Source organism: Demequina sediminicola (genome assembly GCF_000975055.1).
GTDB classification, from domain to species: domain Bacteria; phylum Actinomycetota; class Actinomycetes; order Actinomycetales; family Demequinaceae; genus Demequina; species Demequina sediminicola.
Genome location: NZ_BBRB01000003.1, coordinates 55,067 through 110,853 on the forward strand (window position 1 = coordinate 55,067; position 55,787 = coordinate 110,853).

Annotated in this window: 62 protein-coding genes and 1 tRNA gene (2 of these 63 running past the window's edge); 27 read left to right on the plus strand and 36 right to left on the minus strand. The window is 63.5% G+C overall.

The annotated features are described in order from the left end of the window. The 4 genes from AOP79_RS07355 to AOP79_RS07370 all read left to right on the plus strand — a co-directional run. Positions 1 to 7, plus strand: the 3' end of a protein-coding gene (locus AOP79_RS07355; protein ID WP_062072152.1) for a type B 50S ribosomal protein L31. Its footprint begins 245 nt before the window's first position; the window shows 7 of its 252 coding nt (coding positions 246-252); the start codon falls outside the window, past its left edge; its stop codon occupies positions 5 to 7. Beyond that, positions 4 to 126, plus strand: coding sequence for a type B 50S ribosomal protein L36 (gene ykgO, locus AOP79_RS07360; RefSeq protein ID WP_062072153.1), 123 nt, complete (start codon positions 4 to 6; stop codon positions 124 to 126). Before AOP79_RS07355 ends, ykgO begins: the two co-directional genes overlap by 4 nt. A 194-nt stretch (positions 127 to 320) precedes the next feature. Continuing rightward, the gene (locus AOP79_RS07365; RefSeq protein ID WP_062072155.1) at positions 321 to 602 is read left to right on the plus strand and encodes an HU family DNA-binding protein; all 282 of its coding nucleotides are present in this window, start codon (positions 321 to 323) and stop codon (positions 600 to 602) included. Positions 603 to 730: 128 nt separating this feature from the next. Beyond that, positions 731 to 803, plus strand: a tRNA-Asn gene (locus AOP79_RS07370). A 50-nt stretch (positions 804 to 853) separates the two neighbouring features. Here the strand turns inward: AOP79_RS07370 and dnaG are convergent. Continuing rightward, entirely contained in the window at positions 854 to 2,758 is a 1,905-nt protein-coding gene (gene dnaG, locus AOP79_RS07375; RefSeq protein ID WP_062072558.1) for a DNA primase, read from the minus strand. Between the two features lie 127 nt (positions 2,759 to 2,885). Between dnaG and AOP79_RS07380 the strand changes: the two genes are divergently transcribed. The 4 genes from AOP79_RS07380 to AOP79_RS07395 are packed head-to-tail and all read left to right on the plus strand — an operon-like array spanning position 2,886 to position 5,196. Beyond that, complete coding sequence (locus tag AOP79_RS07380) at positions 2,886 to 3,344, plus strand: DUF6941 family protein (RefSeq protein WP_062072157.1); 459 nt, start codon at positions 2,886 to 2,888, stop codon at positions 3,342 to 3,344. A gap of 9 nt (positions 3,345 to 3,353) precedes the next feature. Then, the gene (locus tag AOP79_RS07385) at positions 3,354 to 3,770 is read left to right on the plus strand and encodes a hypothetical protein (protein WP_062072160.1); all 417 of its coding nucleotides are present in this window, start codon (positions 3,354 to 3,356) and stop codon (positions 3,768 to 3,770) included. Continuing rightward, entirely contained in the window at positions 3,770 to 4,159 is a 390-nt protein-coding gene (locus tag AOP79_RS07390) for a hypothetical protein (RefSeq protein ID WP_062072163.1), read from the plus strand. The genes AOP79_RS07385 and AOP79_RS07390 overlap by 1 nt, the downstream gene beginning before the upstream one ends. Further along, complete coding sequence (locus AOP79_RS07395) at positions 4,156 to 5,196, plus strand: DUF368 domain-containing protein (protein WP_082093455.1); 1,041 nt, start codon at positions 4,156 to 4,158, stop codon at positions 5,194 to 5,196. The genes AOP79_RS07390 and AOP79_RS07395 overlap by 4 nt, the downstream gene beginning before the upstream one ends. Before the next feature lie 36 nt (positions 5,197 to 5,232). Here AOP79_RS07395 and AOP79_RS07400 read toward each other — a convergent pair whose 3' ends face one another. Then, a complete protein-coding gene (locus AOP79_RS07400; RefSeq protein ID WP_062072562.1) occupies positions 5,233 to 5,991 on the minus strand; it encodes a class I SAM-dependent methyltransferase in 759 nt (252 codons plus the stop codon). A 150-nt stretch (positions 5,992 to 6,141) separates the two neighbouring features. Then, positions 6,142 to 7,437, minus strand: coding sequence for a deoxyguanosinetriphosphate triphosphohydrolase (locus tag AOP79_RS07405; protein WP_082093456.1), 1,296 nt, complete (start codon positions 7,435 to 7,437; stop codon positions 6,142 to 6,144). A gap of 448 nt (positions 7,438 to 7,885) precedes the next feature. Between AOP79_RS07405 and AOP79_RS07410 the strand changes: the two genes are divergently transcribed. Next, positions 7,886 to 8,845, plus strand: coding sequence for a DUF559 domain-containing protein (locus AOP79_RS07410; protein WP_062072165.1), 960 nt, complete (start codon positions 7,886 to 7,888; stop codon positions 8,843 to 8,845). Positions 8,846 to 8,905: 60 nt separating this feature from the next. Next, on the plus strand, positions 8,906 to 9,541 hold the full coding sequence (locus AOP79_RS07415) for a dihydrofolate reductase family protein (protein ID WP_062072167.1): 636 nt from the start codon (positions 8,906 to 8,908) through the stop codon (positions 9,539 to 9,541). Positions 9,542 to 9,688: 147 nt separating this feature from the next. Here AOP79_RS07415 and dusB read toward each other — a convergent pair whose 3' ends face one another. From dusB to AOP79_RS07430, 3 genes are read right to left on the minus strand one after another with little or no spacing between them, the layout of a single operon-like run. Further along, positions 9,689 to 10,876: a tRNA dihydrouridine synthase DusB gene (gene dusB, locus AOP79_RS07420; RefSeq protein WP_062072169.1), complete on the minus strand. Its 1,188-nt coding sequence runs from the start codon at positions 10,874 to 10,876 to the stop codon at positions 9,689 to 9,691. A 41-nt stretch (positions 10,877 to 10,917) separates the two neighbouring features. Next, a complete protein-coding gene (locus AOP79_RS07425) occupies positions 10,918 to 12,186 on the minus strand; it encodes a YibE/F family protein (RefSeq protein WP_062072171.1) in 1,269 nt (422 codons plus the stop codon). 40 nt (positions 12,187 to 12,226) lie between these two features. After that, entirely contained in the window at positions 12,227 to 13,609 is a 1,383-nt protein-coding gene (locus AOP79_RS07430) for a glycine--tRNA ligase (RefSeq protein ID WP_062072173.1), read from the minus strand. Positions 13,610 to 13,753: 144 nt separating this feature from the next. Here AOP79_RS07430 and AOP79_RS07435 point away from each other — a divergent pair, with 144 nt between their 5' ends. The 5 genes from AOP79_RS07435 to AOP79_RS07455 are packed head-to-tail and all read left to right on the plus strand — an operon-like array spanning position 13,754 to position 17,414. Further along, positions 13,754 to 14,746, plus strand: coding sequence for a metal ABC transporter substrate-binding protein (locus AOP79_RS07435; RefSeq protein ID WP_082093481.1), 993 nt, complete (start codon positions 13,754 to 13,756; stop codon positions 14,744 to 14,746). Further along, entirely contained in the window at positions 14,733 to 15,530 is a 798-nt protein-coding gene (locus AOP79_RS07440) for a metal ABC transporter ATP-binding protein (protein WP_062072177.1), read from the plus strand. The genes AOP79_RS07435 and AOP79_RS07440 overlap by 14 nt, the downstream gene beginning before the upstream one ends. Further along, positions 15,527 to 16,390: a metal ABC transporter permease gene (locus AOP79_RS07445; RefSeq protein ID WP_062072179.1), complete on the plus strand. Its 864-nt coding sequence runs from the start codon at positions 15,527 to 15,529 to the stop codon at positions 16,388 to 16,390. The genes AOP79_RS07440 and AOP79_RS07445 overlap by 4 nt, the downstream gene beginning before the upstream one ends. Next, a complete protein-coding gene (locus AOP79_RS07450; RefSeq protein ID WP_062072181.1) occupies positions 16,387 to 16,797 on the plus strand; it encodes a Fur family transcriptional regulator in 411 nt (136 codons plus the stop codon). Before AOP79_RS07445 ends, AOP79_RS07450 begins: the two co-directional genes overlap by 4 nt. Continuing rightward, a complete protein-coding gene (locus AOP79_RS07455) occupies positions 16,797 to 17,414 on the plus strand; it encodes an SNARE-associated domain-containing protein (protein WP_062072184.1) in 618 nt (205 codons plus the stop codon). Before AOP79_RS07450 ends, AOP79_RS07455 begins: the two co-directional genes overlap by 1 nt. Here AOP79_RS07455 and AOP79_RS07460 read toward each other — a convergent pair. The 12 genes from AOP79_RS07460 to hrcA form a co-directional block, all read right to left on the minus strand. Continuing rightward, complete coding sequence (locus AOP79_RS07460; protein ID WP_062072186.1) at positions 17,368 to 18,126, minus strand: isoprenyl transferase; 759 nt, start codon at positions 18,124 to 18,126, stop codon at positions 17,368 to 17,370. The genes AOP79_RS07455 and AOP79_RS07460 overlap by 47 nt on opposite strands. A 44-nt stretch (positions 18,127 to 18,170) precedes the next feature. Further along, on the minus strand, positions 18,171 to 18,911 hold the full coding sequence (gene recO, locus AOP79_RS07465) for a DNA repair protein RecO (protein ID WP_062072188.1): 741 nt from the start codon (positions 18,909 to 18,911) through the stop codon (positions 18,171 to 18,173). Positions 18,912 to 18,927: 16 nt separating this feature from the next. After that, on the minus strand, positions 18,928 to 19,458 hold the full coding sequence (locus AOP79_RS07470; protein ID WP_062072191.1) for a hypothetical protein: 531 nt from the start codon (positions 19,456 to 19,458) through the stop codon (positions 18,928 to 18,930). 71 nt (positions 19,459 to 19,529) lie between these two features. Next, a complete protein-coding gene (leuA, locus tag AOP79_RS07475) occupies positions 19,530 to 21,272 on the minus strand; it encodes a 2-isopropylmalate synthase (protein ID WP_062072193.1) in 1,743 nt (580 codons plus the stop codon). 168 nt (positions 21,273 to 21,440) lie between these two features. Continuing rightward, complete coding sequence (locus tag AOP79_RS11585; protein WP_161794242.1) at positions 21,441 to 22,052, minus strand: NINE protein; 612 nt, start codon at positions 22,050 to 22,052, stop codon at positions 21,441 to 21,443. Positions 22,053 to 22,189: 137 nt separating this feature from the next. Continuing rightward, entirely contained in the window at positions 22,190 to 23,098 is a 909-nt protein-coding gene (era, locus tag AOP79_RS07485; protein ID WP_062072197.1) for a GTPase Era, read from the minus strand. Further along, positions 23,095 to 23,562, minus strand: coding sequence for an rRNA maturation RNase YbeY (ybeY, locus tag AOP79_RS07490; RefSeq protein ID WP_062072199.1), 468 nt, complete (start codon positions 23,560 to 23,562; stop codon positions 23,095 to 23,097). Before ybeY ends, era begins: the two co-directional genes overlap by 4 nt. Next, positions 23,559 to 24,614: a PhoH family protein gene (locus AOP79_RS07495; RefSeq protein ID WP_062072201.1), complete on the minus strand. Its 1,056-nt coding sequence runs from the start codon at positions 24,612 to 24,614 to the stop codon at positions 23,559 to 23,561. Before AOP79_RS07495 ends, ybeY begins: the two co-directional genes overlap by 4 nt. Then, positions 24,614 to 24,955: an HIT domain-containing protein gene (locus AOP79_RS07500; RefSeq protein ID WP_062072203.1), complete on the minus strand. Its 342-nt coding sequence runs from the start codon at positions 24,953 to 24,955 to the stop codon at positions 24,614 to 24,616. The genes AOP79_RS07495 and AOP79_RS07500 overlap by 1 nt, the downstream gene beginning before the upstream one ends. Before the next feature lie 4 nt (positions 24,956 to 24,959). After that, complete coding sequence (locus tag AOP79_RS07505; RefSeq protein WP_062072206.1) at positions 24,960 to 25,751, minus strand: 16S rRNA (uracil(1498)-N(3))-methyltransferase; 792 nt, start codon at positions 25,749 to 25,751, stop codon at positions 24,960 to 24,962. 6 nt (positions 25,752 to 25,757) lie between these two features. Further along, positions 25,758 to 26,903: a molecular chaperone DnaJ gene (gene dnaJ / locus AOP79_RS07510; RefSeq protein ID WP_062072208.1), complete on the minus strand. Its 1,146-nt coding sequence runs from the start codon at positions 26,901 to 26,903 to the stop codon at positions 25,758 to 25,760. After that, the gene (gene hrcA, locus AOP79_RS07515) at positions 26,900 to 27,916 is read right to left on the minus strand and encodes a heat-inducible transcriptional repressor HrcA (protein WP_062072210.1); all 1,017 of its coding nucleotides are present in this window, start codon (positions 27,914 to 27,916) and stop codon (positions 26,900 to 26,902) included. The genes dnaJ and hrcA overlap by 4 nt, the downstream gene beginning before the upstream one ends. Positions 27,917 to 28,199: 283 nt before the next feature. On the opposite strand from hrcA, the gene AOP79_RS07520 reads away from it, so the two are divergent. Both AOP79_RS07520 and AOP79_RS07525 read left to right on the plus strand, forming a co-directional pair. Continuing rightward, positions 28,200 to 28,637: a DUF4870 domain-containing protein gene (locus AOP79_RS07520; RefSeq protein ID WP_082093458.1), complete on the plus strand. Its 438-nt coding sequence runs from the start codon at positions 28,200 to 28,202 to the stop codon at positions 28,635 to 28,637. A 99-nt stretch (positions 28,638 to 28,736) separates the two neighbouring features. Continuing rightward, positions 28,737 to 29,231 carry a DUF4870 domain-containing protein gene (locus tag AOP79_RS07525; protein WP_062072213.1) on the plus strand — a complete coding sequence of 165 codons (495 nt, stop codon included), beginning with the start codon at positions 28,737 to 28,739 and terminating at the stop codon, positions 29,229 to 29,231. Positions 29,232 to 29,274: 43 nt separating this feature from the next. Here AOP79_RS07525 and hemW read toward each other — a convergent pair whose 3' ends face one another. Continuing rightward, positions 29,275 to 30,444 carry a radical SAM family heme chaperone HemW gene (gene hemW / locus AOP79_RS07530; protein ID WP_062072215.1) on the minus strand — a complete coding sequence of 390 codons (1,170 nt, stop codon included), beginning with the start codon at positions 30,442 to 30,444 and terminating at the stop codon, positions 29,275 to 29,277. 2 nt (positions 30,445 to 30,446) lie between these two features. Then, positions 30,447 to 32,300, minus strand: a complete 1,854-nt coding sequence (gene lepA / locus AOP79_RS07535) for a translation elongation factor 4 (RefSeq protein WP_062072567.1) — start codon at positions 32,298 to 32,300, stop codon at positions 30,447 to 30,449. A gap of 141 nt (positions 32,301 to 32,441) precedes the next feature. Between lepA and AOP79_RS07540 the strand changes: the two genes are divergently transcribed. From AOP79_RS07540 to rpsT, 3 genes are all read left to right on the plus strand, one after another. Beyond that, complete coding sequence (locus AOP79_RS07540; RefSeq protein WP_062072217.1) at positions 32,442 to 34,091, plus strand: putative bifunctional diguanylate cyclase/phosphodiesterase; 1,650 nt, start codon at positions 32,442 to 32,444, stop codon at positions 34,089 to 34,091. Between the two features lie 23 nt (positions 34,092 to 34,114). Further along, on the plus strand, positions 34,115 to 34,669 hold the full coding sequence (locus AOP79_RS07545) for a type II toxin-antitoxin system PemK/MazF family toxin (RefSeq protein WP_152648060.1): 555 nt from the start codon (positions 34,115 to 34,117) through the stop codon (positions 34,667 to 34,669). Positions 34,670 to 34,750: 81 nt separating this feature from the next. Continuing rightward, positions 34,751 to 35,011, plus strand: a complete 261-nt coding sequence (rpsT, locus tag AOP79_RS07550) for a 30S ribosomal protein S20 (RefSeq protein WP_062072219.1) — start codon at positions 34,751 to 34,753, stop codon at positions 35,009 to 35,011. 156 nt (positions 35,012 to 35,167) lie between these two features. Here rpsT and holA read toward each other — a convergent pair whose 3' ends face one another. The 6 genes from holA to leuS all read right to left on the minus strand — a co-directional run bounded on the left by holA (position 35,168) and on the right by leuS (position 43,724). Next, positions 35,168 to 36,148 (minus strand): DNA polymerase III subunit delta, encoded by a 981-nt coding sequence (gene holA, locus AOP79_RS07555; protein WP_062072221.1) that lies wholly within the window; start codon positions 36,146 to 36,148, stop codon positions 35,168 to 35,170. A gap of 4 nt (positions 36,149 to 36,152) precedes the next feature. After that, entirely contained in the window at positions 36,153 to 38,483 is a 2,331-nt protein-coding gene (locus AOP79_RS07560) for a ComEC/Rec2 family competence protein (protein ID WP_062072223.1), read from the minus strand. Then, positions 38,480 to 39,274: a ComEA family DNA-binding protein gene (locus AOP79_RS12040; RefSeq protein ID WP_062072225.1), complete on the minus strand. Its 795-nt coding sequence runs from the start codon at positions 39,272 to 39,274 to the stop codon at positions 38,480 to 38,482. Before AOP79_RS12040 ends, AOP79_RS07560 begins: the two co-directional genes overlap by 4 nt. Positions 39,275 to 39,365: 91 nt before the next feature. Further along, positions 39,366 to 40,235 carry a DegV family protein gene (locus tag AOP79_RS07570; protein ID WP_062072227.1) on the minus strand — a complete coding sequence of 290 codons (870 nt, stop codon included), beginning with the start codon at positions 40,233 to 40,235 and terminating at the stop codon, positions 39,366 to 39,368. A 55-nt stretch (positions 40,236 to 40,290) separates the two neighbouring features. Then, positions 40,291 to 41,112 (minus strand): TrmH family RNA methyltransferase, encoded by an 822-nt coding sequence (locus AOP79_RS07575; RefSeq protein ID WP_062072229.1) that lies wholly within the window; start codon positions 41,110 to 41,112, stop codon positions 40,291 to 40,293. A gap of 110 nt (positions 41,113 to 41,222) precedes the next feature. Next, the gene (gene leuS, locus AOP79_RS07580; RefSeq protein WP_062072572.1) at positions 41,223 to 43,724 is read right to left on the minus strand and encodes a leucine--tRNA ligase; all 2,502 of its coding nucleotides are present in this window, start codon (positions 43,722 to 43,724) and stop codon (positions 41,223 to 41,225) included. Between the two features lie 184 nt (positions 43,725 to 43,908). Here leuS and AOP79_RS07585 point away from each other — a divergent pair, with 184 nt between their 5' ends. The 7 genes from AOP79_RS07585 to AOP79_RS07615 are packed head-to-tail and all read left to right on the plus strand — an operon-like array spanning position 43,909 to position 48,926. Then, positions 43,909 to 44,406 (plus strand): MogA/MoaB family molybdenum cofactor biosynthesis protein, encoded by a 498-nt coding sequence (locus AOP79_RS07585; RefSeq protein ID WP_062072231.1) that lies wholly within the window; start codon positions 43,909 to 43,911, stop codon positions 44,404 to 44,406. Then, complete coding sequence (locus AOP79_RS07590; RefSeq protein WP_062072574.1) at positions 44,403 to 44,834, plus strand: molybdenum cofactor biosynthesis protein MoaE; 432 nt, start codon at positions 44,403 to 44,405, stop codon at positions 44,832 to 44,834. Before AOP79_RS07585 ends, AOP79_RS07590 begins: the two co-directional genes overlap by 4 nt. Further along, positions 44,831 to 45,832 (plus strand): GTP 3',8-cyclase MoaA, encoded by a 1,002-nt coding sequence (moaA, locus tag AOP79_RS07595; protein ID WP_236683326.1) that lies wholly within the window; start codon positions 44,831 to 44,833, stop codon positions 45,830 to 45,832. The genes AOP79_RS07590 and moaA overlap by 4 nt, the downstream gene beginning before the upstream one ends. Before the next feature lie 49 nt (positions 45,833 to 45,881). Continuing rightward, entirely contained in the window at positions 45,882 to 46,286 is a 405-nt protein-coding gene (locus tag AOP79_RS07600) for a TOBE domain-containing protein (RefSeq protein ID WP_062072235.1), read from the plus strand. Next, positions 46,283 to 47,074, plus strand: coding sequence for a molybdate ABC transporter substrate-binding protein (modA, locus tag AOP79_RS07605; protein ID WP_062072238.1), 792 nt, complete (start codon positions 46,283 to 46,285; stop codon positions 47,072 to 47,074). The genes AOP79_RS07600 and modA overlap by 4 nt, the downstream gene beginning before the upstream one ends. Further along, positions 47,071 to 47,847 carry an ABC transporter permease gene (locus AOP79_RS07610; protein ID WP_062072240.1) on the plus strand — a complete coding sequence of 259 codons (777 nt, stop codon included), beginning with the start codon at positions 47,071 to 47,073 and terminating at the stop codon, positions 47,845 to 47,847. Before modA ends, AOP79_RS07610 begins: the two co-directional genes overlap by 4 nt. Further along, complete coding sequence (locus AOP79_RS07615) at positions 47,844 to 48,926, plus strand: ABC transporter ATP-binding protein (protein ID WP_062072242.1); 1,083 nt, start codon at positions 47,844 to 47,846, stop codon at positions 48,924 to 48,926. The genes AOP79_RS07610 and AOP79_RS07615 overlap by 4 nt, the downstream gene beginning before the upstream one ends. A 138-nt stretch (positions 48,927 to 49,064) precedes the next feature. On the opposite strand, the gene AOP79_RS07620 is transcribed toward AOP79_RS07615, so the two are convergent. The 10 genes from AOP79_RS07620 to cobA all read right to left on the minus strand — a co-directional run. Further along, a complete protein-coding gene (locus tag AOP79_RS07620; RefSeq protein WP_152648061.1) occupies positions 49,065 to 49,331 on the minus strand; it encodes a hypothetical protein in 267 nt (88 codons plus the stop codon). 207 nt (positions 49,332 to 49,538) lie between these two features. Continuing rightward, positions 49,539 to 49,775 carry a MoaD/ThiS family protein gene (locus AOP79_RS07625; protein ID WP_062072244.1) on the minus strand — a complete coding sequence of 79 codons (237 nt, stop codon included), beginning with the start codon at positions 49,773 to 49,775 and terminating at the stop codon, positions 49,539 to 49,541. Further along, complete coding sequence (locus AOP79_RS07630) at positions 49,772 to 50,062, minus strand: DUF6457 domain-containing protein (protein WP_062072245.1); 291 nt, start codon at positions 50,060 to 50,062, stop codon at positions 49,772 to 49,774. Before AOP79_RS07630 ends, AOP79_RS07625 begins: the two co-directional genes overlap by 4 nt. Further along, the gene (gene mobA / locus AOP79_RS07635; RefSeq protein ID WP_062072246.1) at positions 50,059 to 50,667 is read right to left on the minus strand and encodes a molybdenum cofactor guanylyltransferase; all 609 of its coding nucleotides are present in this window, start codon (positions 50,665 to 50,667) and stop codon (positions 50,059 to 50,061) included. The genes AOP79_RS07630 and mobA overlap by 4 nt, the downstream gene beginning before the upstream one ends. After that, on the minus strand, positions 50,664 to 51,134 hold the full coding sequence (gene moaC / locus AOP79_RS07640; protein ID WP_062072248.1) for a cyclic pyranopterin monophosphate synthase MoaC: 471 nt from the start codon (positions 51,132 to 51,134) through the stop codon (positions 50,664 to 50,666). Before moaC ends, mobA begins: the two co-directional genes overlap by 4 nt. Continuing rightward, positions 51,131 to 52,318, minus strand: coding sequence for a molybdopterin molybdotransferase MoeA (locus AOP79_RS07645; RefSeq protein WP_062072250.1), 1,188 nt, complete (start codon positions 52,316 to 52,318; stop codon positions 51,131 to 51,133). The genes moaC and AOP79_RS07645 overlap by 4 nt, the downstream gene beginning before the upstream one ends. Next, complete coding sequence (locus AOP79_RS07650) at positions 52,315 to 53,058, minus strand: HesA/MoeB/ThiF family protein (RefSeq protein WP_062072253.1); 744 nt, start codon at positions 53,056 to 53,058, stop codon at positions 52,315 to 52,317. Before AOP79_RS07650 ends, AOP79_RS07645 begins: the two co-directional genes overlap by 4 nt. Further along, positions 53,042 to 53,728, minus strand: a complete 687-nt coding sequence (locus tag AOP79_RS07655; protein ID WP_062072255.1) for a sirohydrochlorin chelatase — start codon at positions 53,726 to 53,728, stop codon at positions 53,042 to 53,044. Before AOP79_RS07655 ends, AOP79_RS07650 begins: the two co-directional genes overlap by 17 nt. Further along, positions 53,725 to 54,834 (minus strand): uroporphyrinogen-III synthase, encoded by a 1,110-nt coding sequence (locus AOP79_RS07660; RefSeq protein ID WP_062072257.1) that lies wholly within the window; start codon positions 54,832 to 54,834, stop codon positions 53,725 to 53,727. The genes AOP79_RS07655 and AOP79_RS07660 overlap by 4 nt, the downstream gene beginning before the upstream one ends. Next, positions 54,831 to 55,787 carry the 3' portion of a uroporphyrinogen-III C-methyltransferase gene (cobA, locus tag AOP79_RS07665; protein ID WP_062072260.1) on the minus strand. 276 nt of this gene lie beyond the right edge of the window, so the window shows 957 of its 1,233 coding nt (coding positions 277-1,233); its start codon lies beyond the right edge, outside the window — the gene reads right to left on this strand; it ends in the stop codon at positions 54,831 to 54,833. Before cobA ends, AOP79_RS07660 begins: the two co-directional genes overlap by 4 nt.

Here is a 55,787-nt window from a genome sequence, read left to right on the forward strand (position 1 = left end):
CCGATGAAGGTACGTGCGAGTCTTCGCTCACTCGCCAAGAAAGACGGTGCGATCGTGGTGCGCCGCCGAGGCAAGACGTACGTCATCAACAAGCGCAACCCACGATTCAAGGGCCGGCAAGGGTAAATTCTCGCCTCAAGAGGCCAAAAGCCCCCTCAAAACCCCGTACGTTCGCGACGCGCATAAGGAAATGCCGCGGCGAATGCCCGGAGTATGGCTATCGTGGCACCAAGAGACGTGCCTACCGGCTCACTCGTCCGCGTATCACTACGCGGTCCCATCAAGTTCGGCGGTCCCCCGCCGCACACGAAAGGAATCACATGGCTCTCACCCGTACCGACGTTGCCAACCGCGTTGCAGAAAGCGCAGGCCTCACGCAGGCTCAGGCTGGCGATGCTCTCCGTGCACTCGAGTCCGTCGTCACCGAAGCACTGGTGACAGGCGAAGCAGTGAAGCTGACCGGCTTCGTTTCCTTCGACACCGGCGAGCGCGCAGCCCGCACCGGCCGCAACCCGCAGACCGGCGAGGCTCTTGAGATCCCCGCCAGCACCGTGGTGAAGATCAGCGCTGGTGCAGCACTGAAGAACGCTGTCAAGAAGTAACTTTTTCTTTTAAGGAGCGGGGCCGATGCTTCAGGCATCGGCCCCGCTTTTTGCTCGCTCGGCACCCTGAAAGACACGTCGTAGTGTCACCAGCAGTGCCAAACATCATGTAGAGTTTCTGACTGCAATCCTCCATAGCTCAATTGGCAGAGCAGCCGACTGTTAATCGGCAGGTTGTTGGTTCGAGTCCAACTGGAGGAGCTCCACAGAGCCGGTCCTACGGGGCCGGCTTTCGTGTTTTCTGACGGGCCTTAGCCTTCGCGCAGGAGGCGTCGGCGCTGCTCCAGGCGAACGATCTCCGCGAACGCCTCCTGAGCGCCGTCAGTGCCCGCTCCCGCGCGCTGCATGCGCCCCCGCAACTCCGCGATGGCACGCGTGAGACTCAGATCCAGCACGCGCGCGAGAACGGAACTGGCGTAATGGCCGAGAGTCTCAGGCTTGTCATGCGGCAGCGGGGACACCGCCAATTCAGACACCGTGCCCGCGAGAGACTCCCCCGCCTGCTCCGCGACATCATTCGCCCAGTCTGGGCCGGCTTGCGTAGGACCGCCTGCAGCCATGATCGCCTCAAACACGGCCCGGTACTGGGGCACCGAATACGCCGCAGGGGTCATCTCTGCGACGACCACTTGGCCCAGCGGATCGTTGACAGTCTCGGTCGGCGCCTGCAACAGGGCCCCGAGCGACAGCGCTTCCGCACGCACCACAGGATCCCGGCGGTCAGGCCGGGCCGATGCCGCGGTTCCGTCACCGCCGCGACTCACCTGGGGCATCGTCCCTGTGTGGGCTGCAGGCTCACGTCCACGGGACTTCGCCGCATTGGATACCGCGCGACGGACGATGTCCAGTTCCATCCCCAACCATCCAGCGAGACGGCGGGTGTACTCGGGCTGGATGGCCCTGTCGCGGATACCTGCGACGACAGGCGCGGCAGCACTCAGAGCCGCGGCACGGCCTTCAGGGGTCTCCAAGTCATTGGCACCCAATGCTGTCTTGATCACGAACTCGAACAGCGGCGTACGAGCCTGCAAGAGCGCCTGCACAGCCTGATCGCCACCGGCCATGCGGAGGTCACACGGGTCCTTGCCCTCGGGGTCCACGGCCACAAACGTCTGCGCAAGGAACTGCTGGTCAAGTTGGAAGGACTTGAGTGCGGCGTTCTGGCCCGCCTCATCACCATCGAAGGTAAAGATGACCTTGGCGCCCGAGGTGCCGACCTTCATCGCACCCCCAGCGACATCGCCCATGAGTCGGCGGACAACCTTGACATGCTCCTCGCCAAAGGCCGTGCCACACGTCGCCACGGCATTCGTGATGCCCGCAAGGTGGCACGCCATCACATCGGTGTAGCCCTCCACCACCACAGTGGTGCGCTCGGACCGGATGGCACTCTTCGCCAGATCAATGCCGTAAAGAACCTGGTTCTTCTTATACAGAGGGCTTTCAGGAGTGTTGAGGTACTTGGGGCCCTGATCCTCGTCGTAGAGACGCCGTGCACCAAAACCAATGACCTCACCCGTGACATCGCGGATGGGCCAGATCAGGCGGCCACGGAAGCGGTCATAGACACCGCGATTGCCATCGGAGACGAGCCCACCGGCACGCATCTCATCCTGCGTGAAACCCTTAGTTTGCAGATGATCAGCCAAGTGGTTCCAGCCCTGCGGGGCGTAGCCCACACCAAAGTGCTCTGCCGCAGCGCGATCGAAGCCACGCTCGCGCAAAAAGTCACGCCCGGTACGCGCCTCAGGACTCGCCAGTTGGGCTGCGTAGAACTCCTGAGCGACCCGGTGGGCTTCAAGCAGGCGTTTGCGCTGGCCACTGCGGCCTTCCTTGCGCGGAGCGCCACCGGCCTCATAGCGCAGAGTGATCCCAGCCTTATCCGCAAGGTACTCAACCGCTTCAGCAAACGGCAGGCCGTCAATGCGCATCACGAACTCAATGACATCGCCACCTTCGCCACAGCCAAAGCAGTGCCAGCGGCCAGCATTGGGGCGCACGTGGAACGACGGCGAACGCTCATCGTGGAATGGGCACAGGCCCTTCACAGACCCCACTCCGGCGGATTTCAACGCCACGTGTTGGCCGATGATGTCCTCAATCGGCGCCCTCTCACGCACTGACGCGATGTCGTCCCGATTGATAGTCCCAGCCACGTCTGCATGGTACTCCGTGGCGGCCGCGTCGATTCGACTCAACCTCTGCCTAGAGCGAAGGCGTGCGCAGGTGCCGTGACCGGTAGGTACTCTGGTGGAGGTTCACCTCCATCGAAAGGAATCCCCCGTGAGAATCGACGCCTTCCTCGCCGACTCAGCCGAGGTCGTCAACGGCAAGATCTACTCGCTAGGTGCGGGATGGAACACCATCTTCGTTCGGCAGTTCCCGGCGGCGCACCGACGCCTCGCCGTTGCCGCCACCGTGCACGTCCCCTTCACCGCAACCAACGCCTCGCACCAGCTCGAACTGAAGCTGCTCACCGAGGATGGCAAGGAATACCCCATCGGCGTGCGTGCCGATGCTGAAGGCAACGCCCAGCCCGTTCGCGGCATGGGCGGCGAGTTCACGCTGGGCCGTCCGGCGCACCTTGTCGACGGAGACGAGCAGGTCGCGTGCTTCGCCTTCACAATCGACGGAATCCGCTTTGTCCAGGCCGGCATGTTCTCGTGGGTCATCTCCGTTGACGGCGAAGAGCTCGGACGCTTGCCGATGCGCGTACAGCAGGTTCAGCAGCAACAGCAGTAACCACGCTCGATGGACTTTTACACCGGGTTGATCTACCCCGCGTTCCTTGTGGTCTGCGCGCTCCTCGTCCTTACGGGAGCCGCAACCATGGTGTGGATCGGGCTGCACCCGTGGCTTAAACGCGTCGTCACAGCGATGTGGATCGCGACTGGCATCCATGCGGTCACGGTCATCGGAGTCATGCTGAGCGGCTCCGACGCGAGCGTCGTCCTCTCACTCGGCTACCTCCTGGCCTCCGTGATCCTCCTCCCTTTGCTCGGCATCGGCCGCCTCGGTGAACCCGATGCCGTCCTCGGCGACCCTGACCCCAACCGACCCGTGCTCGCACCCGACCAAATCGCTCGCGTCGACGGCGGTATCGCCGTGATTATCGGCATCGGTGCCGCCGTACTCGCGTGGCGGGTCTTCGTCCTCATGGGAGCCTGATGAGCGCCATCGGACGCATCCTGCTCATTGCCGCATACGCCGTATTGGGGCTCGCAGCAACCGGCCGCTCGGTGTACCAAATCTCCACTAAGTTCTCCGAAGCGCCCCTCCCCTACGCAGTCTCAGGGCTGAGTGCCGTTCTCTACATCGTCATCGCAGTAGCGCTCTGGCGCGGGTGGCGCCGGGTCGCCGTCTGGGGAACGGGCATCGAGCTCGCTGGCGTCCTGATCGTTGGGACTTTGGGATACATTGAGCCGTCCCTCTGGGCCGACGAGACAGTCTGGACGGGGTATGGCTCCGCCTACGGCTGGGTGCCACTGATTCTGCCGATCGCCGCATTGTGGGTGTTGCTACGCGCCCGCCGTCCCCTCCAGGAGAGCACCTCATGAGTCACGACCACTCCCCCGCTGGAGATTCGGCCTCCGCATCAGCACCGACCTCAACGCCCACGTCGCCCGCTCTCGCACCGCCGTGGGCACGGAGCCTCCTGAACGCAGTCCGCGGAGCCCTCATCGGTACCGCCGAGACCGTTCCAGGGGTGTCGGGCGGCACCATCGCCCTCATGACGGGCGTCTACGAGATCATTCTGACTTCAGCGGGCCACTTCATCTCCGGCGCCCGCATCGCCGTCAGCGACGGCGTACGTGGCCGCGGGCTCAGCCGCTCCAGGCCCGAGTGGGCAAAAGTCCACTGGGGCGTCCTGATCCCGCTCGCAATCGGCATGGTGTTTGCACTGTTCGTCATGGCGGGCGTGATGGAAACCTTGGTAGAAGAACACCCCGTGACCATGCGGGCGCTGTTCTTCGGGCTCGTTCTTGCTTCCCTCGCAGTGCCCTTCAGGATGGCCGCGAAAGCACCACTGTCCACGCGGCCATTGGGACGATGGGGCGTCAAAGACTGGAGCATCGCCGCGGTCGCTGCGGTCGGAGCCGCCGTGATTGTGACACTGCCCGGTGGGACGCTCGAGCCCACCCCGGCAATTCTGATCCCTGCAGGGGCCATCGCCGTCTCCGCACTGGTGCTGCCCGGCCTGTCAGGGTCCTTCATCCTGCTCACCATGGGGCTCTACGAGCCAACCCTGGGAGCCGTCGCAGATCGGGACTGGGGCTACCTCGCCTACTTCGCGATCGGCCTCGTCATCGGCATGGTGTCCATCGTCAAACTCTTGCAATGGCTCCTCGAACACCACCGACGCAGCACGCTCGTGGTCCTCACCGGAATCATGGCCGGATCGCTCGTGGCACTGTGGCCGTGGCAAGACGAGGACCGGACGCTTCAAGCACCGTCCGGCGACCTCCTTGGACCCATCGTCGCGTTCCTGGTGGGGTTCACGGTCGTCGCCGTGCTACTCGTACTCGAGGCGCGCATCGTGAAGCGCCGAGACGCCCTCGCCGCCATCGCGGCTGACGCACAGCGCGACGCATAGGTCAGGGCCAGCGCCGGCAACTAGCGCAGCCGGCACCTAGCGCGGACGCTGCGCCTCCACTAGATGCCGGGTCGAATGCGCGACGAACATTCCCTCGCGTTCAATGTGATCGTGCATGTCACGCAGGCGATCCTGATATCGCTCCACAGTGAATCCCGGCACCCACCAGATGACCTTTCGCAAGAGATACACCACGGCTGCCACATCAAAGATCTCGATGCGTAGGCGTGCCGTCGTCAGGTTCACTACGTCGAGGCCAGCGGCGCGCGCAGCATCCGCCTCGTCGTCGGGATGACGGCCGCGCCGCGCTTCAGGCTGCGGTCCAAGAAAGAACTCGATGAGCTCAAAGACACTCGCCGGACCCACATGCTGAGCAGTATACGTGCCACCTGGTTGGAGAACTCTCGCAATCTCCTCCCACCACACCGTGGCAGGGTGCCGGCTCGTCACTAGATCGAATGACTCATCAGCGAACGGCAACGGCGGCTCATCAGGGTCCGCCACCACCACAACGCCCTTGGGGTGGAGCAGACGAGTCGCATGGGCCACGTTGGGAGGCCACGATTCAGTCGCGACAGCAACGGACGGGAAGTGCCCGGCCTCGGCCAAGACTTCGCCTCCACCGGTCTGAATGTCGAGAGACGCGCGTGCTTCCCGGAGCCGCTCCGCCAACACGCGTGAGTAGCCCCACGGCGGCCGCTGCTCAGTGGCGCGACCCTCCAGCCATGAGAAATCCCAACCAGTGACATCCGCCTGTGCACCCAGAGCGATCAGCTCTTCATACGAGGCACGCACGGCGTTCTCCCCTGTGTTGTGCGGTGCGCTGTTCCGTGCAGCACTGTTCCGTGCAGCGCTGTTCCGTGGGGCATTCTCCCCTGCGTTCTCCACGATGTCCTCCGTTCCACCTGGGCGAGACCACAACGGCGCCCGGCCCCGGCATCGGCCCTATGCGTATTGGCCGCCGCAATACTTGTGATGCCAGTTGTACGCCGACGTGTCCGTCAACGACGCCACCTGATCCACTGCCACACGCAGCCGCTCATCATCGCCCGATGCGTCACGATAGTCCGCAGCAAACTGCGGTTCCATGACGTCAGCACCCCGCTCTGCCAATGCCTTCACCAACTCACGAAGCACCCGCCGCTGCTTGGTGTACGTAGGGCTGGTCTCGCGAGGAGCCATCAGGAAGTGCACTGCGATGCCCTTGAGGATCAGGATCTCGTCCAAAGTGTCCTGGGGCACCACGAGAGTGGCGTTGTGACGAGTGTGAGGACCCTTGCCGTACTCAGCCTGTGTCGCCGCAATAGTCGCAGAGGCGAACCGCCCAATGAGCTGACTGGTCATGTCCTTCAATGCCGCGAGCGCGGGGCGCGACCCGTCGAACTCATCGGCCCACCAGCGGAACTGACGCAACCGCTCCAGCGCAGCCAACAGCGCCTCTTGGTCGCCGCGTCCGTACCATTCACGCGCATGGTCGACGATCTCGCGGGCGTGACCTGGATCTCGGAGCACTGACAACGACACCTGGCGGTACACCACCGAGTCCTCGACATCATGGACCGAGTACGAGACGTCATCCGCGAGGTCCATGATCTGAGCCTCGAAACTCTGCGCGCGATCAGGGGCGCCGATGCGTAGCCAGTCGTAAACCTCGCGGTCATCGGCGTACACACCAAACTTGCGGCTGGGCTTGCCGTCAGGCCTCGCGGGAGCGCCCTCCTCGCCCCACGGGTACTTCACTGCCGCGTCAAGACCCGCACGTGTGAGATTCAGCCCGATGGGGCGACCCGTGTCCGGATGCACTGACTTGGGTTCCAGACGAGTCAGCAGGCGCAGAGTCTGAGCGTTTCCTTCAAACCCGCCGATGTGCCGGGTCACCTTGTCGAGCGCACGCTCACCATTGTGGCCAAACGGCGGGTGGCCTAGGTCGTGGGCAAGGCAAGCAGCATCCACCACATCCGGCGAGCACCCCAACGCTTTAGCAAGTTCGCGGCCCACCTGTGCGACCTCAAGCGAGTGCGTGAGGCGGGTACGAACAAAGTCGCCACTGCCAAGGCCGAGCACCTGCGTCTTGGCGCCGAGCCGTCGCAGAGCACTCGAGTGCAAAATGCGGGCGCGATCACGCTCAAAGGGCGTGCGATTGGGGCTCTTGGAAGGCTCGTGGACCCAACGCTCAACGTCCGCCTCGGTGTAGCCCTCAGGTGCGGCGCTGGAAGCGGCCAGATCACTTGCTTGATTCACGTTCCCAACCTAGCGCGTGCGGCCCTCCCTCCTCACGTTGTCAGCCCTCGGTCGCTCTGGCGCCTGATCTCCGTTGGCCCCGCGAAGCTCCGCGTGCCCCGCCGCTCCCCATCCGCTCGGCTCCGTTGCCCCAGCGGCTTCCTATCCCGCCCCCAATCCCGCCAACGCGCCCCCAAGCCCGCCAACCCACCTCCAAGCCCGCGAGCCCGCCCCCAAGCCCTCCAAATGGTGTGAAAAGTGCCAAAGTTGGCCAATTTTGGCGTCTTCTGCACCATTTGAGCGAGGTGACGGCGTGCAGCGCGCGAGTGACGGCGTGCAGCGGGTGGGTGTCCGAACGTACTCGCTGTCGGCATCGGCCCGTTGTCCCCGGCCATGGCTGGCCGGCGGTGTTGTCCGCAGATCTTGGAGGCCTCTCCCCCATGCGACACCCAGGCCATACCTTCGCCACATGAATCATTCCCGCGCGCTCGCCGCGATCGTGGACCACCTCAATGCGGCGCACGGGCCGGCCACCCGCGCCGAGCTCACAACGCTGATATCCGAGCGCTCCCTGCAACGCGCCGTTGATGCAGGCGTCATCGTGCGAGTCGTTCCGGGTATCTATGATCTGCCGGGGCGCCAACGTGAGCCCCTGCGTCGAGTCATGGCAGTCGCCGCATGGATGCCTCCGAAGGCGGTCCTCACCGGCGCGGCGGCTGCTGTCAGATGGGGCCACAAAGCCATCCGCCTGACGTCCATTGATGTGCTCATGCCACCCGAGCACCACAGCGCAGTCCCTGCGGGCGTACGCCCGTGGCGCTCGAAGGCCAGGATCCCCGTCATGGTCATTGAAGGAGTCCGCACAGCGATGGTGGAACACATTCCCGTGCAGCGCTGGATCCGCGAGGTAGATCAACGCACACCTGGAGCCCTCCTGGACAGCGTCCGCGACCTGCAATGCAATCCGAGGCACGTCCTAGCAACCATTGACCGCTATCCCCGGGTACCTGATTCTCGCCGACTCCGCGAAGTCTTGAATGTTGCGCAACTCGGGATCACGAGTGCTCTTGAATACCGCGCAAAGACTGAAGTGTTCAACGGGCCAGAGTGGGATCCATGGGAGTGGCAAGGGCGCGTCAGAACCCGAAGTCGCACGTGCATCGTCGACATGCTCCACCGGCAAGCACGCATCGCCGTGGAGTTTGATGGGGCCAAGTACCACTCAGACGATGCTGCTCGGCGGCGCGACATTGAACGCGACGCACTGCTCTCTGCGGCCGGATACCTGACCCTAAGGTTCACCTACGAGGACATCGCCCAGAGACCGCAGTGGTGCATCGACCGGGTGCGAGAGGTGCTCGCTTTGCGACTGTCGGCGGCGTCCTCCGCAAACACAGCAGGCACCCCTCGATTGGCTGAGCCGGACTAGCACTCGTACCTCGAGAGCTGTGTTGGGCACTGTGCCTCAGGTAGGCGTAGCGTGGGTTCCATGGGTGAAGTCAAGGTGTACTGCGCAATGTCGGTCGATGGATTCATTGCTGCACCGGGAGACGATGTGTCGTGGCTCGAAGCCGAACGTCCAGCGTGGGCACCCATGGCCCAGGACCGATGGGCGCAACAGCCCGACGGCGCGCTCACGTTTGCAGACTTTTACACCACCGTGGGAGCAATCCTCATGGGCCGACGCACCTTCGACGTAGTCCACGGCATGAACGAATGGTTCTACGGCGAGACGCCGATCCTTATCGCCACTGGGCGGCCACTTCCGGAATTCCGCGCCACGGTGAGTTCAGCATCGGCGCCGATTGCGAATCTCGTCGCGGAGGCTCAGGACCTCGCTGGCGACAAACATGTGTATCTCGATGGCGGCTCGGTGATCCGACAGGCACTCGATGCCGGTCTTGTGGACGAGATGATCGTCACCATTCACCCCACGATCCTTGGCGCCGGACACCCGCTCTTTGCCGGTGCGGAACAGCAGCACGCGGTCACCGTCACAGATGTTCAGCGGTACGGCGACGGCATGGTTCAGGTCACGATGAGGCCAGCGCGTGAACCGATGGATGACTCGCCGGTGCCCGACGACGGCGGACCGGCTGTAGAGACTCCGTTGGGGCTGGCCTGACTGCGGGTACTCGCGAACATCGGCCACCAGCGCGGGACGCTACGACCGCCGCGAACACCCACGCCGAAATGGTGCGAAACATGCCATTGACGCGCGATTTTGGCATGAAATTCACCATTTCAGGAGGGGTGGCCAGGACTCAGCGCGCTAGCCTCCCGAAACGCTGAGCTCAGCCTCCTGCAAGCGTGCTTCAAGATCAGGCGTGATGTCCTGCGTATCGAGCCAGCCGTCAGGGCATGAGGGCTGCTTGGGGGTGCCTTGGCGGCCACGCGGGCCCTCGGCAGCTTCACCGGGATACGGCGCATCAAGCGGCAGCGTGTCGAGTAGCTCGCGCAACTGAGGCAGCGTCTCAACGAGTCCGAGGTTCTTCCGAATCTCCCCACCCACCGGGTATCCCTTGAGATACCAGGCCACATGCTTGCGAATCTCGCGCATCGCCTTGAGTTCGTCATCCCCGAAGAACGGCACCATGAGTTCGCCGTGGCGGTAGATCGTGTCGGCCACCATGGCGAGTCCAGGCTTGACCCGGTCGTCGCGCCCCTCGAACGCGGCTTGCAGGTCAGCGAACAGCCACGGACGCCCCTGGCACCCACGGCCCACGACAACGCCATCGGCGCCGGTGCGTTCGACCATCTCGAGCGCATCCTCAGCGGACCAGATATCGCCATTGCCCAGGACCGGGATGGTCGTGACTGCGTCTTTGAGGCGCGCGATCGCTTCCCAGTCAGCGGTGCCGGAGTAATAGTCCGCGGCAGTGCGACCGTGGAGTGCGACTGCAGCGGCGCCTTCTGCCTCAGCCATGCGGCCGGCCTCGAGATAGGTGAGGTGATCGTCGTCGACGCCCTTGCGCATTTTCACCGTGACAGGCACGTCATAGGGTGCGGCCTCGCGCACCGCTGCGCGCACAATCTCGCGGAAGAGGTCCTTCTTCCACGGCAACACCGCGCCGCCACCCTTTTTGGTGACTTTGGGTACTGGGCATCCAAAGTTCATGTCGATGTGATCCGCACGGTCTTCGGTCACGAGCATCTTGACGGCGGCGCCGATGGTGGCGGGGTCGACGCCGTAGAGCTGTACGGAGCGAGGTGTCTCGTCGGGATCGTGGTGGATGATCCGCATGGACTCGCGGGTGCGTTCCACGAGGGCTCGGGAGGTCACCATCTCTGCCACGTAGATGCCGCCGCCATGCTCGCGGCACAGGCGCCTGAATGCGGCGTTGGTGATGCCTGCCATAGGCGCAAGGACCACGGGAGTGTCGACAGTCAGAGGGCCGATGCGCAGGGGCGGGAGAACTCGCTCGCTCGCTGTGGGAGGGGCCGATGCGTCAGTCGTCATGCATCTATTCTCACTGATGCTTGCGGCCGGTATGAAAACGACTAGTCGGCGGACTTCTCGGGAGGAGATGTCGTGCTGGTGTTGCCGGTGGTGTCGCTGGGAGTGAGTGATGGTTCTGCAGGTTCTGTCGCAACCATCTGGTCAAGGCTCTTGGGGACTGGGGCGACGGGCTGCTTGTCTCCTGCGATGGCTCCTTCGTAGCCGACAACGAGCGCCGCGATGCCCGTGGTGAGCGGCACTGCGAGTACCAGGCCGATGGAGCCTACGAGCGTCCGCACGACCTCTTCAGCAATCTCGGCACTCGTCAGCGAGACACCCAGCGACTGGTCGTAAAGGGACACCAGCATGATGGCGGGCAGTGCAGCGCCGACGTAGGCGAAAGCAATCGTGTAGACCGTCGAGGCGATGTGGTCGCGGCCGATGCGCATGCCACGGGCAAAGAGATTCCACCGGCTGATGTCGGGACGCGCTGCGCGCAGTTCCCAGACGGCCGATGCTTGGGTCACGGTCACGTCGTTGAGCACACCGAGCCCCGCGATGATGATGCCGCACAGCACAAGCCCTTGAAGGTCTACGGAGCGCCCAGCCAATTCGAGGTGACTGCCCTCCTCAGACCAGAATCCTGTGAGTTTCGACGCGTCGACGGCCCACCACGCGAGGATGGTCGTGATCAGTAGCCCAGCGAGGGTTCCCAGATACGCGGTCGTGGTGCGCGCATTGACGCCGTGCGCCATGTAGAGCAAGAGAAAGAGCGCACCCGACCCAGTGACGAGCCCCACGACAAGAGGGTCTGACCCTTCGAAGAGCGCGGGCACAGTAAAGAAGATGATCACGCCAAACGCAGCGACGAGGCCAAGCAGCGCGCCGAGTCCTCGCCACCAAGCCACGGCAAGCACCAGGACCACGTAGACGACCAACAGCAGCAACATGGGTGGGCCGCGGTTGAAGTCACCGAAGATCAGTTCGCCAGTCTCGATCTGTAGTACCCGCACCGAGTCACCCTCGGTGTACATGAAGTTGGAGAGTTCAAGAGGCGGAAGGGTTTGGGTACCTTCGTCCTCTTGACCTTCCACAATGACCTGAGCTTCGCCTGTCGACTCGTCCACTGATTCGACAGTGACGTCAACCCATTGGGCACCTTCATAGGAGGTGGGTACGGACTTCAGGAACGACCAATCCGACGGCCACACCGCGACGGCACCGGCAACCGTGAGGAACAACACGATGCCGACGGCAATCGTCAACACCGTTGTGGTGCGTTCTGACGCCCGTGGGCGCGCCTCAAGTGAATGCGAGTGCCCGGCACCCATCAGCGCTCAACCCATCCCGGCATCGGCTCTATGCCAACGCCTAGGCGCCGATGAGGCGCGTCGCGAGGTAGGCCTGCACCTGGTCGAGCGCGACGCGCTCCTGCTGCATGGTGTCGCGGTCACGGATCGTGACTGCCTGATCGTCCTTGGTCTCGAAGTCGACGGTAATGCAGAACGGCGTACCGATCTCGTCCTGGCGGCGGTAGCGCTTGCCAATCGCCTGCGTGACATCGAGATCCACGTTCCAGGCCTGACGCAGTTCCTTGGCGAGCGCTTCGGCCGTCGGGGCGAGTTCCTCGGACTTCGACAGCGGCAGCACAGCAGCTTTGACAGGCGCGATGCGCGGGTCAAGGTGCAGCACAGTGCGCTTGTCGACACCACCCTTGGCGTTGGGGGCTTCGTCTTCGTCATACGCCTCAGCCAGGAATGCCATGAGCGAGCGCGTCAGACCAGCCGCGGGCTCGATCACGTAGGGGGTGTAGCGCTCGTTAGTCTGCGGGTCCAGGTAGGACAGGTTCTTGCCCGAGTGCTCCGCGTGTGTCGACAGGTCGAAGTCGGTGCGGTTGGCGATTCCCTCGAGCTCTCCCCATTCGCTGCCCTGGAAACCGAAGCGGTACTCGATGTCCGTGGTGCCCTTGGAGTAATGGGAGAGCTTCTCCTGTGGGTGCTCGAACAGGCGCAGATTGTCAGCCGAAATTCCCAGATCCTTGTACCACTCGAGGCGCGTGTCAATCCAGTACTGGTGCCATTCCTCATCGCTACCGGGCTTGACGAAGAACTCCATCTCCATCTGCTCGAACTCGCGGGTGCGGAAGATGAAGTTTCCGGGCGTGATCTCGTTGCGGAAGGATTTTCCGATCTGGCCGATGCCGAAGGGCACCTTCATGCGCGACGTGCGTTGCACGTTCTCGAAGTTGACGAAGATTCCCTGTGCGGTCTCCGGGCGCAGATAGTGCAGTCCGGACTCGTCCTGGTTGACTCCGAGGTAGGTCTTGAGGAGACCGTTGAACATCTTGGGTTCAGTCCACTCGCCACGGGTTCCGCATGAGGCACATGCAATGCCCGCCAGGCCGCCCTCGGGAGCACGGCCCTTCTTCTCTTCGAATTCCTCGATCAAATGATCTTCGCGGTAACGCTTGTGGCAGTTGAGGCATTCGACGAGTGGGTCCACAAAGGCCTTGAGGTGCCCTGATGCTTCCCACACCTTGGTGGGGAGGATGACCGAGGAGTCGAGGCCGACGATGTCGTCGCGGCTGGAGACCATGGCGCGCCACCATTGGCGCTTGATGTTCTCCTTGAGTTCGACTCCCAGCGGGCCGTAGTCCCACGCGGAGCGCGTACCGCCGTAGATCTCGCCGCACGGGAAGACGAAGCCACGACGCTTCGCTAGCGAAATCACGTTGTCCAGGCGAGACGGTGCCACTGAATGCTCCTTGGTGGTTATCGATGGGTGCCCGCACAGTGTATCTGCGTATCTACTGTGCCCGCCGCTATACACGCTCGCCCTGTGAACGAGCACGCGCGCCACGTTTTGACAATGATTATCAATAAGCAGTACCCTCAGGTTATGACATCGCCCCGCATCCTGATCACCGGATCACTCCTCGGCGCCCTTGCGCTTGCAGGCTGCTCAGCAGCAGACTCCGAGACCGACTCCGACACGAGCGCAGCCGCGAACACATCGCTCACCGTCGGCACTGCGTTTTATCCCCTCCAGTACGTCGCCGAGCGCATTGGCGGCGACCTGGTCGCAGTCGAAACCCTCATCTCGGCCGGAGTCGAGCCTCACGACGCAGAGCTCTCCCCCAAGACGGTGCGCGACATGCAAAGCATGGACACGGTGCTCTTTCTGTCAGATTTCCAGCCTGCCGTTGACGACGCCATGGAGACCACCGGCGCACGTGGCCTCGACGCGCACCACATCATCGACGAACACGGTGCGGAAGAGGCAGAACACGAAGAAGAGTCTGATCACGACGACCACGACCACGATGAAGAGACCGAGACCACCGAGGAAGAGTCGAGCCACGATGACCACGATCACGGCTCCCTCGACCCCCACTTCTGGCTCGACCCCACCCTGCTAGCGGAATACGCCGACGACGTCCTCGCCGAGTTCTCCGAACTCGACCCGGACAACGCCGAGACCTACTCAGCCAATGCATCGCAGCTCCTTACCGACCTCGACGCAATTGACGCTTCCTACTCAGATGGACTTGCCACCTGTGAGCGCCGCGACATCTTTGTGGGCCACGAGGCCTTCGGCTACCTCGCCCTCGCATACGACCTCACGCAAGAAGGACTGGCGGGACTCGACCCAGAGGCGGAGCCGTCGCCTGCCCGCGTCCGTGAAATCCGAGACATGGTTGAAGACACAGGCGCCACGACCATCTACTCCGAAAGCGAAGTCTCCGCGGACGCCGCCGAGGCCGTGGCGGAAGATGTCGGCGTTGACGTCCTGGTCTTGAGCCCCATTGAGACAGTCGCCGACGACGAAGACTATCTTGGCGTCATGGAATCAAACCTCGAAGCACTGAGGACTGGCCTTGGCTGCAGCTAACCGCAACAGCCCCGCAACCCCGCTCGCCGCTGAGGCTCGCGGGGTTCGCGTGCGCCTGGGCGGACATGAGATCCTTCACGGCGTCGACATCATGGCGTCCCCCGGTGAGCCTGTCGCAGTCATGGGCGGCAATGGTTCCGGCAAGTCCACTCTGGTGCGCGCCCTCGTCGGTGCATTGCCACTCACGGGCGGCACCGTCAGGATCTTTGGCGAGCCACGCTCGAGACGCACCGCAGATCGCGTGGGCTACGTACCGCAGCGCATGGGGGCAGGATCCGGCGTCGCAGCGACTGCACTCGAGGTCGTCACCTCTGGCCTCCTGGGCGCAGGGCACCTCCGCCCCCCTCGCGACGCCAAGCAACGCGCCGTGGCAGCGCTCGACGATCTCGCGGTGGGCGATCTTGCGCACCGCGATGTGTCGACACTGTCCGGAGGCCAGCAGCAGCGGGTTCTTATTGCACGGGCAATGGTGCGCGACCCTGAATTGCTCATCCTTGACGAGCCCATGGCTGGTGTTGACGTGCCTAGCCAGGAAGCACTCGCTGCCGCTCTGACGCGCCGACGCGATGCAGGGGGCGCCATCATCATTGTGCTGCACGAACTTGGCGCGCTTGCGCCGCTCATCGACCATGCGGTGGTGCTCGATCAAGGCTGTGTCACACATGTGGGCGAGCCGCCGCATGCGCTCGGTGCGCACGCGCTACCGGGGCATGATCACGACCATGCCCACACCGATGTCCCGGAACCCCCGGCATCACCATTCGCTTGGGAGGTACGCAAGTGAGTTTGCTCACTGATCCACTCGTGCAGCGGATGCTGCTTGTCGCCATCATGGTGGGAGCGACAGCCCCGATCGTCGGCACTTACCTCGTCCACCGTCGTATGGCGCTACTAGGTGACGGCATCGGCCACGTTGCGCTCGCTGGTGTTGCCGCGGGTTGGCTCGCCGGTTCGTGGGCCGACCTCGCCGACCAAGACGCCCTGGCCATCCCGGGGGCCATTGTGTTTGCCATTACCGGTGCGGTCGTGATCGAGCGCATGCGCGCTCGCGGAATCGCTGCGGCCGACGTCATCATGGCAGTGATGTTCTATGGCGGCATCGCCTCCGGAGTGCTGTTGATCTCAGCTGCCGGCGGCTCCAATGCGAATCTGATGGGCTACCTTTTTGGCTCCATCTCCACTGTGAGTTGGAACGATGTCTGGGTCACGGTCGGCCTGTCAGTGGTGATCCTCGTGGTGGGACTAGGTCTGCGCCCGTCGCTCTTTGCAGTGACACACGACCAGGAGTTCGCATATTCCACTGGACTTCCTGTGAGCGCACTCAACATGGTCGTGGCGGTTCTGTCCGCTGTGACCATCACCGCGTCGATGCGGGTGGTGGGTGTCCTGCTAGTGTCCGGCCTCATGATCCTTCCTGTCGCGATCAGTCAGATGCTGACACATTCGTTCTCGAAGACCATGAGCTTTGCGATGGTCATCGGAGTGGTTCTCTGTATGGTGGGCGTGGGCATCACGTTGTTCTACGACCTCCAGCCTGGTGCACTCATTGTGGTGCTGGGCGTACTGCTCTATGTTGTGGTCGCCTCCGGCGCAAGTCTGCGGCGACGACGCAGGCGACGCAACGAAATGGCGGCGATCGCATGAATGCCTCTCCCGCTCCCCGTATGACCAAGCAGCGCGCCGCTGTGCTCGAAGCACTCGCCGGTTCGGCCGAGTTCCGTTCCGCCCAGGGCTGGCACGAGTCTCTTCGCCGCGATGGGTCGACGGTGGGTCTCGCCACGGTGTATCGCTCACTGCAGGCACTCGCGGAAGCCAACGAGGTAGATGCGGTGGTCACCGAGTCAGGTGAAACGCTCTACCGGTTGTGTGGTGCAGTCGATGCTCACCACCACCACTTGCGTTGCCGGGTGTGTGGCACCGCCCAGGACATCGAGGTACCCGACTTCGAGGAATGGGCGCATGCCATGGCGCGGTCCCAAGGCTTCACCGACATCGACCACACCGTAGAAATCACCGGTGTTTGTGCGGCCTGCGCTACCTCGAGCCGCTAATGCCAGGAGTACCGGGCTTTATCTCGGCCCTCGGGTGGTGGGGCATCGTCCCGTTTCTCTTTGCTGTGGTCTTTTTCCGCTCCCAAGGAACGTACTGGCTTGGCCGCTGGCTTCGCCGAGGAGCCGATGCTTGGGCGTTGCAAGAGACAGCAGAGCCTGAAGGGACGACGACACCCGTCGCCACTCAGCTACCTTCATCCGCCCCTGCGCCAGCATCGTCGCCAGCACAGACGACGACGGAGAACGCTCAGGCCGCCCGCCCGAAGTCGCGCATCGCCCAACGACTCTCAGGCCCAGCGATGGCCAAGGCGCAAGTGTTCCTCGAGAAATGGGGATTCGTGGGCATCCCCCTGTGCTTCCTCACCGTGGGCTTCCAAACCATCGTGTTGGGCACCGCGGGCTACACGCGCATGCGATGGGATTTCTTCACGCTCGCGATGCTGCCGGGGTGCGCGACCTGGTCACTGATCTACGGGGGCGTCTCCGTCACACTGATCGAACTGTGGCAACGGTCTCCATGGCTCTTCATGCTGGGCCTCCTGACCGTCATCGGCGTGGCCTACGGCGCTACTAGGCTGCGCCGAAACGCCGGTTCCGCCGCGCATACTCCTCAATAGCCGCCCACAAGTGTGTCCGGTCGACGTCCGGCCATAGCGTGTTTGAGAACACATACTCCGCGTAGGCCGCCTGCCACGGCAGGAAATTACTGGACCGTTGCTCTCCGCTAGAGCGCCAGAACAAATCCACATCAGGCATATCAGGCTCGTCGAGGTGTGCGGCGAGAGTCTTCTCCGTCACCTTGTCAGGGTCGATCTCCCCCGCTGCGACCTTCCGTGCGATCTCGCGTGCTGCATCGGCGATCTCTGCACGGCCGCCATAATTCACGCACATCGTCAAAGTAAGACCAGTATTGTCCTGCGTGAGTTCCTCGGCCTTTTCGAGTTCCTTGATGACCGAGGTCCATAGCTTGGGTCGACGCCCGGCCCAGCGCACGCGCACGCCCCACTCATGCATCTCATCGCGACGGCGACGGATGACATCGCGGTTGAAGCCCATGAGGAACTTCACCTCTTCAGGACTGCGCTTCCAGTTCTCGGTGGAGAATGCATAGGCGCTGAGGTGGGTCACGCCAATGTCGATGGCACCAGCCACCACATCAAGCAAGGACGACTCGCCCTGCTCATGCCCTGCAGTACGCGGAAGCCCACGGTCCTTGGCCCACCGTCCGTTGCCGTCCATCACGACAGCGACATGGCCTGGAACGGCCGATGCCGGAAGGTCTGGCGGGGTTGCACCACCTGGATGCGGGAACGGTCTCGCGTAGGTCACCTTGCCAGCCTAGCGGCGGCACAGCGGTGGGGAGCGACGTCAGGTCACGGGGTGTCAGCGCGGTCGACATGCGGCAGTGACCGAACCTTGCGTTCCAAGTGGAACTGGGCGTACGCGGCGATCAAGCCCGCGGCGTCCTTGCGGGCGCGACCATCGGCGGATTCTGCGCGCTCCCAGTCACCGCGCAACAATGCTTCCAGCAGGTCGAAGGTCTGCGGGCTGGGAGCAGCCGAACCCGGGGGCCGGCACGCCTCGCACACGGCGCCGCCGCCCGAGACCGCGAATGCTCGGTGAGGTCCCGGACGCCCGCATGAGGCACACGTGTCGAAGCTCGGTTCATAGCCAGATAGCGCCAAGGAGCGCAGGAGGAAGCTGTCGAGTACGAGCCCAGAATCGTGGGCTCGTCGACTCAACGCCCCGAGCCCGCCGTGCAGGAGTCGATACTGGTCGTACGCCGGTTCCTTCTCGTGGTCTACCAACTTGTCGGCGGTTTCGACCATCGCCGTGGCAGCTGTCCACAGGCCATAGTCCTCCGCAATGCGGCGAGCGTACGGTTCACGGGTCTCTACCTGGCTCACGATGTCGAGATTGCGACCCTCATACAGTTGCACATCGATCAACATGAAAGGCTCCACGCGTGAACCAACGCGGCTCGTCGTGCGGCGCACTCCCTTGGCAACGGCGCGCACTTTTCCGGTGCGCTTGGTCAGCAACGTAATGATGCGGTCTGCTTCACCGAGCTTGTGGGTCCGCAGGACGATCGCGTCGTCCCGGTAGAGAGGCATAAATCGACGACCCCGACTAGCTCTCAGGCAACGGTTGGGTGCCGAGCCACACGTCCACTGCCTGTCCACTGACTGCCTGGTCGATTTGCTCCTCCGTGGGCTGGTCAGGCAGGTTCCCCACCGCCACGGCGGGCTGGGTCAGGGCGACCGCCACACGGATCATGACCTCACCCTTCACCGCTGCCCTGCATGCGACTGCGGCCGAGTCGTACAGCGCATCTTCAGGGCATACGTCGTCCGAGACATCTTCAGCGCCTGTCGCGTCCGTGATCTCAGTGAGGATGGCATCTGCCGTGTCATAGAAAGGCTCATCGGGCGACCCCGTCCAGCACTCCTCCACATATGGTGCTGTGACCGTCTCAAGCGTTCCGCCCCACACAACTGAGTCTTCGCAGTCCAACTGTTCCAAACTCTGCCCAGACAAGTCTGGTAATGCCTCGGCAACCTCGTCGGCATCGGGATTGGACGTACACCCAGCGACCAGGCCCGCGGTCACGGCGGCGATTGCCGCCACCACCGACATCCGCAGACCGGCATCATTCATCATGACTCCAGTCTAGGTTGCAGGTGGCGCACACCGCCGTGATCCGCAGGCTGAGGTTGTGCCGAGCGTGTCTGCTAGCGGGCCGATCGGTTCACGGCAGAAATGATCGCCTTGAGGCTTGCCGTCGTGATCGAAGGATCGATCCCGACTCCCCACAGAATCTCATCATCGATCAGGCACTCCACATAGGCGGCAGCTTGCGCATCGCCACCCGTGGTCATCGCGTGCTCGTGATAATCGAGCACTTCGACCTTCACGCCCCGGGTCCCGAGCGCTGCCACGAATGCCGCGACGGGACCATTGCCTGACGCCTCAACGGTGACTGCATGTCCGGCATCAGTGATGTCGGCCGCCAGAGTGTCGGGGCCTTCGTCGGAGCTCGTGCCGCGCGTTCCGACAAGTGAGAAGCGTCCCCACTGTCCCTCACCTGCCGGCGACGGCAAAAACTCGTCACGGAACACCGTCCACAAGTCCTCGGCGGTCTGCTCGGCGCCAGTGGCATCGGCCTTCTCCTGAACTACACGGGAGAACTCGATCTGGAGGCGGCGCGGCAGATCAAGATTGCGCTCCGTCTTCAGCAAGTAGGCCACTCCGCCCTTGCCGGATTGGCTGTTCACACGAATCACGGCCTCATACGAGCGGCCCACGTCCTTGGGGTCGATCGGCAGGTACGGAACACCCCACACCAGGTCGTCGATCTCTTTGCCCGCGGCATCAGCCTTGGCCTGCATCGAGTCCAGGCCCTTCTTGATAGCGTCCTGGTGCGATCCAGAGAACGCGGTGAACACCAGGTCACCGCCCCACGGGTGACGCGGGTGAACGTCGATCTGGTTGCAGTACTCCACGGTGCGGCGGATGCCGTCAATGTCCGAGAAGTCAATCTCGGGGTCGATCCCCTGGCTAAACAGGTTCATACCGAGCGTGACCAGGTCGACATTTCCCGTGCGCTCGCCGTTGCCAAACAGGCATCCTTCGATGCGGTCAGCGCCAGCCATGTATCCCAGTTCGGCGGCCGCGACTGCAGTGCCACGGTCGTTGTGGGGGTGCAGGCTCAGGACGACGGAATCGCGGTAGTCCAGGTTCCGGTTCATCCACTCAATGGAATCCGCATACACATTGGGCGTGGCCATCTCCACCGTGGCAGGCAAGTTGATGATGACCTTGCGCTCGGGGGTGGGCTTCCACACGTCGAGCACCGCGTTGCACACCTTGACTGCATACTCGAGCTCAGTACCGGTGTAGGACTCCGGGCTGTACTCGTAGAAGATCTGCGTGTCCGGAATGAGTTCTTCGAACTTCTGGCACAGCATCGCGCCGTGCGTGGCGATGTCCATGATCTGGTCCTCGTCGGCACGGAAGACGACCTCGCGCTGGACAATCGACGTGGAGTTGTACAGGTGCACAATGGCGTTCTTGGCACCGCGCAGCGACTCGTAGGTGCGCTCAATGAGGCGCTCGCGTGCCTGGGTCAGCACCTGGATGGTCACATCGTCCGGGATGTGGTCGTCCTCGATGAGCGCGCGAACAAAGTCGAAGTCCGTCTGGCTCGCAGACGGGAATCCGACCTCGATCTCCTTGTAGCCCATCGACACCAGCAGATCGAACAGGCGCATCTTGCGCTCTGCGTTCATCGGTTCAATCAGGGCCTGGTTGCCGTCGCGCAGGTCGACGGCACACCAGCGCGGTGCCTTCTCGATGCGGTTGCTGGGCCAGGTTCGGTCTGGCAGAGCTACGGTGATCTGCTCGTGGAACGGCCGGTACTTTTGGATGGGCATAGCGGAAGCCGTCTGGTCACCGCTGGTGTAGTACTCGCTCATGGGGTTTCGGGTCCTTAGAATTCGGGGGCTGAAGTCCAGCCGGCGCGCGAACCTCCGCGACGAGGATCCGGCTTACATTAAGCCTCGTCGCGGCAACCAAGGAGAAGCGAGCGTGTACGCATAACTCCACCATAGCGAAGATTCTTCGTCATTCGCACATGGTTTGCGCTAGCGCAACAGGAGGCCATCGCCGTCGCGAGTCACCGCGATCACCTCGACGATCACCCACACGGTGACAGCCATCGCAGCAATGATCGTCCACCCCAGCAGAATCATGAGCAACAGTTGGCACACGGCAGTGGTAGTCCGACCGGCGTAGAAGTTGTGAATACCGAGGCCACCGAGGAACAGCCCGAGCAGCACGTAGGCCACGCGCGACTTTGAGGAGTATCCATAGGGGTCGTACCCATACGGCGCCTGCCCATATGCCTGTACAGGTTGAGCGGCGTACGCCTGCGGCACTCCGTGCCCTTGCTGAGCTCCGTACTGCTGTGGCACTCCGTACTGCTGTGGATAGTGCTGCTGCGGGTAGTGCTGCGGCGATGAGTACGGCGCGAGCCCCGCACCGACGGAGTTCCCCTGTGGTGTCGTGGAGCCAGCACTCTGATAGTGGGCTCCAGTCATATCTGTGCCGGTGTGCGACGGTGGGGGCGGAGGTGGGCCAGGAGAGAGGGCGACCGGCGGCAGCGGCGAACTCTTCAGCAGGTATCCGCACCGGCCGCAGGCGCGTTCGGTGGGTGCACAGCCAACGCCACATCCCCCGCAGATCACTTCACTCATGGCAAACCCCCAAGTCTGGATGAGCAACGCGCCCATCACCCCTCAATACCCTCACAACCTATCGGCAGGTGGGGACATTGAAGAACGACCGACGCACTGTCCTGACACTGTCCTGCCAGGTACCGCATGGGAGAGCCCTAAAACCCCATGCGTCCCAACTGCTTGGGGTCTCGTTGCCAGTCCTTGGCGACCTTGACGTGCAGGTCCAAGTAGACCTTGCGCCCCAAGAGTCGCTGGATGCCTTCGCGGGCGGTGGAGCCGACGTCCTTGAGCCTCGCACCACCGCGCCCGATGACGATGCCTTTTTGCGAGTCCCGCTCGACGAAGACCTGAGCACGAATCTCGAGAACATCGCGCTGCGACGTCTCCTCGCCAGGCTCGACCATCTCCTCGATCACCACGGCGAGCGAATGCGGAAGTTCATCGCGCACACCCTCGAGCGCAGCTTCACGGATCAGCTCCGCGATACGCACATCCTCAGGTTCGTCTGTGACGTGTCCTGCGGGGTACAGGGGCGGTCCTTCGGGAAGGTGGCTCACCAGGACGTCATGAATGACGTTGACTTGAATGTCCTTCACGGACGACACGGGAACGATGTCCGCCCACTCACCTAACTGTTGGACCGCGAGGAGGTGTTCCCCGACCTTGTCACGCGAGACCTTGTCGACCTTGGTCACGATGGCGACCACCGGCGCACGGGCCTCGGCGAGTTCACGAGCAATCCACTGGTCCCCGGGACCGATCTTCTCGTCGGCCGGAAGGCAGAATCCGATGACATCAACCTCGGCAAAGGTCTCACGCACCAGGTCGTTGAGGCGCTCACCCAGCAGCGTCCGGGGGCGGTGCAGGCCGGGAGTGTCCACAATGATCAGTTGCGAATCGTCGCGATTGAGGACACCGCGGATCGCGCGCCGTGTGGTCTGAGGGCGCGACGACATAATCGCCACCTTTTCCCCCACGAGCGCATTCATGAGCGTGGACTTGCCCACATTTGGCCGGCCCACAAAGCACGCAAAACCGCTGCGGTGCTCGACAGCGTCAGTCATGAAGTCGCTCCTTGGCCGCGCTGTGCAAGGAAGGTGAGCAACAGGCGCCGTTGAAGAGCAAACATTTCCTTCTCTTCTTCGGGCTCCACGTGGTCGTAGCCCAGGAGGTGAAGGATTCCGTGGGTGGTGAGGAGCAGCATCTCTTCCTCAGCCGTATGACCCGCAGCCGTGGCCTGGCGTGCGGCCACCGACGGGCACACCACGATGTCGCCCAAGAGACCGGCGGGAGTGGGTTCTGACTCGGTGCCCGGACGCAACTCATCCATGGGGAAGCTCAGGACGTCTGTAGGACCTGGCTCGTCCATCCACTGAATGTGCAACTGCTCCATCGCTGGCTCATCGACAAACATGATGGCCAACTCCGCCCCGTCCGCGACGTGCATCTCACTGAGGACAAAGGACGCGAGCTCTGCGAATTCGATCTCGTCGATCCGCGCATCGGTCTCGTTGTTGACGTCGATCACTTGCCACTCTCCTTGAAACGTCGCTGTTGGCCACCACCGCGTGGTGCGCGCGACTCATCGGCCTTGGCGTAGGCCGTCACGATGTCTGACACCAGGCGGTGACGGACCACATCTTGAGCACTGAGTTCGCAGAACGCGATGTCTTCAACGTCAGCGAGGATCTCGCGCGAAGCGCGCAATCCGGAATGAGTTCCGCCGGGCAGATCGACCTGCGTGACATCTCCGGTCACCACCATGGTGGTGCCGAAGCCCAGTCGTGTCAGGAACATCTTCATCTGCTCGGGTGTCGTGTTCTGTGCCTCGTCGAGGATCACAAACGCATCGTTCAGGGTCCGGCCACGCATATAGGCCAAGGGAGCGACTTCAATAGTGCCAGCCTCCATCAATCGCGGAATGGACTCTGGGTCGATCATGTCGTGCAGGGCGTCATAGAGCGGCCTCAGGTACGGGTCGATCTTTTCGCTCAGCGATCCGGGGAGGAACCCGAGCCGCTCGCCAGCCTCGACGGCTGGACGGGTGAGGACAATGCGGTTGACCTTCTTGGCCTGCAACGCAGCGACGGCTTGTGCCATCGCTAGATAGGTCTTTCCCGTACCTGCAGGACCGATGCCGAAAGTCACGGTGTGCGTCTCGATGGCCTTGACGTAGTCGGCCTGACCATGGGTCTTAGGACGGATAGTCCGTCCACGACTCGACAGGATTGACCTGCTCAATACCCCGGCAGGACGCTCCTGTGAATCACTTGACTCGGCGGCGCCGGCATCCGCAGCGGCTGCGGCTACTCCACGGGCTGCGGACAGCATTCGCACGGACTCACGCGCTATCTCGGGCGTCAGAGGCACGCCTGCTGCGAGCACGGAGCGGAGTTCATCGATTGCCGTTGCGGCTGCCGCGACTGCACTGTCAGACCCCGTCAAGGTGATGCGATTGCCTCGGACCAGCACGTCGACCTCGGGGTACGCGCGTTCCACTTCCTTCATCACGGAGTCGCCGCTGCCCATCAGTTCTGGCATAGAGGCAGCGTCCTCAATCGTGACGATGCGTTCACTCATCAGGCAGGATTCCAATCTAAGTCGCGACCGCCAATAACGTGGCCATGGGCGTGAAACACCGACTGGCCGGCACGCTCACCGGTGTTGAATATCCAGCGAAACTGGCCGCCGCATTCGTCGTCAGCGATCTGCTGTGCAGCAGCAGCCATTGCCGCCAACTGGTCTGGGGCTTGAGCCGCGGCTTCCGCCACGTTGGCCACGTGGGCGCGCGGAATCACCAGCACGTGCACTGGAGCTTTGGGCGCGATGTCCCGAAAGGCCACGACGTGGTCATTTTCAAGCACAATCTCCGCGGGGATCTCGTGCGCCGCAATCTTGCAGAAAAGGCAGTCGTCACTCATATAGCTAGCGTAGGCCCCGAGCATCACTCGTGTGCGCCGTCGCGCCGCGGGACCAAGTTCCGCGAGTGGCGGCGAGTGCCGCAATGGCCACCGGACCCGCACTTGATGCACGCAGCACGTGCGGCCCCAGAGCAACCGTCTCCCCGCCTGCCGCTGCCATGAGGTCGACTTCGCGTTCGGAGATGCCACCCTCGGGACCGACGACGACCCATACCTCTGCCATGGATTCTCCAAAGTCGAGATCCGTGAGCGCCACGTCGGCCTCTTCGTGCAGGACAAGAACGCGGGCACCAGATTCGACAGCCCGGCCGATGTTGGAGACGAGTTCAGATGTTGACACGACCTGGTCGACGGGGGCCAGGAAGGCACGGCGTGACTGCTTCGTTGCAGCGGTCACCAGGGATTCCCACTTGGCACGCGCTTTTTCCGCTTTGGGACCGCGCCACTGCACGATAGAGCGCTCTGACTGCCATGGAATGATGCGCGTGGCACCCAGCTCAATCGCAGCCTCCACGGCCTGCTCGTCCCTGCCACCCTTCGCTAGTGCTTGAACGAGGGTCACGGCGGGATCGCTGTCCGTCGATACCGTGCTCACACGCACGGCGCATAACTCCGGTCCGGTGGCTTCAATGACACCTGCAGCGCGCACGCCGTGGCCATCGACTACATCAATGCGCTCCCCCACCTCACGACGCTGAACCGTGACAGCGTGACGTGCCTCACCACCGGTGACTGTGATGAGACCTCCCGCGACGGCATCGGCCGCCTCGGGTGAGATGAAGACAGGAGCGCTCACCTCGGGTCAGCGTCCTTTGAACGCGCCGCGAAGGCGCGAGAAGACTCCACCGCCGATGGGCGCAAGATTGGCTTCAGGGAGTTCTTCCCCGCGCAACGCAGCCAGTTGGCGAAGCAGGTCCGCTTGCTCGTCAGTCAGGTCGCTCGGGGTATGCACATCAAGGTGCACAAAAAGATCCCCACGGCCGGAGCGCTGCAAACGCCCCACACCAAGACCCTTGACCTTCACGCTGGAGCCAGCATGGGTGCCAGGGCGAATCTCGACGTTCTGCGGCCCGTCGAAGGTGTCGACTTCCATGTTGGCACCAAGCGCTGCGGCAGTCATAGGAACCTCGAGCGTGCAGTGGAGGTCATCTCCGCGACGCTCAAACACATCATGCGTCTTTTCACGGATCTCCACGTACAGGTCACCCTTGGGGCCACCAGCAACGCCGGCGTCCCCACGGTTCGACAAGCGAATGCGCGTACCGGTCTCAACACCAGCCGGAATATCCACCTTGACCGTGTGCTGCGAATGAGTACGTCCCTGGCCCGAGCAGTCGGGGCACGGCGAAGCGATGGTCGTTCCGAAACCTCCACAGGCCGGGCACGGTGCCGTCGTCATGACGTTGCCGAGCAAGGAGCGCGCCATACGCTGAACCACACCAGCGCCATTGCACTGCATGCACTTCTGCGGTTGAGTTCCGGGAGCACAGCAAGAACCATGACAGGTGTCACATTCATCAGCGAGGTCGACCTTGATCTCTCGCGACACACCAAAGACCGCTTCCTTCAGTGACAGTGTGGCCTGAACCAGGGTGTCGCCGCCGCGCTGGACTCGACTAGCAGGTCCGCGCTGTTGGCCACCGAACGGGCTGCCCGCACCGCCTCCACCGCCGAAGAACTGCTCGAAGATGTCCTCGAAGCCGAAGCCCTGGGCCCCCCCCTGCGCACCGCCGTGGCCGCCGCGTGGGTCAACGCCACGATCGTATTGGGAACGCTTGTCTGCGTTACCCAGCACCTCATAGGCCGCAGCGACATCCTTAAAGCGTTCCTCGCTTCCCGGTCCAGCAACGTCGGGGTGCAATTGCCGCGCGAGCTTACGGTAAGCCTTCTTGATGTCTGCTTCCGAGGCATTGCGCTCAACACCCAGAGTGGCGTAGTAGTCGTTCACTCAGTCTCCACAATTCTTGACAGGTAGCGGGCGACGGCACGCACTGCGGCCATCGTCCCTGGGTAATCCATACGAGTAGGCCCGAGCGCACCCAGTAGTGACGGACTGTCACCCTGAGATCCATAGCCCGCAGCCACGATCGAGGTACGCGAGAAAGCGTCGGCACCGTTTTCCGCGCCGATTCTTACGCTCACGTCACGACCCTCTTCGGCCATTTCATGTAACAACCGCAACAGCACTACTTGTTCCTCAAGTGCATCGAGGACAGGGCCGATCGCGTTCGTTTCAAAGTCACTTGCTGCACGCGCCAGATTGGACGTACCAGCGAAGACAACGCGCTCCACAGTACCGCCGCGAGCCGAACTCAACACCGCGTCGGCTACCGATGACGCCCACTCTTGGTGAGTGCCGCGCGACAACCACGTCGCCAAGGACGGCGCGAGTTCGGTGGGTGTGCGCCCCACGGCAACCTCGTTGAGGCCGCGTGCGGCAGACTCAAACTCGTCCTCCGTCACGTGGCGGCCAAGGCTGACCGTCGACTGCTCCACCCTCGCGTCGGCGGAAACCACCACGACTAGCGCTCTGTCCGCTCCAATGCGCACCAACTCCACGCGCCGTACTGGAGACTCACGGGGAGACGGATACTGCACCACCGCCACTTGGCGGGTCAGCTGACTCAAGAGCCGTACGGATCTCTCCACCACATCATTGAGATCAACGGCATCCGAGAGGAACGTGCTGATGGCTCTCTTATGTGGTTCATGCATCGCGGCCGACGCCACCTGATCAACGAAGCGGCGATAGCCGGCGTCAGTCGGAATACGCCCCGCACTGGTGTGGGGCTGAGCGATAAGGCCTTCCTCTTCAAGGGCAGCCATGTCATTGCGGATAGTCGCTGACGACACCCCCATCTCGGAAGCCGCCGCCAGGGCCTTTGACCCGACGGGCTCAGACGTGGCGACGTAGCCCTCCACGATGGCGTGAAGCACAGCGCGACGGCGGTCCTCGCTCACAAACACTCCTCACCACAAACGAACATCGCATTGGCACTCAACGGTGCAGAGTGCTAATTCTAACGCGACATGACTATCCCCAGCCAAGCACCCACTCTTCCCCGCCATGTCCAGGTGCGATAGTGTCGCAAGTGTTGCCGTGTCCACGGAATGAGGGTGTCCATGGGCAACGGCAGGCGAACAGGCTTCTCGGCGGCGCATTTACTCATTGAGCGTTGACCCCGCAAGCCCCCGACGCCACACTGTCCCCGCACCCATTACACAATCAAAGTGGTGAAACAATATGACTGAGAACAACGCAACCCCGCCCCCCGAGGGCCAGCCCCAGCAGCCCCAGGGCCAGCCGCAGTACCAGCAGCAGCCTCAGGGTCAGCCCACACCTGCACAGGGCGTGAGCGAATCTGACGAGCGCACCATGGGTCTGCTCACGCACATTTCGGCCATCCTGCTCGGCCTCATCGGCCCGCTCATCTTCTGGCTGATCTACCGCGAGCGCAGCGCATTCCTGAACGACCAGGGCAAGGAAGCACTGAACTTCAACATCCTCGTCGCCATCGTGTACGTGGGCCTCTCCGTGCTGTCCGTCATCACCCTGGGCTTCGGCACTCTGCTGTTCCCCCTCGTGTGGATCGCCGCACTGGTCTTCCAGATCATCGGTGGCCTGGCAGCAAACAAGCACGAGAACTACCGCTACCCACTGAACTGGCGCATCATCAAGTAATCCTGCAGCATCCTCAGGGATGTCCCGCATTACTGTCAGGGCCCCGCATCAGCCTCCCGGCCGATGCGGGGCTTTGTGCTTTCGTGCGACTGTAGAAGCATGAGCACACCGACCCCCGAACAGCAGCCCCGCGAGGATTCTCAAGGTACGGGCCCCGTTCCCCCGCCCTCGGCCCCTCACACGCAAGGTCAGCAGCCCAACGGAGCGCCGTACGCCGCGCCCGCACCCATGCTGGAATCCGATGCGCGCATGTATGCGATGTTCATTCACATCTCGGCAGTGATCGGTGCCGTCATCTCAGCGAGCTTCTTTGGCTTTGTGGCACCCCTCGTCCTGTGGCTGATCTTCCGCGAGCGCAGTGCCCTTGTCCATCATCAGGGACGTCAGCAATTGAACCTCCAGCTGACGGGCCTCCTCGTGGGCATCGCTGCGGTCATCATCGGGGTCATCTCTTTTGGTCTGGGATTCCTTGTCACGGCTCCCCTGTGGCTTGCGTTCTGGATCTACTCGATCGTCGCGTCCGTCATGGCTGGGGTGAAGGCCAACCGCGGCGAGTACTCTCGCTTCCGCCTCGCGATTCCGTTCTTCAAGTAACGGGGTCACACGGCAAACATCGAGGCCACCGGCTGAAGCCCACTCATGTGAGTGCGCGCACCGCAGCGTCCGCGAGAAGCCGTCCGCGCAGGGTGAGCACAAGACGCCCCGCGAGCGCCTCACGTCCGTCGAGCACCCCATCAGAGACAAGGGCGGCGATCTGTTCAGGACGACGCTCGGGCAAGTACTCGACCGGAATGCCGTCAGCTAGGCGCAAGCGCAACATGACGGACTCCAAGGCGAGATCGTCGGCCGTGAGCGGCTCCACTTCGGCGGTGGGGCTCTCGCCCTTCGCGAGACGTGCCGCATAGGCGCGCGGCAACTTCACGTTCCACCAGCGGCGTGCGGAAACTTCGCCGCCCTGATCATCGACGCCAGGTCCCATGTAGGAGTGGGCGCCGGGCCCGACGCCCCACCAGTCCTGGCTTGTCCAGTAGGCGATGTTGTGGCGGCAACGCTGAGATTCGTCGCGTGCCCAGTTCGACACCTCGTACCAGGCGTAGCCGGCATCAGACAGCCGTGCGTTGGCGAGCTCGTACATGTCCGCCTGGGTATCGAGATCGACTGCTTCAATCTGCCCGCGCTTCAACTGCGCACCCATACGAGTTCCCGGTTCGATCACGAGCGCGTAGGCGCTGACATGGTCGGGTTCCAGAGCAGTAGCTGCATCGAGCGACGCCTCCCAGTCCGCGAGTGACTCCCCCGGCGTGCCATAGATCAGGTCCAAGCTCACCGCGAGTCCCGCCTCGCGTGCCCACTGAACGGATCGCGCCACGTTCGCGGGGTTGTGCGTGCGCTCCAACGTGGCCAGCACATGGGGCACCGCGGACTGCATGCCGAACGAGACTCGCGTAAACCCTGCAATGGCGAGTGCAGCGAGAGACTCCCTCGTCACCGAGTCGGGATTTGCCTCGGTGGTGACCTCGGCATCGGCCGTCAGCCCCCAAGTCTCTTTCACGCCCTCCAGCAAAGCCGTCAGCGCGTCCGGGTCGAGCATCGTCGGGGTGCCGCCACCAATGAAGACGGTGCGGACGGCACGGCCGTCCCCAGCCATGCTGGCGCGCGCCTGCCCCATCTCAGCCAAGGCCGCGCTCACATAGTCATCGCGTGAGGAAAACTCGCTCTCCCCTGGCGCATACGTGTTGAAGTCGCAGTACCCGCAACGCACAGCGCAAAACGGGACGTGGATGTAGACGCCAAAGTCGCGGGACACCGCTACTTCTTCTTGCCCTTGTCTGAGCCGTCGTCGGAGGTACTCAGTGCCGCGATGAACGCCTCGGGCGGCACTTCTACCGAGCCGATGTTCTTCATGCGCTTCTTACCGGCCTTCTGCTTCTCCAGAAGTTTGCGCTTACGGGAAATGTCGCCGCCGTAACACTTGGCGAGAACGTCCTTGCGGATGGCGCGGATAGTTTCGCGGGCAATAATGCGCGCGCCGATCGCGGCCTGAACTGGGATCTCGAACTGCTGGCGGTCGATCAAGTCCTTGAGCTTGCCCACCATGCTGACGCCGTACTTGTATGCCGCATCGCGGTGAACCACAGCGCTAAACGCGTCGACCGTCTCGCCCTGGAGCAGGATGTCGACCTTGACGAGGTCAGCGGTCTGTTCACCGGCGGGCTCATAGTCGAGCGAACCGTAGCCGCGCGTGCGCGACTTGAGTTGGTCAAAGAAGTCGAAGACCACTTCTGCGAGCGGCAGCGTGTAGTGCATCTCGACGCGGGTCTCGGACAGATAGTTCATTGTCCCCATGGTTCCGCGACGTTCCTGACACAGTTCCATGACCGCACCAATGAACTCGCTGGGCACCAGAATGGAGGCCTCAACCACGGGTTCGCGGACCGAGTGAATCTTTCCACCCGGGAACTCCGAGGGGTTCGTCACCTCAACCTCAGTGCCGTCCTCCATCTGCACTGTGTAGACCACGTTTGGCGCAGTCGAAATCAGTTCGATGTCGAATTCCCGCTCAAGGCGGTCTCGCACAATCTCCAGGTGCAGCAGACCCAGGTAGCCACAGCGGAAGCCGAATCCCAGCGCTACCGAACTCTCAGGCTCGTAGACCAATGACGCATCGTTCAACTGCAATTTGTCGAGCGCGTCACGCAGGACCGGGAAATCGGAACCGTCCAGAGGGAACAGCCCCGAATAGACCATGGGACGCGGGTCGCGGTAGCCGCCCACTGCTTCTGTGGCACGGTTGTGCGCGAGCGTGACGGTGTCACCCACCTTGGACAGCCGCACGTCCTTTACACCGGTGATGAGATAGCCCACCTCGCCGACGCCCAGGCCCTTGGTGGGCTTCGGGTCCGGGGAAATCACGCCGATCTCGAGGAGATCGTGGGTGGCCTTGGTGGACATCATCGCGATCTTCTCGCGAGGCTTCAGTTGTCCATCCACCACGCGGACATATGTCACCACGCCACGGTACGAGTCATACACCGAGTCAAAGATCATGGCGCGGGCGGGCGCATCCTCGACGCCCACGGGCGCGGGAATGTCACGCACAACACGGTCGAGCAACTCAGGGACGCCCTCACCAGTCTTGCCGCTGACGCGCAGGACGTCCGACGCCTCACAACCGATGAGCTGCGCCAACTCGTCTGCGTAGCGGTCCGGATCCGCGGAGGGCAGGTCAATCTTGTTCAAGACGGGAATGATGGTGAGGTCATTCTCCATCGCCAAGTACAGGTTGGCGAGGGTCTGAGCCTCGATGCCCTGGGCCGCATCCACCAACAGCACGGCACCTTCACACGCGGCGAGCGAACGCGACACTTCATAGGAGAAGTCGACGTGGCCCGGGGTGTCGATCATGTTGAGGGCGAACTCATCTGCCTCAACACTCCACGGCATCCGCACAGCCTGCGACTTGATCGTGATGCCACGCTCACGCTCGATATCCATCCGGTCCAGGTACTGGGCCTTCATCTGGCGCGCTTCCACCACACCGGTCAACTGCAGCATACGGTCGGCAAGAGTCGACTTGCCGTGGTCAATGTGGGCAATGATGCAGAAGTTGCGAATGTGCGCAGGCGCAGTGGCAGCGGGCACGATGCGAGAAGCGGAAGTCACGGCGGAAGAGATTCCTTTGGGGTTGCGGAGCAGGTCCAACGGCTATTTTCCCACGTTCCAGCGATTCTTCATGCCGCGGCCTATTCTGTCGATAAACAGGTGCACAGGAATCCTGACACCGATGGGAAGAAGGCGCAGTCGATGGCACACGACAACGCACTGTTTCGCGCAGCGTTCGCGGGAGGTGCGATGGGCATGAGCGTGCTCGACGCGCACTCCCAAATCGTGGAAGCAAACCCCGCCTTGACGGCGGCCCTTGGCTACAGCATCGACGAACTCGAAGGTCAGAAGCTAGCAGCCATCACGCACCCGGACGATGTCGGCAGAGACTCGCGCGTCATGGACCGGCTGAGTCGCGGAGTCGCGCAACACATTCACACCCAGCGCCGACTGCTCCGCGCCGACGGCGAAGTGATCTGGACCCGCACGACGTTCTCGCGCGTCGAAGGCGAGCCAGTACGGATCATCGCCCAGATCGAAGACCTCACCGAGACACGCCGCGCCCAAGACCTCCTCGAACACCGTGCGTTGCACGACAACCTCACGGGACTTCCCAACCGCGTGCTCCTCCTCGACCGGCTCACAGTCGCCCTGGAATCGGCACACCAACATGCGGCGTGCATCTTCCTCGACATCGACGACTTCACCCTCATCAACGACTCACTCGGCCACGAAGCCGGCGACCAACTCATTATGGAGGTCGCCTCCCGCATCGAATCTGTCTCGCGGCCCGGCGACACTGTGGCGCGCCTCGGCGGCGACGAGTTCGTCGTGATCGCGCCCGGGGTAGAAGACTCCGAGTCCGCCATCGACTACGCGACGCAGCTTCAGGAAGCCGTCAACCGCCCCATCCCCATCGACGGACACGACATCTCCCCCACGGCATCGGCCGGTATTTCGCTCACGTCTCGCGGCGATTCAGCCCAAGGCCTGTTGCGCGACGCGGACGTCGCAATGTCCAGCGCCAAGCGCACCGGCCGCAACCGATGCGAAGTGTTCTCCGAACACATGGGACACGACGCCAAGATGCGCCTCTCCGTGGAATCCGAACTTCGCGCAGCGCTGCGCGAAGGACAACTCGAAGTCCACTTCCAACCCGTCGTCAACCTCATCACCGAGGAAATCCGGGCCTTCGAGGCCTTGGTCCGCTGGCGCCACCCCAACCGTGGGCTTCTGCTCCCCGATGAATTCATGGGCATCTGTGAACACGCCAACCTCGTGCCCCAACTCGGCGAGATCGTGCTGCGCGACGCCTGCCGATTCCTCGCTGAGCGACCCCACTTCGACGGGCGCGTCCTGGTGAACATCTCCACCCAACAAATCGGCGGCGCAGGGCTCGTCGAAGCCGTACAAGAAGCCCTCGCCGTCACCGGAGTGGCACCCACACAACTGGCACTTGAAATCACCGAGACCGGGATGCTTCTCCCCACCACCTCAACGCGAGCCGAACTCGCCGCGCTTGATGAACTGGGGGTCGACCTGCTCCTCGATGACTTCGGAACCGGCTACTCGGCACTGTCATCGGTACTGAGTTCCCCCGTGACGGGTATGAAGCTCGCACGAGAGTTCACCTGCCGTCTGGGGGACGATTCCACCGGCGACCGCATCTCCACCGCCATCTCGTCACTTGTCAACAGCCTGTCCATGGTCGGCATCATCGAAGGTGTCGAGACAGCCACCCAGCGCGACCGCGCCATCACTCACGGCTGGGAACTTGGACAAGGGTTCCTCTTTGGGCACCCTCTCCCCAGCAGCGAAATCTCCTACGGCCGCGTACCAGCCGCCTCGTAGCACTACTGTCCTAGGCTGAGCGCGTGGAGACCATTCTTGCGATTGTGGCGATTGCCGCCATTGTGCTGCTATCCCTCACGGGAAAGCCGACTCGGAAGCATCGTGGACCCCGGCCCACCAAGTACACGCAGCGCACTCGCGGACGTACAACCACCTCGACGCTGACGCGCCCCTACCCCGGCGACTACAAGGGCCACGTCACCATCCACTACGAACCCCATCCCGACGGACGGCCCGATCCTGGTGAAATCGTGTGGACGTGGGTCCCCTTCGAAGAAGACCACACGCGCGGCAAGGACCGGCCGGTGCTGCTCATCGGATATGCCGGCGATTGGCTACTGGGAGTTCAACTCACCAGCAAGAACCATGACACCGATGTGGCACGAGAGGCACGGTACGGCCGGCACTGGCTCGACATAGGCACTGGTACGTGGGATCAGAAACGTCGCCCTAGCGAGATTCGTCTGGACAGGATCGTGCGCGTGGACCCTGCAGCGGTACGCCGAGAAGGCGCTATCCTAGACAAGCAGCGCTTCGACGCCGTCGCTCATTCGCTTTCTGACCTTCATCACTGGTAGCATTGTCGTTTGTGTGTGGGCGCGTGCTCGCGCTCCAGAGCTCATTATTTTCACGCTTTACCATCACCGAGAAGGATCGCTGTGGCAAACATCAAGTCGAAGATCAAGCGCATCGGCACCAACGAAAAGGCCCGCCAGCGCAACGTCGCCGTCAAGTCAGAACTGAAGACCAACGTCCGCCGTGTCCGTGAGGCCATTGCTGCGGGCGACAAGGACAAGGCTGCACAGGCCCTCCAGGTTGCTTCCGTGAAGCTTGACAAGGCCGTCTCCAAGGGCGTCATTCACAAGAACCAGGCAGCGAACCGCAAGTCGGCGCTCGCCAAGCAGGTGGCTGCTCTCTAAGCAGTCGCACTGAGATTCGAGCCCCGCACGCGCAAGCGTGACGGGGCTCGTGTCATTTCTGGGTAACTGCGCCCAGTCCCCCACGACTGCTGCGCATTCAGCGGCGCCAGAGTGGGCCACCGCAACGCTGGCTCCACCACGGGAGGACTGACTCGCCTACGGCTGCGCTAACTGGGCGACCACCCGAACGGCACGCTCAAGGCTGTACTCCGGTGCACGCGCAGCTCCCTTGATTTCAGCGTCGGCCTGAGCCACTGCCTCGATCGCTTCAGCCAAAGTGTCCGCAGTCCACCGCTGCAAATCGCGCCGGGCTCGCTCTGCTTGCCATGGTGCGATTCCGAGGTCGCGCGTTGGATCGAGTTTGCGACCACGCGCCGCACCCACCTTTGCCAACACGCGCAGTTTGGCGGCCAACGCGGCATTCAACGGCACAGGGTCAAGACCAGTGGAGAGTGCGTGACGCAACGACGACAGGGCCTTCGGCAAATCCCCCGCAATCGCAGCATCGGCCACATCGAATGCCGTCGCGTTGACGCGTGAGCCGTAGTACCGAGTGACGTCCTCGACGGTGATGTTGCCGTCGATGTCCCGCATCAGTTGCTGACCGGCAGCGGCGAGCTCTGCGACGTCCGTCCCGACAGCATCCACTAAAGCACGCACTACCTGGGCGCGCACTGGACGCTTGCCGCGTTCAAACTCACCAGTCATGAAGTCCGCCAACTCGGCGTCCTTCTTGAGGGCGGGGCAGGTATATTCAGGCGCCCCGGATTTGCGCACCGCATCAAGCAGCTTCTTGCCGCGCACGCCACCACCGTGGCGGATCACGACGGTGACCTCTGGGTCGGCGTGCGGAAGGTACGCAAGGCCATCAGCGAGGAACTCGTCGTTCATAGCCTCAGCACCCTCGACGACGACGATGCCAGCTTCGTCAAAGAGCGACGGACTCGCGGCCGCCATGAGCGCACTTTTGGTATAGGAGCCTGCGTCAAGCGTCGTTACGGCCGCATCGGGGCGAGCATGAATGATGCGTTCAATGGCACGCTGACCCAACACTCGTTCAGGCCCACTGATGAGCACCACGGGTGCGGGAGCGGCGCGAAACCAGGTTGCCTCGGGGGCGCGTGAACGTGGCGGCATGGCACTAGCGTGCCACGCTCATGTGACACTCGGGTGCGTTCACCACCTCTCCGTGCCACAACATCAGGTCTCCGCAGGTGGTTGTCGAGACCACTGTGGCGCCCGCGCCCTGAAACAGCTGCGTTTGGTACATCGCCACGGTGGACGCCGCTGGGTGCCCGTAGTCGTTGTCCGCACCGGCGCTGATGAGGGCCCAGCGCGCGTCAATCATCGTCGCCAACACCTCGGACTGGTGCGCTGAGCCATGGTGCGCCACCTTGACTGCATCGACCTGAACTGCCTCGACGCCCTGGCCACGGAGGCTTGCGGCGAGCCTTTCTTGGGACGGCGGTTCAAGATCTCCGAGCGCGAGGACTGCCGACTTGCCTGTCGCTAGGGTCACGACAATGCTCGCGTCGTTATCGCCTTCAGCCACAGGTGTTCCATCCTGGGAGCCAGGGAGTACCTCAAGGAACACGGCACCTACCTGCACTTCGAGACCGTCTCCAGGCACCATCACCGGCACGCTACGAGCGACCAGTTCGGCGTAGGCCTTTCCCTCAACTCCAGACTCGGAGATCCACGCCTGCCGTACTAGCGCCTCATCCATGACGGCACCGACCGCCCCGTCGTGATCGTGATCGGGATGCGTCAACACCAGCAAAGGGATCTCCGTGATGCCGTACCTGCGTAAACAATCCCTTGCCGCCACGGGGTCTTGTCCTGTGTCAATCACGACGGCCGTGTCGCTGCCGGCCCGTACCACCATCATGTCCCCTTGGCCTACGTCGCAGACCACCACCTCCCAATCTGCGTCTTCTGCCACCACTATCGTCGGCGCTACCGGGACACAGACGAGTGCGACGATCGAGGCAACCGCTGCCGCAGGAACCCAGATCCATCGACGCCGTGCACACAGCGCTACGAGCCCCACCACGGCCACGAAAGTTGCACCGACGATGCCTGGGAGGTCATCGCTCCAGGGCACCCACGCACCTGGAGCATCGGCTGTGGCCGCTGCGATGCGAGCGACGGGCGTGGCAGCGAGCGCACACAGGTGAGCGGCGATACTCGAGAGCGCGGGCACCCAAGTACCAGTGAGCACCGTGACTCCACCTGTGATCATGACCAGCGGCAGAAACGGTGCCGCAGCGACGTTTGCGAGCACCGAATACACGCCAATGCCGGGGTTGAGCACCACAAGTAGCGGCAGCAACGCCAGCTGGGCCGCTACGGGAATCGACAGCGCAGACGCCATCCTTGGCGACATCACACGCGCCCATCTGCGTGCCATCAGCGGTGCGGCGATGACAATCGCGGTGACCGCGACCACAGACATGGCAAACCCGATCTCGGTGGCTACTTGCGGGAAGACATGCATCAGCACCACGACCGTGACACACATCGCCGGAACCGCCCGTGCACGGCGTCCAAGCACAAGCGCAAGCGCTACAGCGAAAGCGAGTCCGCTAGCGCGCACCACCGAGGGTTGAGTGCCCACGAACGCGAGGAATCCTGCCGCCGCAAGGGCAACGGCTGCTCCTCGGACTGATCGAGGAACTCCTCTGCCTGCACACAGGTGCAACACGAGCATCGTCACGATCGCAAAGTGCGCTCCGGATACCGCCGTGAGGTGCGCCAGACCGGAGGTACGCATGTCATCGACTTGGGCTTCGGACATTGAGCGCGTGTCACCCGTGAGCATTCCACGCACAAGCCCTTTGACATCGGGGGAGAGCGTCTCGGTAGCGCGCATGAATCCGTCGGACAGCGCCGCCACAACACCGGTGGCGCGTTGTCGCTCAACAACTTCAACGTCCCATGCCATGAGGCTTCGGTTGTCGCCTGGCGAACGTTGCAGGTCACCGACAACACGCAGCCGCTCGCCCCTGCCGGCGTCCTCTGCCATGGCGATCGTCGCACTTGCATGTGCAGGAAATTGGCCACCCTCGCCCCACGCGCGGAGTGTGACTGGCACAAGGAACCGCGTCTCGCCGTAAACCGCCATCGCCCGGCTCTCCCCCACGACGGTGACGTCCATCTCAATAGCGTCGGCGTTGACGGCAGCGTCGAGACTCAACCTCGTTTCGCCGCCGGGAAGGCCGCCCAGATACTGATGCGCGTGGACAGCAAGACCCGTGGTGGCGACAAGTGCGCAAGCGAGCATTGCCGCTGCACCTACATGGGAACTGCGGCTCCCCTGCTTCGCAGAGAACACCACTACCGCCGCCACACACGCCACAGCGCCTCCCACTGCCGCCACATGCCACCACGGCGTCCCGGTGAGTACCAATGCGGCAGCAACCCAGGCCGCGCCCGCTGGGACAATCAACCGCGCGTCGTGCGGGACGTTCACACCGTGGCCGCCCCCTCGATGTTGGCGACAGTCGCCGGACCAATACCTGAAACTCGCGTGAGGTCTTGGAGCGACGCATAGTTCCCGTTCGCCTCTCGGTCCTCGACAATCCGTGCTGCTGTCACCGGCCCGATGCCGGGAAGAGTCTCCAGTACCGAGGCGCTCGCTGTATTCAGGTTGACCGGAGCGTCGGCTCCGTCTACGCCGCCGGATCCCGAACCTGCTCCCGCCACGCCATCGCCTGCCCCTGCGCCCGCACCGTCCTGATCCGGAACGAAGATCTGCTCACCATCCGTGACGACGCGTGCGAGGTTCACAGCGTCGAGGTTTGCGTCCTCCAGCGGGCCGCCCGCAGCGACGAGCGCATCGCTGACGCGTGCGGTGGAGGGCACGGAGACAATGCCGGGATTGGCAACTGCTCCCGCCACATGCACCACGGCCTCGGTGTTGTCAGCACTCGGAGACGGAACTGCAGAGATCATCGTGGCCACCGCAGCCTCCGGCATGGCGTTCACACTTGGCTGAGGTGTGGCCACAGGAGACGCGGCCAAGGTTGCGGGTCCAGTCACGGTGAATACCGCCCACACAGTGGCGGCGAGCAGAACCGCAGCAACAGTGAGAGTCACCGCGACGCGAGGCTCGATGCGCCAACGAAAGCCTCGTGCGTGGTCCGGGATCTCACGGCCATGGGCAGCCTCATAGATTTGCGCCGCGCGAGTGTGGGCAGAGTCTCGCCACTGGCGCAGGGACGGCGACGGTGCGGCGGCACTCGAGGAGGGAGTTTCAGTCACCCTTCGACGCTAGAGACGCACGCGCAGAACTGGGGCGTGGCAAGGCAAATGAGGGGAATGGGTGCGGCCACGCTCGACCTGGGGACAGCGGCTATTCCAAGGATGTCAGCACGTCAAAGTCCGCCGCGACAATCGCGAGCGCACCTGGACCTGCATGCACGGCAAGCACAGCACTGACGTCGGCTTGCACCACTGACGAGAGACCTTCGTGACGCATACGCAAGGTTCGCACGGCGTCATCGCCCGCGTCCGGATGGCCCACCGTCATAACACCAACGGCCGGCGCATCCATCTCTTCGATAGCCGCACTGGCGGTCGCAAGCACGGCGTCACGTGCACGCGGAGTGGAACGGACACGGTGTGTGACGTGCACTTCCCCGTCAATGATTTCCAACACGGGCCGCACACTAAGCATGCGCCCCATTGCTGCCGCGGCGGAAGAGATGCGTCCGCCACGATGAAGGTATTCAAGGGTGTCGACTGTAAACACACACGTTGCACTCGCCGCTACTTCACGCGCCACATCGGCAATCTGTTCTGCGTCAGCTCCGGCGCGTCCGGCGCGAGCCGCGGCAATGGCCGTGAAGCCAGTGGCCAACGCCACCGACTGTGTATCTATCACCGTAACCGGGATGTCCACGGCATCGGCCGCGACTTCCGCGTTCCCCACGGTCCCTGACATCGACGAGCCAATCAACACAGCCACTACAGCCGATGCGCCACTTGCCTCTGCGCGACGGTACGTCTGAGCAAAGGCCTCAACTGAAGGCTGCGACGTGCTGACCTGACGATCGTCGGCCAGCGCCTCCAATATCTGGGCATGAGTGATCGACACACCCTCATCGAAGGTCTCGTCGCCGATGCAGATGGTCAACGGCACCACAACGATGTCGTACTCAGCTGCAAGACGCTCAGGGAGCGATGCGGCAGAGTCCGTCACCACCACGGTATGACCGGTCATAGTCTCAACCTAGCGACGTGACGCGTGCCTGGCTATGCAGGCGCGCCACTTGTGGTCAGTCAGACCCGCGTGTCAAACGCTGGCGCCGTGACTCGTAGAGGACCACAGTCGCCGCGTTGGCAGCATTCAGCGAGCTTGCCGCACCCGTCATGGGAACTCTGACGCAGACGTCCGCCTTGTCCCGCCAAGCTCGAGAAAGCCCCTTGGTCTCGTTACCAATGAGCACGACGGACGGTTGTGCAAAGTCGAAGTCCCAGAGGTCAACGTCTCCGTCTTCATCGGTGGACACGAGGACTGGCGACAACCCAGCGTCCTGGGCCGCGCCGAGCCACGGATCCAACGCTGAAGGGCCCTCGACGGAGGCAAACGGGAGAGTGAAGAGTGAGCCAGTCGAAGCACGCACACACTTCGGGTCATAGAAGTCCGCAGCGTGCCCTGAGGTCACCACCCCAGCACCACCGAGAGCATCGACTGAACGAACAATCGCTCCGAGATTGCCTGGCTGGGTTGGACGATCAAAGACAACGACTGGCGATGCCGGCTTTAAAGGGACCTGTTCCAGCCCCAACCCTCGTACAACGAACACGCCGAACAGTTCCGCGCTCCCCGACTCCTTCTCGGACAGTTCCGCGAACAAATCACTGCGCACGGCCGTCGTCGAGTGCGCCTCCCTCATCACGCCCTGAGCCCACGATGAAAGATGCGAATCCACGTCGTGGTAGACCGAGTTAAGCTCCCAGCCTGCGTCAAGCGCCATACGCATCGGCCGCACGCCATGCACGACGAAGAGTCCACGACGAAAACGCTTGCTTCGGTTCGTCAGGAGTGCTTCCAACTCCTGAAAGCCAGCATTGCGCGACATGATTTTGCGGTTCATGACGAAATCCACCCCTTGTTCAACTCCGCGTCCACAGCCGGCTCGCCCGTCGCCGCGGCGACAGACGGCCAAGCCTTGGAGTCAAAAATACCGAGGAGGTGCCTACTTGGCTATGCAGGAACGATATTGACGACCTTGGGCGCCCGCACAATGACGGTCCGGATCTCGGCGCCGTCGAGCGCGCGTACTACGCGGGGCGCGGCCAAAGCCATCTCCCGTAACTCGTCTTCACCGATGCTCGGCGGCACCTCGAGGCGCTCGCGCACCTTGCCCTTGATCTGCACCACACAGGTCACGGTGTCTTCCACGAGTAGCGACTCGTCTACGTCGAGCCACCCCCCGCGGGCTACGTTCTCGTGTCCGAGCATCGACCACATGTCCTCGGCGCAATACGGTGCCACCAGGCTCAGGAGAACAGCCACGGCCTCTGCCGCCTCGCGCACGGCAGGGTCAGCAGGACCTGCACCCGAATCGATGGCCTTACGCGTGACATTCACCAGTTCCATGGTGCGGGCCACGACCACATTGAAGCGGAAGCCTTCGGCCAGTTCAGCGCACTCATGCATGGTCTTGTGGGTCGAGGCGCGTAGAGCCGCGTCACCCGTCGAGGGGTCAACGCCCGGCTCGGACGTCACGTCACGTGCCAAACGCCATGCACGTGCGAGGAACTTTGCTGATGCCCCAGGCGACACGTCGGCCCAGTCAATGTCGTCCTCTGGCGGGCCTGCAAACACCATCGTGAGGCGCACGGAGTCCACTCCGAACTCGTCAAGTTGCTCGCCCAAACGGACCACGTTGCCGCGCGACTTTGACATCGCGGAGCCTTCCATCTGCACCATGCCCTGATTGAGCAGCGCGGTAAATGGCTCGTTAAAGTCCACCAAGCCCATATCGTTCAATGCCTTGGTGAAGAACCGCGAGTACAGCAGGTGAAGGATCGCGTGCGTCACGCCGCCCACGTACTGATCGATGGGTGCCCACTTCTTGGTGTCCTCCGGATCGAAGGGGCCATCGGTCTTCTGTGGGTTCAGGTAGCGCAAGTAGTACCAGGACGAGTCGACGAACGTGTCCATGGTGTCGGTGTCACGCTTGGCAGGCTTGCCGCAGTCGGGGCATTCGGTGTTGACCCACTCAGTTGCGGCGCCCAGGGGCGATGAACCCTTGGGCTTGAGGTCCAGCCCTTCAGCCGGCGGCAACTCGATGGGGAGCTGTTCATCGGGGACGCGCACTTCACCACAGTCGTCACAGTGGACGATCGGAATGGGCGTACCCCAGTAGCGCTGGCGGGAAATCAGCCAGTCGCGCAGACGGTAGTTGCGTGCCGACTTACCCAATCCCTTGTCTTCAAGGTCCGCGGAAATGGCGGAAATGGCATCGGCCTTTGACAGTCCGTCCAGGTCACCCGAGTTGATAACGGTGCCGTCACCTGTCGCGGCCACGCCCGATGTGGCGGGGTCCTCAACGGGTTTTCCGTCCTCGTCGCGGACATCCAGAACGACGCGCACCGGCAGATCCATCGCACGCGCGAAGTCGAGGTCGCGCTGATCGTGAGCAGGCACGGCCATGACCGCGCCGTGGCCGTAGTCAGCCAAGACGTAGTCCGAAGCCCAGATCGGCAGGCGCTCGCCGTTCACGGGGTTCGTGGCGTAGCGGTTCAGGAACACACCCGTCTTGGGTCGGTCCGTGGCGAGGCGATCGATGTCCGATGCCGCACGCACCTCCTCGACGTACGCGTCGAAGGCCTGCTTCACGTCGGCATCGGCCCCCTGCACCAATTCCGCGGCAAGGTCAGAGTCAGCGGCAACGACCATGAACGTCGCGCCATGGAGGGTGTCGGGACGGGTCGTGTAAATGTCGATGGGCTCGTCACGGCCCTCGATGCGGAACTGCACGTCGGCGCCTTCAGAGCGGCCGATCCAGTTGCGCTGCATCGCGATCACCTTGGACGGCCAGGTGCCCTCGAGTTCCTGGAGATCGTCGAGCAGACGGTCCGCATAGTCAGTGATCTTGAAGTACCACTGGTTCAACTTCTTTTTGGTGACTGGGGTGTCGCAACGCTCACACAGGCCAGCAACGACCTGTTCGTTGGCGAGCACGGTCTGATCCTTGGGGCACCAGTTAACGGCACTGTGCTTGCGGTATGCCAGGCCCTTCTCGTGCATTCGCGTGAACAGCCACTGGTTCCAGTGGTAGTACTCAGGACGGTGCGTAGCGAGGACGCGGTCCCAGTCGAATGAGCAGGCGTAACGCTCCATGGAGGCACGCTGCTGTGCAATGTTGTCCTCGGTCCAACCGCGCGGGTCCAGACCACGATTGATGGCGGCGTTCTCGGCGGGCAGCCCGAACGAGTCCCAACCAATGGGGTGCAGCACGTTAAAGCCGCGCTGGACCCAGTAACGAGCAATGACGTCGCCGAGCGCGTAGGCCTCGGCGTGTCCCATGTGAAGGTCGCCCGAGGGGTACGGGAACATGTCGAGCACGTACTTGGTGGGGCGCTCGTCGGTAGGGTCCGACGACCGGAACGGCTGGGTCTCGCGCCACACGGGCAGCCAGCGCTCTTCGATATCGCGGAAGTTGTACCGGGTCTCGTCAGTCTGGGGCGTTTCAGTCACTCCGCGATTGTACCGGCGCACTCACCCTCCGCCCATTCCCCGCCAGATGGCTGTTTTTTGCTGTTTTGAGGCGCCACAACAGCGAAATGGAGCCACTTGGCGAGCGAGAGGTAGTCGGGGTGGGCGCAACATCACCGTCACATCACTTCCCTAGACTGACCACACCCCACCATCAGGAGAGCCGATGCCGTCACTAGCGGACGTGCCCGTCACCGTCATCACGGTGTCAGACAGGCGTGCGGCCGGGCAGGAAGACGACACCACCGGCCCGCTCCTAGCCGATGCCTGGGCTCAGCTAGGTGCAGCGGTCACGTCGCACATCGTCCCCGACGGCATCGAGTCCGTCACAAGCGCGCTCACCGCGGCGATCACGGCGGGCAGCCGCCTCATCGTCACCACCGGCGGCACAGGGGTCGCTCCGCGGGACCTGACTCCCGAGGCCACTGCCCCGCTGCTCACCCAATATCTTCCCGGGATTCCTGAACTGCTGCGCCGCGAGGGCGCCCAGCACACCCCCATGGCAGCCGTGTCGCGAGGGCTGGCAGGCGTCAGTGCCCCTCCGGAGCGTGCACTCATCATCAATCTGCCAGGCTCACCCGGGGCCGTACGCGAGGCCATTGCCACCCTCACTCCCCTGCTCCCACACCTGATCGAGCAAATCGACGGAGGCGACCACGCATGACTGCACGCCCGGTAGCGATCGCACGCGTCACGACGGAGCCCCTGGACCTCACTGCGCACATCTCAGCCGTCGCGTCCCCTGCCGACGGCGCCGTCGCCACCTTTGCCGGCCTCGTACGTGACCACGACCCCTCCGTCGAAGGCCGCGTTGAGGCCCTTGAGTATTCAGCCCACCCCGACGCGCAAACCGTGCTCGCCCACATCGCCGCCGAGGTAGCCGGCCAAGGCGACATTGCCGTTGCCGTCACCCACCGCATCGGCTATCTCACCGTAGGCGAGGCAGCCATAGTGGCGGCCGTCGCATCGGCTCACCGAGCGGAGGCCTTTGACGCCTGCCGAGAACTTGTGGAACGCATCAAAGCAGAAGTGCCACTGTGGAAACGCGAAGTGCTCACCGACGGCTCACACACATGGGTAGGAATCGTATGACTCACCCAGGACTCACCGACCGTTTTGGACGCGTCCATCGCGACCTGCGGATCTCGCTCACGGACCGATGCTCCCTTCGCTGCACCTACTGCATGCCCGCCGAGGGTGTTCAGTGGCTTCAGCGCGACACCATGTTGACCACCGACGAGATTGTGCGCGTCGCGAGGGTCGCCGTGGACATGGGGATCAATGAGATTCGCCTCACAGGTGGTGAGCCGCTATTGCGGGCCGATGTCGTGGACGTGGTGGACCGGCTCAGCAACCTCAGAGGACCGGCGGGCCACCCAGAACTTTCCGTGACCACCAACGCCTTGCGGCTACCCGCGCTGGCAGACAAACTGCACGACGCCGGGCTGAAGCGAGTCAACGTCTCGCTCGATACATTGCGTCGCGACCGGTTTATCGAGTTGACGCGCCGCGACAAGCTGACGGAGACGCTCGCAGGCATCGCAGCAGCCGAAGCCGCGGGGCTCACCCCCATCAAGATCAACGCTGTCGCGATGCGCGGCGTGAACGACGATGAAGTGGTGGACCTCACCCAGTTCTGTGTGGATCGCAGCTATCAGATGCGGTTCATCGAGCAGATGCCGCTCGACCCTGGCCACACGTGGGACCGCAAAGAAATGGTCACCGGCGAAGAGATTCTTGCTCAGTTGACGCAACGATGGACCCTGACGGAACGAGGCGACCGCGGCGCCGCACCTGCACAAGTGTGGGACATCGACGGCGGGCCATCGTCGGTAGGAGTGATCGCATCCGTCACGGCACCCTTCTGTGGAACCTGTGACCGGGTGCGGCTCACCGCCGATGGACAGTTGCGCGCCTGCCTTTTTGCCCGCCAAGAGTCGGACATTCGCGGACTGCTTCGCGACGGGTCTGACGATGAGGCACTGGCCGATGCCATTGCCGCCTGCCTACAGCTCAAACGGCCCGGGCACGATATCGATAACCCCGATTTCCTTCAGCCCGACCGGCCCATGAGCGCAATCGGCGGATAGCGCCGCTTAGGGTAGATACAGGCGCATCTGCGGCGCTATTGTGGCTTTCATGCCGCACTTGCGTATCACCGAAGCCGCCGCACTGCTTGGAGTGTCCGACGACACCGTCCGGCGCTGGATCGACTCAGCCGCGCTCGCGACATCTCGTGACGCCGCGGGACGCATCCTCATTGACGGCGTTGACGTTGCCCAGTATGCGAGCGAGCGCGCCCGTCACACCAGCGACGAAACCGGCATGGCAAGGTCCGCGCGAAACCAGTTCACGGGCATTGTCACCGCAGTCCACACCGATGCGGTCATGGCGCAGGTGGAGCTCCAATGCGGCCCACATCGCGTCGTGTCACTCATGAGCTCCGAAGCAGTGCGCGACCTGAGCCTTGAACCCGGGGTTGTTGCCACCGCCATCGTCAAAGCCACCAACGTCATCGTCGAACGCGACACGAGGCGCGCGTGACACCGCGCCGCACCCGCTCAACGGCGACGGCCATCCTCACCGTCGCCACAGCATCGTTCCTCTTGCCCGGATGCGCAACCCATGACACTCGCGTGCTCACCGTCCACGCTGCCGCCTCGCTGTCAGCGGTGATGAACGAGTTGGCGAGTGAGTTCGAAGCAGAACACCCAGGGACCGAGATTCGGGTCAACACCGGCGGATCCACCGGCCTCGCCACCCAGATCATTGATGGCGCCCCCGGAGACGTCTACGCCTCAGCGGACCTCGCCCAAATGGCGCGCGTGACGGACGAGGGAATCGCGCCCGAGCCACGAGCCTTCGCCTCCAACACCCTCACCATCGCCGTTGAACCCGGCAACCCCGCGAACATCGGCGGTCTCGACGCCCTCACCGATCCGGACCTGGACGTCGTGGTGTGCGCCCAGCCCGTGCCGTGCGGCGAAGCGACCGCCCGCGTAGAGGCGACCTCGGGCATCGAGCTGATGCCTGTGAGCGAAGAGCTCTCCGTCACAGACGTGCTCGCCAAAGTCACCTCGGGCCAAGCCGATGCTGGGCTCGTCTATGTCACCGACGTCGCCGCAAGTGGGGGCACCGCCACGGAAGTGCCTCTCAGCAACAATACGGCCACGAGTGAAAGCGACCTCGCCGAAGCCGCACAGACGGTCTACGCCATCGCAACGCTCACCACAAGCAGCGAACCCGAGCTCGCCACCCAGTTCGTCGCATATGCATTGTCGGACCCTGGCCAAGCACTCATGACTCAAGCCGGCTTTGGAGCCGCACCATGAGCATGCCGCGGTGGATGCTCCCGCTAGCGATCGCGGCAGTCGCTCTCGTCATCGTGCCCCTCGCGGCCATGGCGCTGGAGGTTCCGTGGCGCGACTTGCCCATGCTGTTGACGTCGTCCGCGTCGCTCGAGGCACTGTGGCTCAGCATGCGCACCGCTTTGACCGCCACAGTGCTGTGTGTACTGCTGGGGTTTCCTCTTGGATACGCGCTCGCCTCATGGGAATCGCGGTGGCAGCCCTTGGCACGCGCGATCGTCCTGGCACCACTCGTGCTCCCACCCGTCGTCGGCGGACTCGCGCTCCTGTATGCCTTTGGACGCGGCGGACTGCTCGGCCAGCCACTCGACGCCATCGGAATCGACATCGCATACACCAGCACGGCCGTCGTCATCGCCCAGACCTTTGTCGCCATGCCGTTTATGGTGCTCTCCACCGAGTCCGCTTTGCGATCCCGTAGCGGTCACCACGAACTCATCGCCGCGACGCTCGGCTCAAGCCGCTCGCACACCTTCTGGCACATCACTGCGCCCGCCGTACTCCCGGCACTCGCCACCGGTACCGTGCTGGCCTTCGCGCGCGCACTGGGAGAGTTTGGCGCCACCCTGACCTTCGCAGGATCCCTTGAAGGCGTCACGCGCACACTGCCACTAGAGATCTACCTGCAACGCGAAAGCGATTCCGCCGTTGCCGTAGCCCTAGCCATTGTGCTCGTGGCGGTCGCGATTGCCGTGGTCGCGCTTGCATACCGGCCACCGCTGAGGAGCGCTCGATGAACGACACACCGCTCCCACACGCCACAGGCATCGAGGCGCATGTCCTGGTCCCCGCCCGCGGAGTCGATGCGATCCTGTCCGTGCCGGCTCAGGAGACTCTCGCGCTGCTTGGCCCGAATGGCTCGGGAAAATCGACGGTGCTCGGTGCCTTGGCAGGAACCGTCAAAGCCGATGGGGGCTTCACTCGACTCAGCGAGCGGGTCCTGCACCGTGTCGACTCGCCCAGCGGCAGTTCCGCCGGGGTTCCGCCCCGTGAACGCCGCATCGCACTCGTCACTCAACGCGCCGACCTGTTCCCCGCAATGAACGTGCGGGACAACGTTGCCTTCGGCCTCCGTGCGCAAGGCACACCTCGCAGTACGGCACGGGACATGGCCGATGCACAACTCGCTCGCGACGACCTCTCGGCCCTCGGTGATCGCAGGCCTTCGAGCCTGTCAGGAGGTCAAGCGCGGCGCGTCGCAATCGCACGAGCGCTCGTCACCCAGCCGAACGCACTCCTCCTCGATGAACCCTTCGCCGGCATCGATGTCGAAGCAGCACAGCGGGTGCGAGCACTTGTCCGCGACCAGGCACGCGACGTGACGACCATCATCGCCACCCACGATGCCGCCGATGCGTCACTACTTGCTGACCGGATCGCCGTCCTCGACGCCGGACGTGTGGCCGAGGTCGGAACCGTGCGCGACGTGCTGACCCAACCTCTCACTGCGTTCGCCGCACGGATGGCCGGGCTGCGCATCGTCCGGGGAACCCTGCGCTCGGGGTCGCTCGTGTTGGCGGACGGTTCGGCCCTACGAGTTCGCGGAGATGACGTCGGCAACCGCGAAGGTCAATCGGCACAAGCTGCGATCGCTCCACGGCACGTGCGGCTCGCCGATGCGTCGGAAGAGGCCGATACCGGAATCCCGGACACCGTGGAAGCCGTCGAGCAGCACGGCGATGTGGTGCGAGTGCGTGGGGCGCGGCTCAGCGCCGACGTTGACCACATTGATGCCGGGCATCTTCGTGAAAGGGCCACCATCCGCTGGGTCGTGTCCGAGCCCGTGCACGCCTATGCGTGCGCCTCGACCCCGTAGTCACATTGCCAAAACCCCCGCCACCCCCGCCAAATGGCTCCATTTCGCTGTTCTGAACGGTCAAAACAACCAAATCACGCCACTTCACGGCAGTCGGCAGGCGGCAGGTGGCAGGTGGCAGGCGGCAGGTACCGAACCCTAGAGCGCCTCTCCGCCGCGGCGCATCAAGAGCAGCACCGCACAAGTGCCGAGCGACACCAGCAACAGCACTGCGGCAACAACCGCACCGGGCCCTGAGATGCTCGCAGAGAACAACTGCGCACCGGGCTCAGCGGCGGCGGCCGCACCGTCGGTCGAGGTGGCGATAGTCGCAGCGGTGGCGGTCACGGCGCCTGCCACCGACAGTGCCATAGCGGCGAGCGCTGCGAGGGCGCTCAGAGCAACGCGGCGTAGTGGAGTTAACACGGTTCCCCCTCATCGGGCTGGAGTCGTCACGATCAACTCAGAAACTACGTGCCGCAATTGAACACTGGCTGAACGACAGGTGAAGGCCGCATGGCACTTGTGCTTTCAGCCCCGACCACTCCGCCAAGTGGCAAAATCTCGCTGTTTAAGAGCATCAAAACAGCGAAATGGAGCCATTTGGCGGGAAGAAGGGGGTGCGGGGGGGGGTTAGCCGCCGGCGAATGGCGGAAGGATGTCGAGAAAACCGGAATCCGGAACAGCCGCATCATCGTTGCAGCGCTGGCCATTGGCCATCACCGAGCATTGACGAAGGATCCGCGCAAAGTCGTCGTCAAAGCGCTCCACTAGGTGCGCCTTCACCTCGCCCACCGTCGCTCCGGCAGCCTCAAGTTGGTCCGCGCCCGCAGCCTCCGCGGCCGCGGCAAAGAGCCGCACCGGAGTCATCGCCCAGGCATCTCCTGGTTCCAGCTGTCACATACATCGGCGAGCACGCCCAGGGCTTCATCGAACTCGTGAGCTGATTCACCGCCGTCGAACCCTTCTTCATTGGCTGAGGCGCGACCCACCGCGTACCCCACCAGGAATGTGGACAGCGGCGCGGCCGGACGCGAGCCCGCTTCCGCAGCACCGCGCGCAGCGTCGAGGATCCGGTCGATGTCAACCACGGCAGTGTCGATCCCGAGTTCCCCAGCGACAGCCTCGACCCATGCTTCCAACTGTGTGTTCGTCATGAAATTTCCTCTCGCAGACGTTCAACATCATTCCAGGTATCGGCATCGCGCGCCGCCGCGCCAGCCGGAACTGACGTCATCACGAGCCCACCCGTGAGCGCACGCATGGAGGCTCCGTCAGGATCCCCCACCTGTGCCAGGGCCGCGACGAGTGCTTCCTTGACGTAAACGGCGAGCAGTGGCTGTGAAGTTCCACCGTCATCACAGGCCCAGGCGCCGTCACACTGTCGCGCGGTTTCACCTGCGACCGCGATCGCTGCGGAGCTCGCCTCCACGAGAGGAGGCACGGCATCGACGGCCAGGGGCATATCGCACGCGACCACGAGCACAAGATCCGTATCTCTGGGCAGCGCGCGCATGCCTGCCGCGAGGCCAGCGACGGGACCGCCGTAGGGCGGATCTTCACGCACCACGGTCAGCTCGACAGCCTGCTCCCCCAGGGACGTACGGTCTGCATCCCCCACCACGACCACCTCCCGGGCCGCGGCACAAGCGCGAAGGGTGCGCTGCAGCATCGTCTCTCCGCCGATGTCGATGGCACCCTTGTCGACACCTCCTAGCCGGGAGGCACGCCCTCCGGACAGGACGATGGCATCGAGGTTCATTCGCGGTGCCAGTCTCCCGATTTTCCGCCTGTCTTGCGCAACAGGCGCACTTCACGAATCTCAGTGCCTTTGTCGAGGCCTTTCACCATGTCGACCACATTGAGGGCAGCGACGCTGGCGGCAGTCAGTGCCTCCATCTCCACACCGGTGCGGTCCGCGGTGCTCGCGGTCACTTCAAGTGCGACGCCGTCATCGGTCACGGTCACATCGACGCTCACCCCATGAACGCCAATGACATGTGCGAGCGGCAAAAGGTCAGGAGTGCGCTTCGCCGCAGCAATTCCCGCTATGCGCGCCACTGCCAGGACGTCCCCCTTGGGCACGGTTCCGTCACGCAGTGCCGCAACCACGTGCGGCGCACAACTCACAAAAGCCTCGGCGGTGGCACTTCTCACGGTGGGCTGTTTCTGCGTGACATCCACCATGCGTGCATGTCCCGCGTCATCTAAGTGAGTGAACTTGCTCATACCAGTGTCTCCAACATCCCCGACATCAATCCAACGGCGTCACCACGGCGCACTTCTTCAACCTCCGCGGGAACCACTGCCAGCACGCGGCCTCGCGCGAGCGAAGCCACCAAGTGCGACCGCGACCCTCCCGCGGTCGCGGGGCTCACTGTCCCGTCCCCCTCAACGACCGCAGGAACAAACTGCATCCTGCCAGCCGGGCATCGCCAGCCCTGTGCAGCCGGCGCAGTGACCACGCGGGGCTCGACTGCACCCAACATCGCACGGAGCATCTGGCCCACGACCACCTGGAACGTCACGGCAACGGAAACTGGGTTGCCCGGCAGACAAGCGATCGGAACCCCATTGACACGCCCGAGGCCTTGCGGCTTGCCAGGTTGCATGGCGACGGCGTGAAAGCCCACGCCGGAATCCGAGAGGTCGGCTTTGACAGGGTCATAGGCACCCATGGATGCGCCACCAGCCGTGACAATCAGGTCAGCGTGAACGTCGGACAGCGCACGCTTGACTGCACCCGGCGTATCGCCGACGCGCGGTAGCACGACCGGCTCACCGCCGCCCTCACGCACCAGCGCCGCGAGCAACGTGGAGTTGGAATCAATGATTTGCCCCGGCCCTGGAACGAGACCGGGGTCCACGAGCTCGTCACCCGTTGCAAGCACCGCCACTCGTGGACGCCTACGCACCGCCACGTCGCCCTCGCCCACGGAAGCTGCCGCCGAGAGTTGCCACGAGCCCAGCACAATGCCCGGCGCCATCACCTGGTCTCCGGCACGCACGTCCTCGCCGCGGCGCCGGATATGGGCACCCATCGGTGCTTTCTGAAAGAAGGTGACGTGATCGACGCGGGCATCGGTGTGCTCGACGGGGACCACTGCATCGGCCCCGTCCGGCACCGGTGCTCCGGTCATGATCCGTGCCGCCGTCCCCGCAGGCAAGGGCTCTGGGAGTCCCACTCCCGCAGCGATATCGGCGCTGACCGGGAGGCGAGTACCGACCTGAACTTCCTCGGCACGCACGGCATAGCCGTCCATGGCGGAGTTATCGAACAATGGCCCGTCGGCACGCGCGTCCACGGATGCGCCCAGGATCCGGCCCAGCGCGTGCTCCAACGAGACGCGCTCGGTCGGCATCAGTTCCACGAGCGATACGGCCTCGAGAATATGTTCATTGACCGGCCTCATGTGCGCTCCTCACCTCGTTGATGGGACAAGGAATCTGCGGCGGCAAGAGCGACATCACGCCACCGCCCTGTGCGTCCATCGAGCACCACGAGTGTCCCCGCGAGTGATGTCCCCGCCCCCGCCACGCACTTCACAGCCTCCGCGGCCATCATGGTTCCTACCTGACCACAGGTGGGGCCAAAGACCGCACCACCGTCACACACGTCAAGATCAAGTGGATCTGGGCCCGGAAAGACGTCGTCCAGACGGTGTGTGTCATCGAAGACAGTCACCTGTCCATGCCAACCTGCAACAGCTCCCCAGATCACTGGGACACCCAGGTCGTGTGCGACGCCTTCGACGAGTCGCCGTGCTGCCATGGTGTCGGTGCCGTCCACAATCACGTCGTGGCCGCTCAACTCCTCGCGCGCATTAGCCGACGTGAGGCGCACCTTCCGTGGGAGAGCTCGGCATTGTGGAGCCTGCCGCGCCAGTGCTTCAGCCGCGGCCTCGACCTTCACCCGGCCCACGTCATCCGGCGTGTAGAGGATCTGACGGTGAAGATTCGTGACGGACACGTGGTCATCGTCAATCAGAGTCAACGATCCCGCACCGGCCGCCGCTAAATATTGCGCGGCCGGGCATCCGAGGCCGCCGAGTCCCACGATCGCAATCGACGCGCGCTCGAGGGAGATCTGACCTTCGTCACCAAAATGGCTCAGGCCACGTTGACGAGCGAAGAGGTCAGGATGCGTGCTCATGGAATCGGTCGGCAACAATCTCGAGGAGGGCAGGGTGTGGAGCCAGCGGACCCGTAGCAATCTCCGCACCCGCTTCCTCCACCTTACGCTGAAAGAAACCCGGTGCCAGCAGGTAGGACGCGACCGCCACAGGCACGTCCGGATGCGCGTGACGCGCCGCTTGAACTGAATCGGCGACCGATGGCGACGTTCCTGCGGCGAAGCCGATCGAGACCTCTCCCTGCCACCTCTGGGCCAGCATCGACGCAGCCTTGTCAGTGTCCGCTTGCGAGCGTGGATCTGAAGACCCTGCTGCCGCCAACACGACGGATGCTCCAGCTGGCACCTGCGACTCAGCGAGGCGTTCCATCACGATGTCAATGAGCCGGATATCTGGGCCAAGAGCGGGGGCGGCCACGACATCGGGCCGATGCTTCACGGCCTCGGCAATGTCGACGTACACGTGGTAGCCGCCGGCCAGGAGCAAGGGCACCACGACGGCGGAGACTCCGTCGCCCTCAGGGATATCGGCGACGACGGCATCGATCTTGGGGTCTTGGACGTCGACGTAGGCCTCGCGCACTTCCAGACCTGTTGCGATGCGGATCTCCTCCAGCAAGGCACGGATGGTCGCTTGGCCTTCCGCTCCCCTCGTGCCATGGGCACAGCCGATGAGAATGGGTGCACTCATGCGCTGACTCCGAGTGCATAGCCGCGCTTCACCACAGTTTTCACCAGGGCACGCGAGCCCGAGTTCTCGCGCAAGCGGTTGATGGCGGCTTCGACCGCGTGGGCGCCGGCGCTGTCTCCCGGGAGTAGTTGTCCCAACTGTTCGCGCGTGAGGACTGATCCGCGCGCGCCTGCCAGTGCCTTCAAGATTTCAAGGCCGGTAGGCGTTAAGGGCAACACTTCGCCATTGAGCACTGCGGCGTTGGCTCGCAGGAGGAGCGGGCCGTCCGGGGTAGCGATGGGCTCGGTGGTGCCAAAGTGCTTGATGAGTTCTCGCACAAGCGCACCGAGGCGCCACCGCTCCGGAAAGTGAGCGGCCAGACCTGCGGCCTCCAGCGGCGCGGCGGTCACTGGTCCCACGGCAGCCAGCACGAGCGAGCCATCGTGAGAGCGGGAGGCGATGTCTGGGAGAACTCCGGCCTCCGCAATGCCCTCAAGCCACGCTTCCACTCCGGGCGCTGATGTAAAGAGCACGGCATCCACACGTCCTTGGGCGGCCTCGACAATGGCGTCGCGGTGCGCGCCCGGGTCAGCGGGCGGCCCCCACCCGTAGACCACCAAGCTGTGAACGGTCGCACCAGCATCGGCAAAGGCCTCATCGAGGCCGTCGGACCCGTTGCCGTGGTGCTGCACAGCGATAGTGAGACCGTCGACGCCCTCGGCGAGCAGATAGTCCCGCAATTCAGCTGCGGTCTCCGACTCTGCGACCCAATCTGCTTGAAGACCGGCAGCCTGAATCGCGCCGCGCGCCTTGGGGCCACGCGCGACGAGTCGGGCACCCCGGAGGACCTCCAGCAGGTCATCTGCCAGGCCTGCGGCATCGGCGGCTTCCACCCAGCCACGAAAGCCGATGCCGGTGGTTGCCACCACGACGTCGGGCCGCGCCTCGATCAGGACACGCGTGTCTTCGACGAGCGCCACGTCATCGAGATGGGAGACGGTGCTGAGCGCTGGCGCATACGTGATCGACGCGCCGCGTCGCTCAAGTGCCGTGGCGAGCTCTTTCTTGCGGCGGTCAGCAGTGATGACCATCACGCAGCCAGCTAGGACATCGCCGGTCTCGCTCATGGGGTCCCCTCGGGTTCGGGGGTCGCGGCGATGTCCTGGGCAAGCATGCCTGGATCCGCGACCCTGCCGACGACAATAATCGCTGGAGGTTTCACGGCGGTTTCTGATGCGACCTCGACGATGCTGTCGAGAGTTCCGTGAGTGACGCGCTCGCGCGCCGTCGAGCCGTTCTCGATGATGGCCACGGGGAGGCTTGCCGCACAGCCTGCCGCGAGCGCGGCATCGACAATCCGTGGCAGCGCCGTCACTCCCATGAGAAACACGGTGGTGGCACCGGCGGCCATCGACTCCACGGCGGCCGGGTCCGCGCCAGCATGGCCTGTGGTGATGTGGACCGAGGTCGCAACCCCGCGCTGCGTCACAGGAATGTCCGCGAGCGCGGGAACAGAGATTGCCGAGGTGATGCCCGGCACGACCTCCACTGGAACGCCTGCAGCACGGCAGGCATGTACTTCTTCACCGCCGCGACCGAACACGTAGGGGTCGCCGCCTTTGAGCCGCACCACGGTGTTCCCTGCCTGCGCACGTTCAACGAGGATGCGGTTGATCTCGTGCTGCGGTACAGGGTGCCTGTCAGGCGACTTGCCCACGTTGATGACCTCAACATCGGCCGGGAGGGTGACGAGCAACTCCGTGGCACCGAGCCTGTCGGTGACCACGACATCGGCTTCCGCGAGTGCCTGGCGTCCGCGGACGGTCATGAGCCCTGGGTCTCCCGGGCCAGACCCCACCAGAACGACGCGCCCCTCACCTGAGCGACGGCGGCGCAAGTCCACTTCACCGGCGTCGATGTGTGCCGCGACGGCGTCACGAACGGCGCGAATACGGCCCGGATCAGGCGACCCGAGGGACAACACACCGACGGCTGTCTCCCCGTGACGGCTCATGGCAGCTTGACGCGCTGTGCCTTTGGACGCGTCAGAGGCATCGATGCACCACACTCGACGTTCTTC

Bases quoted from the DNA above. Each gene is read 5' to 3' on its own strand.
- ykgO (WP_062072153.1), top strand. From the start codon at position 4: ATGAAGGTACGTGCGAGTCTTCGCTCACTCGCCAAGAAAGACGGTGCG.
- AOP79_RS07365 (WP_062072155.1), top strand. From the start codon at position 321: ATGGCTCTCACCCGTACCGACGTTGCCAACCGCGTTGCAGAAAGCGCA.
- AOP79_RS07385 (WP_062072160.1), top strand. From the start codon at position 3,354: ATGGACTTTTACACCGGGTTGATCTACCCCGCGTTCCTTGTGGTCTGC.
- AOP79_RS07390 (WP_062072163.1), top strand. From the start codon at position 3,770: ATGAGCGCCATCGGACGCATCCTGCTCATTGCCGCATACGCCGTATTG.
- AOP79_RS07395 (WP_082093455.1), top strand. From the start codon at position 4,156: ATGAGTCACGACCACTCCCCCGCTGGAGATTCGGCCTCCGCATCAGCA.
- AOP79_RS07410 (WP_062072165.1), top strand. From the start codon at position 7,886: ATGAATCATTCCCGCGCGCTCGCCGCGATCGTGGACCACCTCAATGCG.
- AOP79_RS07415 (WP_062072167.1), top strand. From the start codon at position 8,906: ATGGGTGAAGTCAAGGTGTACTGCGCAATGTCGGTCGATGGATTCATT.
- dusB (WP_062072169.1), bottom strand. From the start codon at position 10,876: ATGACGACTGACGCATCGGCCCCTCCCACAGCGAGCGAGCGAGTTCTC.
- AOP79_RS07425 (WP_062072171.1), bottom strand. From the start codon at position 12,186: ATGGGTGCCGGGCACTCGCATTCACTTGAGGCGCGCCCACGGGCGTCA.
- AOP79_RS07435 (WP_082093481.1), top strand. From the start codon at position 13,754: ATGACATCGCCCCGCATCCTGATCACCGGATCACTCCTCGGCGCCCTT.
- AOP79_RS07450 (WP_062072181.1), top strand. From the start codon at position 16,387: ATGAATGCCTCTCCCGCTCCCCGTATGACCAAGCAGCGCGCCGCTGTG.
- AOP79_RS07455 (WP_062072184.1), top strand. From the start codon at position 16,797: ATGCCAGGAGTACCGGGCTTTATCTCGGCCCTCGGGTGGTGGGGCATC.
- recO (WP_062072188.1), bottom strand. From the start codon at position 18,911: ATGCCTCTCTACCGGGACGACGCGATCGTCCTGCGGACCCACAAGCTC.
- AOP79_RS07470 (WP_062072191.1), bottom strand. From the start codon at position 19,458: ATGATGAATGATGCCGGTCTGCGGATGTCGGTGGTGGCGGCAATCGCC.
- leuA (WP_062072193.1), bottom strand. From the start codon at position 21,272: ATGAGCGAGTACTACACCAGCGGTGACCAGACGGCTTCCGCTATGCCC.
- AOP79_RS11585 (WP_161794242.1), bottom strand. From the start codon at position 22,052: ATGAGTGAAGTGATCTGCGGGGGATGTGGCGTTGGCTGTGCACCCACC.
- era (WP_062072197.1), bottom strand. From the start codon at position 23,098: ATGACTGACGCTGTCGAGCACCGCAGCGGTTTTGCGTGCTTTGTGGGC.
- AOP79_RS07495 (WP_062072201.1), bottom strand. From the start codon at position 24,614: ATGAGTGAACGCATCGTCACGATTGAGGACGCTGCCTCTATGCCAGAA.
- AOP79_RS07500 (WP_062072203.1), bottom strand. From the start codon at position 24,955: ATGAGTGACGACTGCCTTTTCTGCAAGATTGCGGCGCACGAGATCCCC.
- AOP79_RS07520 (WP_082093458.1), top strand. From the start codon at position 28,200: ATGACTGAGAACAACGCAACCCCGCCCCCCGAGGGCCAGCCCCAGCAG.
- AOP79_RS07525 (WP_062072213.1), top strand. From the start codon at position 28,737: ATGAGCACACCGACCCCCGAACAGCAGCCCCGCGAGGATTCTCAAGGT.
- AOP79_RS07540 (WP_062072217.1), top strand. From the start codon at position 32,442: ATGGCACACGACAACGCACTGTTTCGCGCAGCGTTCGCGGGAGGTGCG.
- holA (WP_062072221.1), bottom strand. From the start codon at position 36,148: ATGCCGCCACGTTCACGCGCCCCCGAGGCAACCTGGTTTCGCGCCGCT.
- AOP79_RS07570 (WP_062072227.1), bottom strand. From the start codon at position 40,235: ATGACCGGTCATACCGTGGTGGTGACGGACTCTGCCGCATCGCTCCCT.
- AOP79_RS07575 (WP_062072229.1), bottom strand. From the start codon at position 41,112: ATGAACCGCAAAATCATGTCGCGCAATGCTGGCTTTCAGGAGTTGGAA.
- AOP79_RS07585 (WP_062072231.1), top strand. From the start codon at position 43,909: ATGCCGTCACTAGCGGACGTGCCCGTCACCGTCATCACGGTGTCAGAC.
- AOP79_RS07590 (WP_062072574.1), top strand. From the start codon at position 44,403: ATGACTGCACGCCCGGTAGCGATCGCACGCGTCACGACGGAGCCCCTG.
- moaA (WP_236683326.1), top strand. From the start codon at position 44,831: ATGACTCACCCAGGACTCACCGACCGTTTTGGACGCGTCCATCGCGAC.
- AOP79_RS07600 (WP_062072235.1), top strand. From the start codon at position 45,882: ATGCCGCACTTGCGTATCACCGAAGCCGCCGCACTGCTTGGAGTGTCC.
- AOP79_RS07610 (WP_062072240.1), top strand. From the start codon at position 47,071: ATGAGCATGCCGCGGTGGATGCTCCCGCTAGCGATCGCGGCAGTCGCT.
- AOP79_RS07615 (WP_062072242.1), top strand. From the start codon at position 47,844: ATGAACGACACACCGCTCCCACACGCCACAGGCATCGAGGCGCATGTC.
- AOP79_RS07625 (WP_062072244.1), bottom strand. From the start codon at position 49,775: ATGACTCCGGTGCGGCTCTTTGCCGCGGCCGCGGAGGCTGCGGGCGCG.
- AOP79_RS07630 (WP_062072245.1), bottom strand. From the start codon at position 50,062: ATGACGAACACACAGTTGGAAGCATGGGTCGAGGCTGTCGCTGGGGAA.
- mobA (WP_062072246.1), bottom strand. From the start codon at position 50,667: ATGAACCTCGATGCCATCGTCCTGTCCGGAGGGCGTGCCTCCCGGCTA.
- moaC (WP_062072248.1), bottom strand. From the start codon at position 51,134: ATGAGCAAGTTCACTCACTTAGATGACGCGGGACATGCACGCATGGTG.
- AOP79_RS07645 (WP_062072250.1), bottom strand. From the start codon at position 52,318: ATGAGGCCGGTCAATGAACATATTCTCGAGGCCGTATCGCTCGTGGAA.
- AOP79_RS07650 (WP_062072253.1), bottom strand. From the start codon at position 53,058: ATGAGCACGCATCCTGACCTCTTCGCTCGTCAACGTGGCCTGAGCCAT.
- AOP79_RS07655 (WP_062072255.1), bottom strand. From the start codon at position 53,728: ATGAGTGCACCCATTCTCATCGGCTGTGCCCATGGCACGAGGGGAGCG.
- AOP79_RS07660 (WP_062072257.1), bottom strand. From the start codon at position 54,834: ATGAGCGAGACCGGCGATGTCCTAGCTGGCTGCGTGATGGTCATCACT.